The organism is Flavobacterium sp. ACN2 (assembly GCF_002303885.1).
GTDB lineage: Bacteria > Bacteroidota > Bacteroidia > Flavobacteriales > Flavobacteriaceae > Flavobacterium.
The window spans coordinates 1-57,671 of record NZ_MRCM01000013.1 but is presented as its reverse complement, the minus strand read 5'-3'; the positions used below and the strand labels follow the sequence as shown (position 1 = coordinate 57,671).

Annotated in this window: 46 protein-coding genes (1 of these 46 running past the window's edge); 25 read left to right on the top strand and 21 right to left on the bottom strand. The window is 35.0% G+C overall.

Features of this window, described 5'->3' with window-relative positions; all coding sequences use genetic code 11:
• Positions 1-725, top strand: partial view of a LysR family transcriptional regulator gene (locus tag BSF41_RS15800; protein WP_095930474.1) — the 3' portion only. Its footprint begins 157 nt before the window's first position; the window shows 725 of its 882 coding nt (coding positions 158-882); its start codon lies off the left edge, out of view; its stop codon occupies positions 723-725.
• 47 nt (positions 726-772) lie between these two features.
• On the opposite strand, the gene BSF41_RS23775 is transcribed toward BSF41_RS15800, so the two are convergent.
• The gene (locus BSF41_RS23775; protein ID WP_172426920.1) at positions 773-943 is read right to left on the bottom strand and encodes a hypothetical protein; all 171 of its coding nucleotides are present in this window, start codon (positions 941-943) and stop codon (positions 773-775) included.
• 175 nt (positions 944-1,118) lie between these two features.
• Here BSF41_RS23775 and BSF41_RS15795 point away from each other — a divergent pair, with 175 nt between their 5' ends.
• Positions 1,119-2,408, top strand: coding sequence for a DUF2130 domain-containing protein (locus tag BSF41_RS15795; RefSeq protein ID WP_095930473.1), 1,290 nt, complete (start codon positions 1,119-1,121; stop codon positions 2,406-2,408).
• Between the two features lie 60 nt (positions 2,409-2,468).
• Here the strand turns inward: BSF41_RS15795 and BSF41_RS15790 are convergent, their stop codons facing one another.
• Together BSF41_RS15790 and BSF41_RS15785 are read right to left on the bottom strand one after the other, a co-directional pair.
• A complete protein-coding gene (locus BSF41_RS15790; protein WP_095930472.1) occupies positions 2,469-2,900 on the bottom strand; it encodes an META domain-containing protein in 432 nt (143 codons plus the stop codon).
• 104 nt (positions 2,901-3,004) lie between these two features.
• A complete protein-coding gene (locus BSF41_RS15785) occupies positions 3,005-3,778 on the bottom strand; it encodes an META domain-containing protein (RefSeq protein WP_095930471.1) in 774 nt (257 codons plus the stop codon).
• Between the two features lie 269 nt (positions 3,779-4,047).
• On the opposite strand from BSF41_RS15785, the gene nirB reads away from it, so the two are divergent.
• From nirB to BSF41_RS15725, 11 genes are all read left to right on the top strand, one after another.
• A complete protein-coding gene (gene nirB, locus BSF41_RS15780) occupies positions 4,048-6,561 on the top strand; it encodes a nitrite reductase large subunit NirB (protein WP_095930470.1) in 2,514 nt (837 codons plus the stop codon).
• A gap of 225 nt (positions 6,562-6,786) precedes the next feature.
• Positions 6,787-7,164 (top strand): nitrite reductase small subunit NirD, encoded by a 378-nt coding sequence (nirD, locus tag BSF41_RS15775; protein ID WP_095930469.1) that lies wholly within the window; start codon positions 6,787-6,789, stop codon positions 7,162-7,164.
• 147 nt (positions 7,165-7,311) lie between these two features.
• Positions 7,312-7,896, top strand: a complete 585-nt coding sequence (locus tag BSF41_RS15770; protein ID WP_095930468.1) for a DUF4202 domain-containing protein — start codon at positions 7,312-7,314, stop codon at positions 7,894-7,896.
• 74 nt (positions 7,897-7,970) lie between these two features.
• On the top strand, positions 7,971-9,782 hold the full coding sequence (locus BSF41_RS15765; protein ID WP_095930467.1) for an ATP-binding protein: 1,812 nt from the start codon (positions 7,971-7,973) through the stop codon (positions 9,780-9,782).
• Between the two features lie 640 nt (positions 9,783-10,422).
• Positions 10,423-11,082: a response regulator transcription factor gene (locus BSF41_RS15755; protein WP_095930465.1), complete on the top strand. Its 660-nt coding sequence runs from the start codon at positions 10,423-10,425 to the stop codon at positions 11,080-11,082.
• A 96-nt stretch (positions 11,083-11,178) separates the two neighbouring features.
• Complete coding sequence (locus BSF41_RS15750) at positions 11,179-12,663, top strand: nitrate/nitrite transporter (RefSeq protein ID WP_095930464.1); 1,485 nt, start codon at positions 11,179-11,181, stop codon at positions 12,661-12,663.
• Positions 12,664-12,758: 95 nt separating this feature from the next.
• Positions 12,759-14,033, top strand: a complete 1,275-nt coding sequence (locus BSF41_RS15745; protein ID WP_095930463.1) for an alginate export family protein — start codon at positions 12,759-12,761, stop codon at positions 14,031-14,033.
• A 137-nt stretch (positions 14,034-14,170) separates the two neighbouring features.
• Complete coding sequence (locus tag BSF41_RS15740; RefSeq protein WP_095930462.1) at positions 14,171-14,536, top strand: hypothetical protein; 366 nt, start codon at positions 14,171-14,173, stop codon at positions 14,534-14,536.
• Positions 14,537-14,663: 127 nt separating this feature from the next.
• Positions 14,664-15,119 (top strand): hypothetical protein, encoded by a 456-nt coding sequence (locus BSF41_RS15735; protein ID WP_095930461.1) that lies wholly within the window; start codon positions 14,664-14,666, stop codon positions 15,117-15,119.
• Between the two features lie 26 nt (positions 15,120-15,145).
• Complete coding sequence (locus tag BSF41_RS15730) at positions 15,146-15,859, top strand: endonuclease/exonuclease/phosphatase family protein (RefSeq protein WP_095930460.1); 714 nt, start codon at positions 15,146-15,148, stop codon at positions 15,857-15,859.
• A gap of 3 nt (positions 15,860-15,862) precedes the next feature.
• Positions 15,863-16,486, top strand: a complete 624-nt coding sequence (locus BSF41_RS15725) for a bifunctional 2-polyprenyl-6-hydroxyphenol methylase/3-demethylubiquinol 3-O-methyltransferase UbiG (RefSeq protein WP_095930459.1) — start codon at positions 15,863-15,865, stop codon at positions 16,484-16,486.
• A gap of 135 nt (positions 16,487-16,621) precedes the next feature.
• Here the strand turns inward: BSF41_RS15725 and BSF41_RS15720 are convergent, their stop codons facing one another.
• Positions 16,622-17,326, bottom strand: a complete 705-nt coding sequence (locus tag BSF41_RS15720) for a Crp/Fnr family transcriptional regulator (protein ID WP_095930458.1) — start codon at positions 17,324-17,326, stop codon at positions 16,622-16,624.
• A gap of 176 nt (positions 17,327-17,502) precedes the next feature.
• Between BSF41_RS15720 and BSF41_RS15715 the strand changes: the two genes are divergently transcribed.
• From BSF41_RS15715 to BSF41_RS23625, 3 genes are all read left to right on the top strand, one after another.
• Positions 17,503-21,021 carry a nitrate reductase gene (locus tag BSF41_RS15715; protein WP_095930457.1) on the top strand — a complete coding sequence of 1,173 codons (3,519 nt, stop codon included), beginning with the start codon at positions 17,503-17,505 and terminating at the stop codon, positions 21,019-21,021.
• Between the two features lie 298 nt (positions 21,022-21,319).
• Positions 21,320-22,750 (top strand): rubredoxin, encoded by a 1,431-nt coding sequence (locus tag BSF41_RS15710; RefSeq protein WP_095930456.1) that lies wholly within the window; start codon positions 21,320-21,322, stop codon positions 22,748-22,750.
• Positions 22,751-22,881: 131 nt separating this feature from the next.
• Positions 22,882-23,499, top strand: coding sequence for a hypothetical protein (locus BSF41_RS23625; RefSeq protein WP_141248155.1), 618 nt, complete (start codon positions 22,882-22,884; stop codon positions 23,497-23,499).
• 256 nt (positions 23,500-23,755) lie between these two features.
• On the opposite strand, the gene moaA is transcribed toward BSF41_RS23625, so the two are convergent.
• From moaA to BSF41_RS15620, 17 genes are all read right to left on the bottom strand, one after another.
• Entirely contained in the window at positions 23,756-24,763 is a 1,008-nt protein-coding gene (moaA, locus tag BSF41_RS15700; RefSeq protein ID WP_095930455.1) for a GTP 3',8-cyclase MoaA, read from the bottom strand.
• Positions 24,750-25,664: a bifunctional molybdenum cofactor biosynthesis protein MoaC/MoaB gene (moaCB, locus tag BSF41_RS15695; protein ID WP_095930454.1), complete on the bottom strand. Its 915-nt coding sequence runs from the start codon at positions 25,662-25,664 to the stop codon at positions 24,750-24,752. Before moaCB ends, moaA begins: the two co-directional genes overlap by 14 nt.
• Before the next feature lie 9 nt (positions 25,665-25,673).
• Complete coding sequence (locus BSF41_RS15690; RefSeq protein WP_035648088.1) at positions 25,674-26,105, bottom strand: molybdenum cofactor biosynthesis protein MoaE; 432 nt, start codon at positions 26,103-26,105, stop codon at positions 25,674-25,676.
• Positions 26,106-26,128: 23 nt separating this feature from the next.
• Positions 26,129-26,482, bottom strand: a complete 354-nt coding sequence (locus BSF41_RS15685; RefSeq protein ID WP_095930453.1) for a lysozyme inhibitor LprI family protein — start codon at positions 26,480-26,482, stop codon at positions 26,129-26,131.
• A 21-nt stretch (positions 26,483-26,503) separates the two neighbouring features.
• Complete coding sequence (gene moeB, locus BSF41_RS15680; RefSeq protein WP_095930452.1) at positions 26,504-27,577, bottom strand: HesA/MoeB/ThiF family protein; 1,074 nt, start codon at positions 27,575-27,577, stop codon at positions 26,504-26,506.
• An 11-nt stretch (positions 27,578-27,588) separates the two neighbouring features.
• On the bottom strand, positions 27,589-27,828 hold the full coding sequence (locus BSF41_RS15675) for a MoaD/ThiS family protein (protein WP_095930451.1): 240 nt from the start codon (positions 27,826-27,828) through the stop codon (positions 27,589-27,591).
• A gap of 2 nt (positions 27,829-27,830) precedes the next feature.
• On the bottom strand, positions 27,831-28,619 hold the full coding sequence (cobA, locus tag BSF41_RS15670; RefSeq protein WP_095930450.1) for a uroporphyrinogen-III C-methyltransferase: 789 nt from the start codon (positions 28,617-28,619) through the stop codon (positions 27,831-27,833).
• A gap of 5 nt (positions 28,620-28,624) precedes the next feature.
• Positions 28,625-29,197: a molybdenum cofactor guanylyltransferase gene (locus tag BSF41_RS15665; RefSeq protein WP_095930449.1), complete on the bottom strand. Its 573-nt coding sequence runs from the start codon at positions 29,195-29,197 to the stop codon at positions 28,625-28,627.
• 174 nt (positions 29,198-29,371) lie between these two features.
• Positions 29,372-30,118: a sulfite exporter TauE/SafE family protein gene (locus BSF41_RS15660; protein ID WP_095930448.1), complete on the bottom strand. Its 747-nt coding sequence runs from the start codon at positions 30,116-30,118 to the stop codon at positions 29,372-29,374.
• A gap of 204 nt (positions 30,119-30,322) precedes the next feature.
• Positions 30,323-31,495 (bottom strand): gephyrin-like molybdotransferase Glp, encoded by a 1,173-nt coding sequence (glp, locus tag BSF41_RS15655; RefSeq protein ID WP_095930555.1) that lies wholly within the window; start codon positions 31,493-31,495, stop codon positions 30,323-30,325.
• 131 nt (positions 31,496-31,626) lie between these two features.
• The gene (locus BSF41_RS15650; RefSeq protein WP_095930447.1) at positions 31,627-31,875 is read right to left on the bottom strand and encodes a DUF6755 family protein; all 249 of its coding nucleotides are present in this window, start codon (positions 31,873-31,875) and stop codon (positions 31,627-31,629) included.
• Positions 31,876-31,889: 14 nt separating this feature from the next.
• Complete coding sequence (locus BSF41_RS15645) at positions 31,890-32,402, bottom strand: Rieske (2Fe-2S) protein (protein WP_095930446.1); 513 nt, start codon at positions 32,400-32,402, stop codon at positions 31,890-31,892.
• Between the two features lie 10 nt (positions 32,403-32,412).
• Complete coding sequence (locus BSF41_RS15640; RefSeq protein ID WP_095930445.1) at positions 32,413-32,982, bottom strand: 4Fe-4S dicluster domain-containing protein; 570 nt, start codon at positions 32,980-32,982, stop codon at positions 32,413-32,415.
• Positions 32,983-32,999: 17 nt separating this feature from the next.
• Positions 33,000-35,216: a molybdopterin oxidoreductase family protein gene (locus BSF41_RS15635; protein WP_095930444.1), complete on the bottom strand. Its 2,217-nt coding sequence runs from the start codon at positions 35,214-35,216 to the stop codon at positions 33,000-33,002.
• A gap of 146 nt (positions 35,217-35,362) precedes the next feature.
• Positions 35,363-36,412 carry an MFS transporter gene (locus BSF41_RS15630; protein ID WP_095930554.1) on the bottom strand — a complete coding sequence of 350 codons (1,050 nt, stop codon included), beginning with the start codon at positions 36,410-36,412 and terminating at the stop codon, positions 35,363-35,365.
• Between the two features lie 29 nt (positions 36,413-36,441).
• The gene (locus tag BSF41_RS15625; RefSeq protein ID WP_095930443.1) at positions 36,442-38,034 is read right to left on the bottom strand and encodes a magnesium transporter MgtE N-terminal domain-containing protein; all 1,593 of its coding nucleotides are present in this window, start codon (positions 38,032-38,034) and stop codon (positions 36,442-36,444) included.
• A gap of 16 nt (positions 38,035-38,050) precedes the next feature.
• A complete protein-coding gene (locus tag BSF41_RS15620; protein WP_095930442.1) occupies positions 38,051-39,529 on the bottom strand; it encodes a nitrate/nitrite transporter in 1,479 nt (492 codons plus the stop codon).
• Positions 39,530-40,509: 980 nt separating this feature from the next.
• Between BSF41_RS15620 and BSF41_RS15615 the strand changes: the two genes are divergently transcribed.
• The 9 genes from BSF41_RS15615 to BSF41_RS15575 all read left to right on the top strand — a co-directional run bounded on the left by BSF41_RS15615 (position 40,510) and on the right by BSF41_RS15575 (position 57,486).
• Complete coding sequence (locus BSF41_RS15615; RefSeq protein WP_095930441.1) at positions 40,510-43,641, top strand: TonB-dependent receptor; 3,132 nt, start codon at positions 40,510-40,512, stop codon at positions 43,639-43,641.
• Positions 43,642-43,656: 15 nt separating this feature from the next.
• On the top strand, positions 43,657-45,129 hold the full coding sequence (locus tag BSF41_RS15610; RefSeq protein WP_095930440.1) for a RagB/SusD family nutrient uptake outer membrane protein: 1,473 nt from the start codon (positions 43,657-43,659) through the stop codon (positions 45,127-45,129).
• A gap of 31 nt (positions 45,130-45,160) precedes the next feature.
• Positions 45,161-47,077: an arylsulfatase gene (locus BSF41_RS15605; protein WP_095930439.1), complete on the top strand. Its 1,917-nt coding sequence runs from the start codon at positions 45,161-45,163 to the stop codon at positions 47,075-47,077.
• 233 nt (positions 47,078-47,310) lie between these two features.
• Complete coding sequence (locus tag BSF41_RS15600; protein ID WP_095930438.1) at positions 47,311-48,366, top strand: sterol desaturase family protein; 1,056 nt, start codon at positions 47,311-47,313, stop codon at positions 48,364-48,366.
• 11 nt (positions 48,367-48,377) lie between these two features.
• Entirely contained in the window at positions 48,378-49,094 is a 717-nt protein-coding gene (locus tag BSF41_RS15595) for a thioredoxin domain-containing protein (RefSeq protein WP_095930437.1), read from the top strand.
• A gap of 175 nt (positions 49,095-49,269) precedes the next feature.
• Complete coding sequence (locus BSF41_RS15590) at positions 49,270-50,889, top strand: sulfatase-like hydrolase/transferase (RefSeq protein WP_095930436.1); 1,620 nt, start codon at positions 49,270-49,272, stop codon at positions 50,887-50,889.
• 123 nt (positions 50,890-51,012) lie between these two features.
• The gene (locus BSF41_RS15585; protein ID WP_095930553.1) at positions 51,013-52,272 is read left to right on the top strand and encodes a YeiH family protein; all 1,260 of its coding nucleotides are present in this window, start codon (positions 51,013-51,015) and stop codon (positions 52,270-52,272) included.
• A 707-nt stretch (positions 52,273-52,979) separates the two neighbouring features.
• On the top strand, positions 52,980-56,027 hold the full coding sequence (locus BSF41_RS15580; protein ID WP_095930435.1) for a TonB-dependent receptor: 3,048 nt from the start codon (positions 52,980-52,982) through the stop codon (positions 56,025-56,027).
• A 10-nt stretch (positions 56,028-56,037) separates the two neighbouring features.
• Positions 56,038-57,486 (top strand): RagB/SusD family nutrient uptake outer membrane protein, encoded by a 1,449-nt coding sequence (locus tag BSF41_RS15575; RefSeq protein WP_095930434.1) that lies wholly within the window; start codon positions 56,038-56,040, stop codon positions 57,484-57,486.
• Positions 57,487-57,671: the final 185 nt, after the last annotated feature.

Sequence of the window (57,671 nt, the reverse complement as noted above, 5' to 3'; positions counted from 1 at the left end):
AAAAAGTAGAACTCACCGAAGCTGGAAAATATTTTAAAGAAGAAGTAACGGCGCTTTTTCAGAATCTGGAACGCATTTCTGCGAAAACAAAAAAGATTGCAGAGAATGTTTCGGGCGAATTTAGAATTGCTTATATCAGTTCGATTTATTCTTCTGTCATTTCAGATTTAATAAAACATCTGAAAGCGCGATTTCCTTATGTAAATTTCAAACTTTTCGAAATTTCAACCACCAAACAGATCGATGCTTTAGAGCAAGGAAAAATTGAAATGGGAATTATTCGATCACCAATTCAGTCTCCAAAAATAAAATCACATTTATGGTTTAAAGATGGATTTTCATTGGTTTATAATAAAAGTTCTTTTCAGATAAAATCAGAAAATGAAATTGCAAACCTAAAAGACGAAACATTTGTTTTCTTCAATAAAGATTATGCACCGCATTACCACGAAGTCTTATTGGAACTTTGTGCTTTTTATGGCTTTACGCCAAAGATTATTCATGAAGCCAATAACATCAACTCCATTGTACAATTGGTCAAAAACGGATTAGGAATTTCAATTGTTCCATCAAACATTGCCAAAAACAATCGAGATCCTGAAATTGGTTTTATCGAATTGAAAAAAGTGAATTTATATACGAATGTTTCAATTATCACTGCAAAGGAAGATGAATCTGAGATTACTCGATCTGCTGTTGATTTTTTATTGCCACAAAGGCGCTAAGACGCAATTTTTTTTTAATCTCGCAAAGCCGCGAAGTCGCAAAGCTTTTATTTATAAGTTGCCTCCAGCTTTAGCTGGATGGAAAAATAATTAAGTTCAAAAGACTTTAGCCAAACAACTACTGATTTGGCTAAAGCCTTTTCTAATTCAACTTTTATACCTCCAGCTAAAGCTGGAGGCAATTCAATAAATCCTTTTAATCCTTTAATCTGTGGCAAAAAACTTTGCGCCTCTGCGACTTTGCGAGATTAAATCATAAGAAACTTTGTGTCTTAGCGTCCTTGTAGCTATAACAAAAAATCGTTACAATTTAGTACAGAAATCCACACCACAAAAAGAGAACTTTTAAATATCTTAGCAAATTCAAATTCTACAATAAAATTTCAATATATAATGGCCGAGCAATCTTCAATTCAGTGTCCAAACTGCGGAACTCCTATCGATGTCAATGATGTTTTAAAACATCAGTTGGAAGACAGCATCCGTAAAGAATTCCAGCAAAAAGCAAATGTTCAAAACCGTGAATTAGAGCTTAAAAACGAACAATTGGAAAAAGCGAAGTCCGAATTTGAAGCGAAGAAAAAACAGGAAAACGAACTTTTTGCTGAACGTTTGGAACGCGAGAAAAAAACGGCTGAAAAAGAAATTTCAGAAAAACTAAAAGCGAAACTTGAGGAAGAAAACAAAGATCGTTTGTTACTGATGGAAAAAGAACTCTCTGAAAAATCAGAAAAAATCAGGGAATTAAATAAAATGGAAGGTGAAATCGCCAAATTACAGCGCGAAAAACTGGAAATGAAAGATGCTATTCAGGCCGAAGCCGAAAAACAATTGAATGTTCAATTGACTCTGGAACGCGAAAAAATCAGAAAACAAGAAGACGATAAAAACGAATTAAAATTCAAAGAACTTCAGAAACAGCTTGAAGAACAAAAAAAGCTGACTGAAGAAATGAAACGTAAGCAAGAACAAGGTTCTATGCAATTGCAGGGCGAAGTAATGGAATTAGCGATTGAAGAATGGCTTGCCAACAACTTCCCTCTTGATAGCATTGATGAAATTAAGAAAGGTGCAAACGGTGCCGATTGTCTTCAAGTTGTAAACACAAGAGAACATCAAAATTGCGGTTCTATTTATTACGAAAGTAAAAGAACAAAAGCGTTTCAAACTTCTTGGATCGAGAAATTTAAAAACGATATTAGAACTAAAAGAGCCAATATTGGTGTTTTGGTTACTGAAGTTATGCCCTCGGGAATGGACCGAATGGGAATGCGCGACGGAATCTGGATTTGTACTTATGAAGAATTCAAAGGTTTAAGTGCTGTGTTGCGCCAATCTTTAATTCAGATCAATCAAGCGGTTCAGGCACAGGAAAATAAAGGCGATAAAATGTCTATGTTATATGATTTCCTTACAAGCAACGAATTTCGCTTGCAGATTGAAGGAATTGTAGAAGGTTTTACTCAAATGCAAAGCGATCTGGATTCTGAAAAAAGAGCCATGCAGAGAATCTGGAAACAGCGCGAAAAACAAATCGAAAAAGTAGTTCATAATACTTTAGGAATGTACGGTTCAATTCGTGGTATTGCTGGAAATGCGGTTCAAAGCGTAAGAGCTTTGGAATTGGATTTTATTGAAGAAGAATCAGAAAATGAAGAAGATCCTAAGGAATTGTTTGAGTAACAATATTTTTATCAAAATAAAAAAGGCTTTGATAGTAACATCAAAGCCTTTCTTTTTTAATTAACCCTTTTTGAAAGACATTGTTAGTCCAAATTGATTTGAAAGGAAAAGTTTATTATCCTTAATAGAATAACCTGATGTTGTTTTTAACAACTGCGCGAACTCACCTTCTTTTTTTGCATCACACTTCTTAGTTTCTGTTGTGTAATTTAAAAATTGAATTTTCCCATCACCTTTTGAAACTAAATTACCCTTTACAGCATTACATCCTGTCGATCCAAAAAATGCAGATGGCGTAATTATAATTTTCGGAGAACTTGAAAAATCTTTATCAGTAACAACTTTCCCGTTTAAGTTTTCCAAAATCCAAGTTTGCTGTAATTTCTTTTCAACTAAGCCTTCACTACTAGAATTGATTGTTTTCGTTTCTTTAGTCGATTTACAACTGCAAACTAACACCATTGCAATTAATAACATTAAAATCCTTTTCATGTAAAATAAATATTGTAAGTTTTATTCTACAAAAATATTTTACTGCTAATATAAACAAGAGCCGAATAGGTTTTTTTTTAGATACAATACGACATTTTAAAACTCTAATCTACCTTCTTAAAAACAGCCAATTTCGCAGAAGGATTCGACAAAGTCAATTGATTATTTCCAATAGAATATGTTGTTGTGCTTTGCAATGCTTTTAAAAACTCACCTTCTTTATTTCCTTGCGGACAAGCCATTAAAGTTGAAATCACTTTAGTGAAACGCAAAACATCTTTTTCAAAAAAGATTTGTCCCGTTATCGAATTACAACCTCCAAAGCCAGAGAATCTATTTTCTGCAGAATTAATTTCAAGTCTTGGAAATTCCTTTTGAAAGTCGGTTGCAAAAACTTTATATCCATTCAATTCTTCCAAAACCCAAATATCATGAAGTCTATAATCGGTAAGATATTTTCCGCAACCGCTGAGCTTCTTTATTTCTAATTCCGAATTATTTTTGATTTCAACCTTTACACTATAAGGTGAAATTGCTCCAGACATAGAATCCTGACAATCCAATTGCTGAATCGTAATTGTTGCCGAAGTATTTTCATTACTCACCTTATACATTTTCACATTGGCATCCATAGCCCTAATTGCATCAACTGCGGGAAAAGTGATTTTTTCCTTGCCAGGAATTAATGATGTAAAAACGATTTCTTCATTCCCCATTTTGATTCCCCAAAATGGCTCATTTCCAGTTCCTTTAAAATAATATTTTAAATCTTCTTCTGTAGAACTTACAGAAGATGTTGTGCCAGATTCTTTGTTTGCAGTCGTTTTACAGCCGATTATTAAAGCTGCTAATAACAATATTGAAAGTATTTTTTTCATAAGATCTTAGTTTAAAAAATATTCTTTTTATAAAACACCTGTAAAATTCTTATGAATTTACGACATTTTTCTGAAACGCTTATTTAGAATCTTTTCAAATTTAAAAAAACTAAGTAAGGAACAAATCATTCAAAACCCACAGTACGTAAAAGATTAAGATAAAATACGTAGCAAACAAAACTTACTTATGACTTAAAAAATATTTTATTTACGTATTTTTATAAGTACAAATACTTATATTTGCGTAGTAATACTTAATTAAAGAAATCATGATTAGAGTAATAGTAGTTGGAAACGGCATGGTTGGTTATAAATTTTGCGAAAAGTTTGTTGCAAAATCAGGACAAGAAAAGTATCAAATCACAGTATTTGGAGAAGAACCAAGACGCGCCTACGATCGCGTTCACTTAAGTGAATACTTTGGAGGAAAAACGGCAGACGATCTCTCCCTTTCAACAAGCCAATGGTACGCTGAAAACAATATTATTCTAAACACATCTGAATTAATTACAGATATTAATCGCGATGTAAAAACAATCCATACGCATTTAGGCAAAACACATACGTACGATTACTTAGTTTTGGCTACTGGTTCTTCGGCTTTTGTACCGCCAATCGAAGGGGTAGAAAAAGAAGGTGTTTTTGTTTACAGAACCATCGAAGATTTGGATGCTATTATGATCTACGCCAAAAAAATAAAACAAAAAGGTGCAACTGAAGCAGCCGTTTTAGGTGGCGGTTTATTAGGATTAGAGGCAGCAAAAGCCGTTCGAGATTTAGGATTGAATCCGCATGTGGTGGAATTTGCGCCGCGTTTGATGCCGAGACAATTGGATCAAGGCGCAAGTGATATGCTTCAATCAAAAATAGAAGAATTAAACATCGGAATTCATCTCAACAAAGCAACGCAATATATTGACGGAAAGGAAAGTATAACAGGAATGATGTTTGCAAACGACGAATTGTTAAAAGTAGACATGTTGGTTATATCGGCCGGAATTAAACCTCGCGACGAACTGGCCAGAGTTTCAGGACTTGAAGTTGGCGTGAGAGGCGGAATTGTGGTAAACAATCAAATGCGAACATCAGATCCTTCTATTTTTGCAATTGGCGAAGCGGCTTTGTACAATCAAAACATTTACGGGCTTGTTGCTCCAGGCTACGAAATGGCAGATGTAGCTGCAGAGCAAATCTTAAATGGTGATAAAACCATGAGAGAAACCATCGATATGTCAACACAATTGAAATTAATTGGTGTTGAAGTTGCGAGTTTTGGTGATCCTTTTGTTGAAAATAATGACGTTACAGCTATTATTTATGAAAATAAATTAAGCGGCGTTTATAAAAGAATCAACGTTACAAAGGATTCTAAAAAGCTTTTAGGTGGAATTTTAGTTGGAGATTCTAGCGATTACAATTCACTTTTTCAGATTTATATTAACGAAATGGCATTACCTAAAAATCCAGAAGATTTGATTTTAGGTTCTCGCGATGGCTCTGAAGGTTCTTCTTTGGGAAGTGTAATGGATTTGCCAGATACAGCTGTAATCTGTTCTTGCGAAAACGTAACAAAAGGTGCTATTTGCTGTAAAATTCTAGACGAATCTTGTGCTACACTTTCCGATGTAGTGAAGGCAACAAAAGCAACTTCTGGTTGTGGAGGCTGTAAACCAATGGTTTCAGATTTGGTAAAAGCCACTCAAAAGTCTTTAGGAAAAGAAGTAAAAGAAGTTATCTGCGAGCATTTCAGTTATACACGTCAGGAATTATTCGATTTGGTAAAAATCAATAAATATGAGAATTTTTATGATGTTCTGGATCATCATGGAAAAGGTGATGGTTGTGAAATTTGCAAACCTGTTGTCGCTTCTATCTTTTCTAGTATTTATAATGATACGGCAAATAAACACGTTACTACTCAAGATACAAACGATAGATTTTTAGCCAATATTCAAAGAAACGGAACGTATTCTGTTGTTCCAAGAGTTGCGGGAGGTGAAATTACAGCCGAAAAATTAATCGTAATTGGAGAAGTGGCAAAACAATTCGATTTGTACACTAAAATTACGGGAGCGCAAAGAGTCGACTTATTTGGCGCACATTTAAGTGATTTGCCAAAAATTTGGAAAATCTTAATTGAAAATGGTTTTGAAAGCGGTCACGCTTACGGAAAATCGCTTCGTGCTGTAAAAAGCTGTGTTGGAAATGCTTGGTGCCGTTACGGAATGGACGACAGCGCTGGATTTGCCATCGAGCTAGAAAACAGATATAAAGGAATTCGTTCTCCGCATAAATTAAAAGGTGGTGTTTCTGCCTGCATTCGCGAATGCGCCGAAGCCCGCGGAAAAGATTTCGGATTAATCGCTGTTGAAGGCGGATGGAATTTATACATCGCAGGAAATGGTGGCGCGAATCCAAAACATGCCGTTTTATTGGCTGAAAAAATCGACAAAGAAACCGTAATCAAATACATGGATCGTTTCTTAATGTATTACATACGCACTGCTGGTCCGCTTATTAGAACTTCAACTTGGTTAGAAAAACTGGACGGAGGTTTAGACTATCTAAAACAAGTAATCATCGAAGACAGTTTAGGAATTTGTGAAACGCTTGAAGCCGAAATGCAGACTTTAGTAAACACTTTCGAATGCGAATGGAAACAAGTGCTGGAAAAACCAAGATTATTAAAACGCTTCAATCATTTTGTGAACTCAGACGAGAAAGACGATAACATCGCTTTTGTTCCGTTAAGAGATCAAAAAATGCCAAAAGCTTGGTCGTAAAAATTTTTTTAATCTCGCAAAGACGCAAAGACGCAAAGTCAAATTACAAAAGCTTAAAGAAAAAACTTAGCGTCTTTGTGGCAAAACACAATAAAGCTCCAAAAAAAAAGAAAAAAAAATCATTTAACGTTTGCTGTCCTTCTTACCCTCTTTTTTACTGCGCCATCAAATCTCTCTTGATTGTAAAAAGAGGGCTAAGAAACAGGAACACAAAACTCAATCAAAATGGAAGAAATCTTAAATCAATACGAAACAGTTCACGCAAACGATGCAACAATTTGGTTCAAAGCTGGTAAAGTAGAAGATTTTCCAAGTAACCGAGGAGGCTGTATCAAATACAAAAACAAACAAATTGCTATTTTTAATTTTACGCGTCGCAACGAATGGTACGCTTGTCAAAATGCTTGTCCGCACAAAATGGAAATGGTGCTTTCAAGAGGAATGACAGGATCTGCAGATGATATTCCTAAAATCGCTTGTCCAATGCATAAAAAGACTTTTTCTCTTGTTGACGGTTCAAATTTAAACGGCGAAGAATACAGGATTGCCACTTATCCGATTAAGATTGTTGAAGATGAAGTTTTTGTTGGATTTGTAGATTAGAAAAATTGTGATATGTTAAAAGTAAGATGTTAAATGAATTTTAGTACTGAAAGGTCTATTCTCATTTTTCACTTTTTACTAATCACATTTCACATTTCACGTATTTACTAATTCCGTATCTTTGAAATTCTATTATCAAACCAAAAAATGACTACACCTTTTCAAAAAGCAAGCCAATGGATTGACGCTGAAAACGCTCAAGATCCAAACATCGAATTAGACCAAAACACCGAATATCCAAAAGAATTATTGTATTCAAACAGGATGTACGAAAAACTGATGCAATTTGAACCGAATGCGTCAGAAGAAATTCAGATCGCTTCAAAGGCACAACACATCTGCCGATGGAAAGTAGCCCGAGAATCCTACCCAATGGATCGTGTTGGTTATTTGAAATGGAGAGAAGAATTGAAAAAATTCCACGCAAAAACTACTGCTGAAATTCTTCAAAAAGCAGGTTACGATCAGACTTTCATCGATCGTGTTTCTTTCTTAATTGAAAAAAAACTACTTAAAAAAGATGCAGAAACCCAATTGTTAGAAGATATAATTTGTTTGGTATTTTTAGAATATTATTTAGAACCTTTCGTCCACAAACATGATGAAGAAAAGCTAAAAAATATCATCAAAAAAACCTGGGATAAAATGTCGGACAAAGGACATCAGGAAGCTTTAAAAATAAATTATTCTGAAGAAAATTTAAACCTAATCAAAGCTTCTTTAGGATTATAAAAAAGATATGAAATGAAATGAAATGAGCTAAAGCGAATTCCATTTTCCTACAGAAAGACAAATATTTTCTTCGAATGAAAAAAAGCAATCAGGAAGCTGCAGAAAAAATCACTTTCAAAAATTTACGCCGTCTGTATTTTTTTGCGCTTCTTACTATTGCCTTAACTATAATTATAAGTCAATTTCTGGTTCAATACAATCTGAATCAGCAGTTAAGCGATTCTAAGATTATCAATTTTTCTGGTAAACAAAGAATGCTAAGCCAGAAAATTGTAAAAGAAGTCCTCATTTTACATTACGTTTCTGATTCGGCTACAGCCAAAAAAACTTTGCATTTAAAAGAAGTTCTAGAGCTTTGGAAGAAAAATCAAACTGCACTTGAGAACGGAAATGATAGTTTAGGTTTTCCAAAAGAAAAAAGCGAAACGCTAAACAAATTATATCTTGAAATCAATCCGATTTTCAATAAAATTGCACAAACTACAGATTCTTTTCTATTGCATTTACAACAGAAAAAATCGGCTTCTGAAAATCAAAAATTGGTTCAGATTATTTTGGAAAACGAAGACATTTTCCTTTCAAAAATGAATCAGATTGTAACGCAATACGATCTTGAAGCACATGAAAAAGTAACCGAGCAACGCCGAATCGAATATTGGATTTTTGGTTTTACATTACTTGTTCTGCTTCTGGAATTCTTCTTCATTTTCAAACCAACAAATAAGAAAATCGAAAGGTTAATTGCCCAACTTTTATCTTCTGAAAAGAAAGCTTTAAAACTCGCATACGACACCGAAATCATTAGTGAAATCAAAGAAAATTCGGTAAAAGAATTAAAATCGCTCAATTATGCGATGGAAAATACTTTATTGTATTGCCGAATTTCACCTGATGGTTCGATCATTCATATTGGAGAAAAATTCGCAAAACTTTTAAATTATACCAAATTTTCATCTAACAAAAAATTCTCCGAAGTACTGACTGAAGACGAAAAAGAACAGGTTAATTTTGACCGTTTAATTTTCGAAAAACAGCGTAGCGGCTGGCAAGGCGAAATCAAAATTATAAATAAAGACGAAAAAGAAATCTGGCTCGATTTGTCGATGGTTCCCGTAATGATCAAAAAAGACGAACTGGAACTTTTGATTGTTTGTTTCAACATCACCGAACGCAAAAAAGCACAGCGCGAAGTAGAACGCTTAAACCTTGAAAATACAACCGAAAAAATCAATCAGCAAAAGATCATTTCGAGCAAAATCGTTGAAAATCAGGAAAACGAACAAAACCGAATCGCCAAAGAAATTCACGACGGAATCGGGCAAATGCTTACGGGTTTAAAATTCAGCTTAGAAAGCATCAATCTTGATGACAGGGAAAAATCAGAGCAAAAAATTGAATATTTAAAGAAACTTTCACTAGACATTATAAAAGGTGTCCGCACGGCAACTTTCAACTTAATGCCACCAGAATTAAGCGATCACGGAATCGTTTCTTCTTTAGCAAAACTCACTCAAGAACTTTCAAAACTAACCGGAAAAGAAATCCTGTTTTACAACAAAACCGATTTTGACCAGCGTTTAGATTCCTTAATCGAAATCAACATTTACCGTCTCACACAGGAAGCGATCAACAACGCCATTAAATATGCTGAATCGTCACATATTATTGTGCAGCTTTCGCACAGCGAAACACTTTTAAGCATCATCGTTGACGATAACGGAAAAGGTTTCGACGTGAATTCAGTTGACAAAAAACGCAACAGCGAATCTGGAATGGGACTTTTATTCATGAAAGAAAGAATCCAATACATTAACGGACGTGTTTTCATGAACTCTATTCTAGGCGAAGGAACGAGAATTACGTTCAATATTCCTATTCTTAAATAATTTGGTAATGTGTCAATTCGAAAATTTGATAATTAGATAATTCCACAATATATAAAGTATTTCAAAACATTATCTAATTATCAAATTACCACATTATCTAATTATTATGGGCGAGCCACCATCCCGACAAGAGGGCCAAAATTACTTTGTGTTTATTCGCCCTCTTATCGGGATGCTGTCGGGCTATCCGCGCTACTTCGGTAGCTTGCTTCTATCCCTATCGCGGGCAGTTGTTTTTCAAAAGATGATCTAAGTTTAACACAAGATCTTTCCAGCATTTTTTGTTCTCCTGAGGAACGAAGGATCACACTAGAAACTCCGCAATCTAAATCCACAATATTTGAAAATCATTTAACCGTTTTAGAACAAAAAAATTTGCTTAAATCTGCGGAATCTGCGTGCAAAAAAATAACAATCTGAATCGTCAAACTTTGTAGAATCCCGCGTGTGATTCTTCGTTCCTCAGAATGACAAACTTTATGTTTAGAAAACTTTGAGAAAGTTGACCATCCAATCAAATTTAGAATTTCCAACATTAGAAATTTTAATATTGGAATTTACTTTTAAAAAAAGTACGTATATTAGCATCTTCTTTTTAGATGAATATACGTAAAAATCGAGAATCAAAATTAAGTAAACTATGAGCAATATCATTCGAGTAGTACTGGCAGATGACCATGTTTTTGTTAGAGACGGAATCAAATCCTTACTGGAAAATGAAGCAAACATTGAGGTTGTAGGCGAAGCAATCGATGGTGCAGATGCTCTGGAAGTAGTTGCCGTAACGCAACCAGATTTACTTATAGTAGATATTCGCATGCCTAACTTAACTGGTATCGAGGTAGTAGAAAAACTTAGAAGTGAGAATAACAACGTAAAAATCATCATGCTTTCTATGCATGAATCAGAAGAATATGTGTTGAAATCGATAAAAGCTGGTGCCGATGGTTATCTATTGAAAGGTTCTAGTAAAGAAGAATTCCTAAAAGCTTTGCACAGTGTTGCTGTTGGAGGCAAATATTTCAGCGGTGATATTTCTTCCATTTTAATCAGTCAACTCACTAATTCATCACCATCTTTAGAACCTAAGCAAAGCTTGGGTGAAGAAATGATGATTACAAAAAGAGAAAAAGAAATCTTGACGCTTCTTTTATCGGGAAAAGGAAATAAAGAAATCGCTGAAGCGCTTGACATCAGTAAAAGAACTGCCGAAGTGCACCGTTTCAACTTAATGAAAAAACTGAAAGTAAAAAACCTAATGGAGCTTTCAAACAAAGCGGCTGAGTATTCCTTAATTTAAAAATACGTATAAATACGTAATTATTTTTCAAAAACTGCGTTTTAGCAGGTTTTAACTAAGTTATAGTACTTATTTTTACATAAAAATATAAGTGCTATGAAAAATACAAACTCACTATCGCAATCACACAAAATTTTATTTTTGAACACACTGGCATTTACAGTGTGTTTTGCCTGCTGGACATTAAACGGGGTTCTGGTAACCTTCTTAGTCGATAACGGAATTTTCCATTGGGATGTTATACAAGTTGGATGGCTTTTGGGCATTCCAATTTTAACAGGTTCAATCATGCGTCTTCCAATTGGAATTTTAACCGATAAATTTGGCGGAAAGTATGTTTTTTCGCTTTTACTCCTTCTAAGCTCAATTCCGTTATTCCTCCTTCCCTACGCCGACAGTTTTTTCATGTTTGCCGTACTTAGTTTCTTCTTCGGAATGGTCGGAACCAGTTTTGCAGTCGGAATTGGCTACACGTCTATCTGGTATCCAAAAGAATGGCAAGGACGCGCTTTGGGAATATTCGGAATGGGAAATGCAGGCGCAGCAATTACCACTTTTTTAGCTCCCTCTCTATTAAACCATTTCTCTATTGATGATCCGCAAAATGGCTGGAAAGTTCTTCCTATTATTTACGCTATTTCATTGGTCGTAATTGGTGTTGCTTTTTTAATTTTTGCTCAAAACAAAAAAATAGAAAGCAACAATAAAACTATTTCACAAATGCTTACCCCCCTAAAATCACAAAGAGTTTGGCGTTTTGGAGCCTACTACTTCTTAGTTTTCGGTTGTTTTGTAGCTTATTCTCAATGGTTATTGCCAAATTTCATGAATGTTTACCAAACGAGTTTGGTTATGGGAGGAATGTTTGCAACAATGTTTAGTTTACCATCTGGAGTAATCAGAGCTTTGGGAGGCTATTTATCTGATAAATTCGGAGCTAGAAAAGTAATGTATTGGGTTTTGGGCTCTTCGGTAATTTTGAGTGCTTTATTGTCGATTCCTAAAATGGAAATTACAACTTCTGGCCCTGGAATCTTAGCGGCAAAAAAAGGCGTTGTAAACGTAATCAGCGACAAAACCGTAAAAATTGGAGATAAAGAATATCCAATTGCGCAAAAAACAGCCAATGGTAATGAAAATGCTATTTTTCCAACTTCTACAAGCTGGCAAGATGTTGTAGTCACAAATAATCAAAGTGTAGCTAAAAAAGAACTGATAGCTAAAGGAGTAACCGTTATTAAATTTGACGCCAATATGTGGGTGTTTTTAATTTTAGTAATTCTAATTGGAATTTCTTGGGGAATTGGAAAAGCGGCGGTTTACAAACATATTCCAGAATACTTCCCAAATGAAGTTGGAGTTGTAGGCGGAATGGTTGGAATGATTGGCGGTTTAGGCGGATTCTTTGGACCAATTATCTTTGGATATTTATTAACTGCAACCGGAATCTGGTCAAGTTCATGGATTTTTATTTTAATCTTTTCAACGGTCTGCTTAGTGTGGATGCATTACACTATTACACAACTATCTAAGAAAAAAGAAGTTAAAGTAAGTAACGCAAAATTAGAGCCTGCATATTAGACTTAGATTAAAAAAAAATTAGAAATATGATCTTAATCATAGTTTATGACGGCATTTTCTTATAAATTTACCTCCGATATAAATACAAGAATTTTATGAAAAAACTTAAACTAATTTTAATACTTATCGTAGGATTAAGTTTTGAAATACAAGCCCAAGAATTAGATGTAAATCTTCAAATTAGACCGCGTTTTGAATATCGTAACGGTTACAAGCAACTTTTACAAGAAGGACAAAAAGGAACTTCTCAAATTTCACAGCGTTCTCGTCTAAACATTAATTTCAAACAAGACGATTTAATTTTAAAATTAACTTTCCAAAACACAAGAACATGGGGAGATGTTGCTCCTGCTACAGTTGCTGATAAAAATGGAGTCGCTGTTTTTGAAGCTTGGGCGCAATATAATTTCACTGAAAAATGGAGTGCCAGAATGGGACGTCAGGTTCTTTCTTATGATAATCAGCGTATTCTTGGTGAAATGGATTGGGCACAGCAAGGCCAAAGCCACGATGCGTTAACGGTTTCTTTTCATGACGAAACTCAAAAATTAGATTTTGGAGGTGCTTACAATTCAACAGCAGAGAATGTTGTACAAACTCCTTATACTGTGGCCAATTATAAAGCAATGCAATATGCTTGGTATCATAACCAATTTAGCGAAAAATTAGGCGCAAGCTTTTTAGTACTCAATACAGGTTACGAATTTACTCGTAATCCAAATACTCCAGAGAGCAAAATTCTGGTAGATTACATGCAAACTTTTGGTCCTTACTTAACTTATAAAAAAGATAAAATTGATACCAGTTTTTGGTTGTATGGTCAAACTGGAAAAAGCACCGATCAGCAAGTTAGTGCCTGGAATGCTGCCGCAAACATTAATTACAGTATAACTGATTCGTTTAAAGCTGGTTTAGGATATGAATTTTTATCTGGTAAAGATTCAAATGATGGAAGCACAGTAATTAAGTCTTTTAACCCAATTTTTGGAACCAACCACGGATTTAATGGTTACATGGATTACTTTTATGTTGGAAATCATTTGAAAAATGTTGGTTTACAAGATATTTTTATCAAATTGAATTACAATGTAAACAAGTGGCAATTTGCTTTGATTCCGCACGTGTTTTTATCTGCAGCGGATGTAGTGAATGTTCCTCTTAACGAAAAAATGGATTCTTATTTAGGAACTGAGATTGATGCAACTTTTGGGTATAATTTCAAAAAAGATATTACAGTTACAGGAGGTTATTCTCAAATGTTCGGATCTAAAACGATGGAATTTATTAAAACGGGAGATGCTGGCCATACCAACAATTGGGCATGGTTAATGGTTTCTGTGAATCCAAGAATTTTTAGCTGGAAAAAATAATTTTTCTTTAAAATTAACTCATAAAAAATCCCTTTTTCCCATTTCGGAAAAAGGGATTTTTTTTCCTCCTCAAAAACTTCATTATTTGTTTTAATTATTTATATTTGAAGCGATTATGAACCCCCAATTCTATCCTAATGAAACCATTTCTAAAATTGTCACTGGTGACTTTTATTGTCACGCAAACAGGCATTGCTCAAAAGTACAATGATGCCTTAATTTCTAAAAACTCTGAAATAAATTTTGCCAAAACGCAAAAAAGAGGAATCAAAAAAAACAACATTGTTTATTATGTTGAGAATGATTTACAAACCATTTCTGCTTACAAAAGAAGCAAATTGAAATGGCAAACCAATGTAATTTCTGTTTGCGGAAAACCAAAAAAAGGAGAACCTGAAATTAGATATGTTGGTTATAATTCAGACAAACTGCTTATCGTGATCGGAAAACATAATTTTGCTGAAATTGATGTAAATAGTGGCGAAACTAAATTTGTTGGTTAGTTTCATAAAAGCATTACTTAAAGTATAGTATATCTTACCCTTTTTCAGTTTTCGGAAAAGGGTATTTTTTTGAGTTTTATTTGGGTATATTTGGATTAAATTTTAAATCTAATTATATTTAAAATAAATGAAAAACATCTCAATTTTATTACTTCTCTTTTTAATTGGATGCTCAGATAAAATTCAAAAAACAGATAATCCAATTGAAAAATCGATAATTATTCTTGAGGCGATTTCCAAACAAAAATATAAACTTGTTCGTGAGGAATATGTTGGAAGAAAAGAAACAAGAGAAAAATATAAAAATGAATTAGACACCTTATCCATACAAATTTTCAATGCTTTAAAAAAACATGGTTTTCCAAATAAGGAAAAGGTAATAATATCAGTGAAAGAAAAACTTCAAATACCCAAAGATTATGGTGATGAATTTAATGGAAAAGATTCAATTGAAATTGTATCTACAAAAATTGAATTAGGTTCAAAAAAAGATTGTGAAATTGAAATGGGATTTGTGTTAAAAAATAATGAAGCGAGATTGCTTAGAGTAGGTTTTCGCGATTTTTCAGTTCATTCCCATTAAACAAGCTTACTAATACTCATTTAAAAATGAAACTCATCGCTTGGAATTGCAACATGGCATTCAGAAAAAAAGCTCAATATATTCAAGCTTTGAATCCTGATATTGCTGTAATTTCTGAGTGTGAAAGTCCTGAAAAACTCAAATTTCCAGATGGCATAAAATTACCTTCGGATATTCTTTGGTATGGCGCAAATCCTAATAAAGGAATTGGCATTTTTTCGTTTGGAGATTATAGATTTCAATTGTTAGAATGCCATAATCCAACTTTCAAAAACATTCTTCCAATTGCCGTAACAGGCGGAAAAATTGACTTTACTCTATTTGCTATTTGGGCCAATAATCCAACAGATAAAGAGGGTGCTTATGTAACTCAGATCTGGAAAGCAATTAATTACTACGAAGATTTAATCAAAGAAACTAAAACCATACTAATTGGCGATTTCAACAGCAATTCTATTTGGGACAAGCCGCGTCGAGAAGGAAATCATACAACAGTTGTAAATAAATTGGCCGAAAAGAATATTTTCAGCACCTATCATAAATACTTCAATCAGATTCAAGGCAAAGAAGAGCATCCGACTTGGTATTTGTATCGTCATGAAAACAAACCCTATCATCTTGATTATTGCTTTGCTTCAAATGATTTTATGGAAGTTTTAGAAAGTGTCGAAGTTGGTTCTTATAAAGACTGGACTTTGTACAGCGACCACAAACCTTTAATCGTTAAATTCAATATATAAACTATGAACAACACTTGGACTCAGCGTTGGGACGACCGTTATAAAACCGAAGAATTCGCATACGGCGAAGAACCCAACAATTACCTTAAAGAACAAATTGAAAAACTAAAAACCGGGACGATTCTTTTTCCTGCTGAAGGCGAAGGAAGAAATGCCATTTTTGCAGCGAAATTAGGCTGGGAAGTTTCTGCTTTTGATATTAGCGAAGAAGGCAGAAACAAAGCGCTTCGTTTAGGAGGAAATAATAATGTTTCGCTTGATTATCAAGTTGGCGAATTGGAAACTTTAGATTTTCAAGAGGGACAATTTGATGCGATTGCTTTAATCTATGCACATTTTCCAGCTGCGATAAAATCTGAAATTCATAAACAACTTGACAAACTTTTACGAAAAGATGGTTTTATCATTTTTGAAGCTTTCAGTAAAAAGCATTTAGAATACGTTACCAAAAACGAAAAAGTTGGCGGACCAAAAGACATTGAATCTCTCTTTTCAATCGAAGAAATCAAAGCTGATTTCCCTAATTATGAAATCATTGAATTAGAAGAAAAAGAAATTGAACTAAACGAAGGCTTATTCCATAACGGAACTGGTTCTGTAATTCGATTTGTGGGAAGAAAAAAATAAATTACACTCGACGTAGAGACGCATGCGCTAAAGACGCACAGCAGTGCGTCTCTACAAAAAAAATCAAAATTTTTACAGCAACAAACCTTAGCATCTTAGAATCTTAGCATCTTAGAATCTTAGCAACTTAGAACCTTAAAAATACTTATGCTCCATAATTTCAGATCTTAACTCTGAAACTTCTAAAATCCCAACACGCTTTCCTTCCGTTTTAATCAATGATTCTTTTTTAAGGCTTGATAAAATACGTATTGCTTGTTCTTCTGTAGTTCCTGCAAAATCGGCAATTTCTTTTCGCGAAAGCTCAATATCAATCAAACCATTCGTTTGTCCGAATTTGCGATGAATATAAAGCAACAAATCAATTACACGTTCGCGAACATTCATGTGTGCAATCTTGCGGATATTGTTTTCACTTTTGTTCAATTCTTCGGCATAAAACAACATTAAAGCATAGGTAAATTCAGGAACTTGCTGTAAAATTTCCTGCATAGTTTCGTTGCTGAAGTTACACAGAACCGTATCTTCCAGCGCATAAGCACCAATTAAATAACGTTTACTCGTTCCAAATCCACGGAAACCAATAATATCACCATTTGCGGTTAAACGAACAATTTGTTCACGACCGTTAATTCCAGTTTTTACTGTTTTAGCTTTTCCTTTACAAATAAAATAAAGACCTTGCAACGGTGCACCTTCTGTAATAAACTGATCTGTTTTTTTACAGGTAATACTTTGCTTTTTAGAAACATAACCTGCCATCTGTTCTAAATGCAGATGTTTCTTGATAAAACAATTTTCATTGACGCAGGAATAACAATCGGTTTGCTCTTCTTTCATGAGTCCTAAATTTTAGCACATTAAAAACTAATTTGTTGTTCCTCATTTATTTTTACCAAAATTAAAAAAATAAATCTAAAAAATACGTATTAATACGTAAAAATACTTATTTTTGCGTAAGTACTTTTCTAAAGTCAGATCAATCAATAAAAATAGTATATCTAAATAGAACTCTAATGCAAACTACGAAGATCAAAACTACCTGTTCCTACTGTGGCGTTGGCTGTGGTATAATTGTGACCAACGATGCAAAAAATGGAGTAATGGTAGAAGGCGACAAAGATCATCCTGTAAACAAAGGAATGCTGTGTTCTAAAGGGATGAACTTGCATTACGTAGTTAATGATACCTCTGACAGAATTTTGTATCCAGAAATGCGAGGAAGTAAATCCTATCCGCTGGAACGCGTAAGTTGGGATACGGCTCTTGACCGAGCTGCTGCAGTTTTTTCTTCTATCATAAAAAAACATGGACCAGATAGTGTTGGATTTTATATTTCTGGACAATGTCTAACTGAGGAATATTATTTAGTCAATAAACTTGTAAAAGGGTTTCTAAAAACCAACAATATAGACACCAACTCCAGACTTTGTATGAGCTCTGCGGTTGTGGGTTATAAAAAAACTTTTGGAGAAGACTCTGTTCCAATTGCTTATGATGATATTGAGTTAGCGGACACTTTTTTAATTACAGGAGCAAATCCTGCTTGGTGCCACCCTATTCTTTTTAGAAGATTAGAAAAACACAAAGAGAAAAATCCGAAAACCAAAATAATTTGTATCGATCCTAGAAGAACCGATACAGCTGCTTTTGCCAATTTACATTTGCAGATTATTCCAGGTTCAGATATTATTTTATATCATGCCATTGCCAAACGCATTATCGAAAAAGGTCACGTCGATCATGATTTCGTAAAAAATCACGCCGAAAATTTTAAACAATATAAAGACCTTGTTTTAGGAACTTCTCTTGAAAAAGCATCTAAACTTTGCGGAATTTCTGTAAACGACATTAAACTTGCCGCCGATATTATAGGAAAAGCAAAAGGTTTTATTTCGCTTTGGGCAATGGGATTAAACCAAAGTGCTGTTGGCGTTGATAAAAATACGGCATTGCTGAATTTATCTTTGTTAACTGGACAAGTTGGGAAACCAGGTTCTGGGCCATTTTCATTAACAGGTCAGCCCAACGCAATGGGCGGAAGAGAGGTTGGCGGAATGGCAACACTTTTGGCTGCACACAAAGACATTGCAAACCCAACGCATCGTAAAGAAGTAGCTGATTTTTGGGGCGTTGACGAGATTTCGGACAAACCGGGTTTAACGGCAACAGAAATGTTTGAAGCCTTAGAATCTGGAAAAATGAAAGCCGTTTGGATTATCTGCACCAATCCATTAGTGAGTTTACCTGATTCTAGAAGAGCCGAAAAAGCGCTGCAAAACGCAAAATTCGTAGTTGTTCAAGATATTTCGCATAATGCTGATACAGCCAAATTTGCCGATTTACTATTGCCTGCTGCTGGTTGGTTAGAAAAAGAAGGAACGATGACCAATTCGGAACGTCGTATTTCATATCTGCCAAAAGGAATCAATGCGCCTGGAGAGGCACTTCCAGACATTGAAATCTTAATTCGCTTTGCTAAAAAAATGAATTTCAACGGATTCAATTTCAACAGCGCCGAAGAAGTTTACAAAGAACATTGTGCACTTACCAAAAACACGAATATTGATATTTCATTTTTAAATTATAATCGTTTAAAAACCGAAGGAACTTTTCAGTGGCCCGTTCCAGATTATAATCATCCGGGAACTCCACGATTGTTTACCGATAAAAAATTCTATACGCCTTCTGGAAAAGCGATTTTTAATCTTCCCGTTTCAATCGAAAATACTTCGGTACAGCCTAACGACGAATTCCCCTTTATTTTAACCACAGGAAGAATTCGCGACCAATGGCATACGATGACAAAGACGGGAAAAGTCTCTCGTTTGTTAACGCATATTCCAAGTCCTGTTTTAGAAATAAATCCGATTGATGCTTTTAAAAACGATATTAAAAATGGAGATATTGTGGTGGTTTCAAGCAAAAACGGAGAAGTTCGCGTAAAAGCAAAAGTAACCGATTCGATCAAAGAAAAGGTCGTTTTTCTGCCGATGCATTGGGGAAAACAGCTTGAAAATGATTTGAATAGAACGAATAATTTAACGAACAACGTTGTCGATCCAATTTCAAAAGAACCTGATTTTAAGTTCACAACCGTTTCGATTAAAAAATACGTAAAACCATTTCAGAAAATTGCCATTGTTGGTGCTGGAGCGGCTTCTTTCCGATTCATTCAAAACTATCGCGAATTCAATTCAACTGATGAAATTATTGTTTTTTCCAATGAAGTAAATCCGTTTTACAATCGTGTTTTGCTTCCCGAATATATGACTGGGGAATTCAGTTGGGATCAGCTTTTAAAAGTTAAAGATGGCGAAGCTTTCAATAAACTGAAAATTACCATGAAAGCCGGCGTTGCAATTGAAAAATTAGATTCAAAACAAAAAACAATTGTTGACAGTCAGGGCGAAATTCACACTTTCGATTCTTTGATTTTAGCAACAGGAAGCCGCCCGTTTATTCCAGAAAATGCACAGCTTCATCTTGCTGGACGTTTTACCGTTAGAAGAAAAGAAGATGCCGACCGTTTGAAAAAACACTTAGACAATACCAATCTTCCGCCAGAAGAACAGCATGTTGTCATTATTGGCGGTGGGTTGCTAGGTTTAGAATTGGCTGCGGCTTTAAAGCATAAAAAAGTAAAAACTACAATTGTTCAGCGTGCTTCACGTTTAATGGAGCGTCAATTGGATCTAATTTCAAGCAAATTATTGGCAGAAGAAGTACAATTGCGTGACATTCAGATTTATTTTGATAATGAAGTCAGTACTGTTTTTGAAACCGATAATCCGAATGAAATTGAAATTGCTTTAAAGAGCGGAAAAATCATTACGGCAAATGCAATTGTGTACACGATTGGAACTATTCCGAATATCGAAATTGCTCGCGAAAGCGGTTTAGCCTGCGGACGCGGTGTAAAGGTAAATCAGTATTTACAAACTTCAAATCCTGATATTTTTGCGATTGGAGAAATAGCAGAATTTGATAATAAGTTATTCGGAATCACTTCTGCCGCCGAAGAACAAGCTGATATTCTGGCTAACTTCCTTGCGGGCGATATTAGCAGTTATTACAAAGGCTCGATTTTAATGAATATTTTAAAATTAGAAGACATTAATCTTTGCAGTATTGGTGATCTTAACATTCCAGAAAATGATGATTCCTACGAAGAAATTGTTTTTGCCGATTTGAAAAAACGCTATTACAAAAAATGCATTGTAAAAGATGATCTTTTAGTTGGAGCGATTTTAATGGGCGATAAAAACGAGTTTGCTGAATTTAAAACCATGATAGAAAGCAAAATCGAATTATCAGACAAACGAAATACGCTTTTGAGAGGAAGTTCAAACGCAAAACCAGTTTTAGGAAAACTAGTCTGTTCGTGCAGTCAAGTTGGAGCTGGAAACATCGAAGAAACGATTAAAAGCGGTGTAAGTGATTTTACGGATTTATGCAAAAATACAGGAGCAGGTTTAGGATGCGGAAGCTGCAAAACGGAAGTAAAGGAGATATTGGCGAAGTGCAAGGTTTAGTTGCTTTTGTTATGTTATGTTATGTTATGTTATGTTATGTTGTGTTGATCTAAACGCAAAGTTCGCAAAGGTTTTTCGCAAAGTTTCGCAAAGAATAATATTCTCTGCTTAATTGTTTTCTATCGAAAAAAGTTCGCAAAGCTATGCGCTAAAATCTTTACCCAAAGCTTTGTGAACTTTGGCAACTTATTATAAAATAAAAAAACTTTGCGAAACTTTGCGAAAAACCTTTGCGAACTTTGCGGTAAAATTTATGTTCAAAGTAAAGCAACTTGAAACCTGAAACAAAGAAACAAAAATGGAACTAACAAGATTAATAGTAAAAGGAGGCGTTATTTCGCCAGGAGAACTTAGGGAAGTTGTGAATATCGCTTTGGAAGAAGGTCTAGATTCGATTTCGTTTGGTTCTAGACAAGATATTATTTTTCCTAAAGGATTTAAATCTTTGGATAAAACCACTTTAGGAAAACATCATTTTGTTTATCCCGATCAAAAAAGCGGCAACAATATTGTTTCTTCTTATGTTTCGACTGATATTTTTAGAAATACAAATTGGCTTACAGGAAACCGTTTTTTATATGTTTTAGAAGAATTTAAAGAACAGCCAAAACTAAAAGTTAATATAACCGATCCGAAGCAGCAATTGGTTCCTTTGTTTACAGGACATTTGAATTTCATTGCTTCAGAACACGAAGATTATTGGTATTTATACATTCGTCTTCCAAAATGGGAAAAAATAGAAGTTTATCCTGTTTTAATTTACAGTTGGGATTTAGCTAAGATTTATTACGAAATCGAAAAAATTTCCGAAGAAGATGCAATTGATATCGAACTGCTTTTCACTTTGGTTAGTGAAGCTTTAGACACCAACAACAGAACAATTGACAAACCGTTGAATATTCCCTTTTACCCATTTCCGTATTACGAAGGAATGAACAGAATGGGAATTGATCAATATTGGCTGGGATTGTACTGGAGAAACAATTTATACGATTTGGATTTCCTGAAAGAAATGTGTGATTTGTGTTTTGAATGCAAAATCGGGAAAATCTGTATTACGCCTTGGAAATCTTTCATTATAAAAGGAATCCCGAAAGACCGAAAACTAGAATGGGAAAAATTCCTAGGAAAACGCGGCATCAATGTCCGCCATTCACTATTAGAATTAAATTGGCATTTACCCGTTGCCATGGAATGGGCTTTAAATCTAAAAACTTTTCTAGTTAGAACATTAGATCAATTTGATATTAGTACGTACGGATTGAATTTCGGAATTTCAGAATACAATCGCGACGGGCATTATTTTACTTCCATTATCATCGAAAAAAATGAACTCCCAACAGCTTTAGAATCCATAAAAATCAGAGATACTTATAATGTATTGTTCGCAAAGAATTTCGATCCAAATACTCGCGAATATATCGTGCATTCACAAGATATAGATAAGCTCGAACTACCAACTATTTTAATTGAGTTAAGCCGAAAATATTTTGAAGAACTAGGAAATACAACATCTGAAACCACCAAAAAACAACAGAAAAAAGAAAAACCACAACAGGATATTTACCAATGTCAGGAATGCTTAACGCTTTATAATTCAGAATACGGAGACGAAACTCAGGGAATTCCAAAAGGTCTTTTGTTTGAAAATCTTCCTGAAACGTATTGCTGTTCTCTTTGTGAAGCGCCAAAAAGCAATTTTAGAATTTTGGAAACAGTTGAAAATTAATAAGTTCTATTATTTCTGTATTCAAAAATTGCGTATATTTAGCTTAACTAAGAATTTACACTAAAGCGTCACACTTCAGAAGCTTTAAAACCACTTGGTTACAATCTATTTACTCAATAAAAAATACAGTTATGATAAAAAGAACAACACAATCTTCTGCTGATAAAGCTACCGATGTTCCAGCAGAAACAGCTGTAGAAAGCACTACAGAAATACAGCCAGAAACTAAAACAACAATTAAAAGGACTACTAGAACTGCAGTAAAACCGACAACTGCCAAAACAGCTACAACAAGAACAGCTGCTGCCAAAGCACCTGCTGCAACTGTCAAAACTGCAGCAAAAACTCCTGTAAGAGCAGCTTCTAAAACAGCACCGAAAGCTACTGCGAAAAAACCTGCAACAACATCTGCAAAAACAGAACCTATCGTTTCTGAAATTGTAGAAATTAAAACCAATGACGTTGCCGAAAACAAACCTATTGTCACTGTTGAAAAAATTGGTAAGGAGAAAAACGACATAAAATCTAAGCTAAAAGCTAAACTTAAAGCAAAAAAAGAGAAAGAAAAGAAAAGAGAAAAAGCGATTAAAGCTGTTATCAAAAAATTAGAAAAAGCGAAAAAAGCAAAACTAAAAGCAGCCGAAAAGAAAAAAGAAAAGGCTAAAAAAGCAAAAGAAAAAGCGAAAACTAAGAAACTCGAAAAGAAAACGAAAGCTCAGAAAAAGACAAAAGCTAAAAAGAAAAAATAGTATTTAGAAAGGTTTAACTTAAAAAAAGTTAAACCTTTTTTTTATTTTCATTAGCAATGTAAATACAGTTTGTCATTCTGAGGAACGAAGACACGAGCGATAGCGAACTGACGAAGCAATCATACTAAAAACTTCTCACAGTAATTTGTCAATCTTTGTGGATTTACGAGTGTGATTCTTCGTTCCTCAGAATGACAAAACTATGCGGTCAAAACTTCTACTTCGCTCAGCGAGACAATTCACAATTCACAATTAATTACCCCCCAATCGCAATCATACTGCGATTGTCAAAATGTTTTGCAGGATCGTCCATTTCATCCATCGTAGCCATTCCCGCGCGGACTTTCTTTTTATTCTGAATCGATTCTGAAATCAAATTTTCGATAGATTCTCCATTTCTAAAAGCCGTTAACAAATCGGTTTCTGAATTAGAGAAAAGGCAGTTTTTTATTTTTCCGTCTGCCGTCAAGCGGATGCGGTTGCAGCTGTCACAAAACGGATTTGTTATGGAACTAATAATTCCGAAATCGCCTTGGAAACCTTTAATTTTATAATTTCTTGAAGTAAAGTTTTTTTCGTCTTCTAATTTCAGAATTTCTCCTGAAGAAAATTGAGTTTCAACTAAAGATAAAATTTCTTGTTGCGAAACCATTTTGCTTCTGTCCCATTCGTTTCCGGCAAAAGGCATAAATTCAATAAACCGAACCGAAATAGGAAGAAACTGAGTCAGTTTTACAAAATCTACAATTTCGTTATCATTAAAACCTTTCATCAAAACGACATTTACTTTTACCTGAAAATCATGATTTAAAAGCAAATGCAGATTATCTATTACTTTCTCAAACTGATTTCTAAGCGTTATAGAAGCAAATTTAGAAGCAACCAAAGTATCTAAACTCAAATTGATTTTTTTGACTTTAAACTGTCTTAAAACTTCAATATGGCGATCAACTAAGATTCCGTTTGTCGTCATAGAAAGTGAAATGCCAAGTTCTGATAACTTAGAAACAATTTCAGGAAAATCCTTTCTCAGCAAAGGTTCACCGCCTGTTAATCTTATTTTATCGACACCATTTTTTACGAAAGTTTCAGCAATTGCAAAAATCTCATCGGCCGTCATTAAACTGGCTTTTGGAGATAATGCGATTCCATCCGCTGGCATGCAATACGTACAACGCAGGTTGCATTTTTCCAGCAGCGAAATGCGCAGATAATTATGCTTGCGCCCAAAACCATCCGTCAAAATAGTGTTAGAGGCTGTCATGATTTTTTCCTTTTAAAATATGAAAAACGTGCATTACGTGCGGAAAAACGGCATCCATAGATTCTCTCACTCCGTTTGTTGAACCTGGCAAAGCCAAAACTAGACTTTTACCTAAAGTTCCCGCAACACTTCTAGAAAGCATTGCATACGGCATTCTCTGCTGACCGTAACTGCGAATGGCTTCTTCTATTCCTGGAATTCTACTTTCTAATAATGGTTCTAAAGCTTCTGGCGTAACATCTCTCGGAGATAATCCAGTTCCGCCTGTAAAAATGACCAGCTGATTATCTTTAGCGAAAGCTTTTGTTTTTTCCTGAATAATATCCAATTCATCTGGAATAATTTCGTAATGAGAAGTTTCAACTCCGTAAGAATCCAGTTTCTCTACAATTGTTTTTCCTGAACGATCTTCTTTATCGCCTGCAAAAATCGAATCGGAACAAACGAAAACTGCCGCTTTAATTACATTCGGAAATTTATTTTTGAAAGACGATTTTCCGCCTTCTTTATTAATTAATTTGATAGTCGAAATTTCGATTTCTTTGTCAATTGGTTTTAGCATATCATACATTGTAAGCGCTACAATTGATGCGCCGTGCATGGCTTCAACCTCAACTCCCGTTTTATAAACGGTTTTTACTTTGAAAATAATATGAATGTCTAGATCTTCGATATTGTATTCTACAGAAGTAAATTCAATTGGAAGCGGATGACAATCTGGAATGGATAAATGTGTATTTTTTACCGCAAACAGTCCAGCCGTTTTTGCCATTTCAAACACGTTCCCTTTTGGCACTAAATTGTTGACAACAGCATCAATTGTTTCTTGCTTGCTGACTTTTACAATTGCGGTTGCTGTTGCGACTCTTAAAGTGCTTATTTTATGCGTAATATCTACCATTATAATTTCTTAGGTATTTTGTTTCCAAGTGAATGTATCGTTTTCAAACATTTCTTTACCAAAAATCGGAACATCGGTTTTAATCCAATTTACAATGGCTTCTGTGGCTTCATAAACTTGTTTGCGACGTGTTGCCGAAACAAAAACAAATAGACAGATTTCGCCCGCTTTTACAACGCCTAAACTGTGGTAAATGTGCATGCAGGTTAAATCGAATTTAGCAAAAGCTTTTTCTCGAATTGCATACAAAGCTTCATTCGCCATGTCTGTATACGCCGAATAATCGATTGCTACGACGGTATTGTCGTGAATAACATCGGCACGGACTTGCCCTAGAAAAATATTATGCGCTCCAATCGTATGTTTCGATTGGTGTTTAGCAATAGATTCCGCTATAAATTCAGGAGCAATTGGCCCTTCTACAAATACATTTTTACTCATTTTTATGTTTTTTAATAAGGACTTTAAAATCCATTCATCAAACTTTTCAATTCCTTTGTTCTGCTAATAGTGAGCTGCATTCTACAATCTGCATACATTTTATTTGCAATAACACCACCGTAACCTTCTGAATAGCTTTTAAATTTACAATTTGAATCTCTAAACTTTATCCAGTCTTTTTGAGAAACGACTAAAGCTGTCTGATCTTTTGTTCCTAATTTCTTTTTCAGCTGATTATAAACTTCATTCAATTCTTTATCAGCTTTATCATAAGCATCATAGAGTTCTGTTTCGCCAGTAGCATCAACATGAGTTTGTGAAAACCCAAATTGAGAAAAACAAAAGAACAAAAACAATCCGAAAATGACTTTATTCATAGTAGCCGTTATTAATTAGTTTTACTGGATTTTTTCATGCAATGATTGTTTCATCGCTAAAGCACCACCAGAAATACTTTTTATATTTTTAAATTGATGTTTTTGAAGCAATTCAGTTGCAATTTTACTTCTGATTCCAGATTGGCAAAAAACGTAAATAGTTTGATTTAAATTCAGTTTTTTAATTTCATTTTCTAGATTTACCAACGGAATCTGAAGGGTATTTTTCAAATTTATTTTTGGTAGTTCGTCTTCATTTCGAACATCTAAAAAAAGAACCTCATCGTTTTCTATTTCATCAAAAATAAGCTCAAATTTTATTTCTTCAAACTGATTTTCAGATGAATTATATTTCTGTTCAAAATCTTCTTTGGTCATTTCTACTTCAGAACTTTTTTCAAAATCATATTTCTGCTGCTCATTATTCAAAATATTATAAACCAGAATCTTTCCGCTTAAAACTTCTCCAACTCCTAGAATCATTTTTAGGACTTCATTGGCCTGAAACATTCCGATGATTCCAACTGAAACTCCTATTACACCAGCATCTTCACAATTTAATGCACTATTATTTTCATCTGGATATAAGCAGCGATAGGTTGGTCCGTTTTGATAATTGAAAACCGAAACTTGCCCTTGAAATCTAAAAATAGATCCGTAAACCATTGGTTTATGGGTTGCGAGACAAGCATCATTAATCAAATATTTAATTGCAATATTATCTGTTGCATCAACAATAATATCATAATTTTCAAACAACGAAATAGCATTTTTACTTGATAATTTCTCTGCAAAAACATTCACTTTAATAAGCGGATTCAGTTCTAAAATCATCGCTTTCGCTTCAGCCGCTTTTCTTTTTCCAACCGCTGAACTTTTATAAATTACCTGTCTATGAAGGTTCGAAATCTCGATAACGTCATCATCTACAATTCCGATTTCACCAACTCCCGCACCTGCTAGATAAGGCAGAATCACAGCGCCCAAACCTCCTGCACCAATAACCAAAACTTTAGATTTCAGCAATTTGTACTGGCCATCCTCTCCTATCTCAGGAAGAATAATTTGTCTGTTATATCGTGAAGTTTCGCTCATTAGGTTTGGTTTTATCCTCCGGCAAATGGTGGCAATAATGCTACAATATCACTAGTCTGTAAAGTATAATCTGAAGTTTTAGAAACTATTTTCTGATTTACAGCAACGCTGAAAGTCAGCGAATCAAACTCGTATTTTTCGTTTAAATCCTGTAATAATTGCTGCAATGATAATTCTTCCGAAAAAGATAATTTTTCGAATTCACATTTTGTTTTTTCAGCAACAGCTCCAAAATATTTAACCTCGATCATTTTTATAAATTTAAATTCTGAAAAATAAATTCGTCTTCAAAGTGTTCTTGAAAATACGAAATCCAACTTGATGTATTTCTCACTACTTCGCCAATCACAATAATAGCAGGCGATGATATATTTTTTTCAGCTACCAATTTAGTAATTGTATTGATAGTTCCAATTACTTTTTGCTCTGAGTTTTTTGTTCCATTCTGGATAATCGCAATGGGCAAATCGTCATTTCTGTTTTCTTGATAGATCGAAATGATTTCGTCTAATTTATGCATTCCCATTAAAATAACCACCGTTGCTGCCGATTTTGATGCTAACAAAATATCTTTTGATAATTTATGATCTGAAGTCGTTCCTGTAATAACCCAAAAACTTTCGGCAACTTTACGCTGTGTCAAACTGATTCCGACAGAAGCTGGAACTCCTAAAGCAGATGAAATTCCAGGAACAATAGCCGTTTCGATTCCAAAATCTTCTGCAAATTCGATTTCTTCACTTCCTCTTCCAAAAACAAACGGATCACCGCCTTTTAAACGTACAACATGTCCATAACGCTTTGCCATAGAAACAATCAATTCGTTAATCTGATCTTGTGTGTAAGCGTGACAGCCTAAACGTTTTCCAACAAAAACAATTTCTGCATTTGATGCATATTCGAGTAATTCTTCGTTTACCAAAGCATCGTACAAAACCACATCGGCACTTTTTAAAGCTTTGATTGCTTTTATAGTAATCAATTCAACATCGCCTGGACCTGCACCTACAATCGTCAATTTTGGTGTTTTAAAATTTCGCATAGTCTTTAAGTTAAATTGATATTCAGATCGTTTAATTCGTCGGCCGAATTGATATTGGTCAAATGATAATTTTCACTTTCTTCTATATTGATAATCTGATGCGGTAGTTTAGCTAGCAGATCCATCATTTTTAATTCATTAGAATCAATTGCTTCTTTTATAACCGGAACAATATTTTTTGAATAAATTCCGATTAACGGATGGGTTTTACTTTCGGAAGCAAAAACTGTAATTCCTGCTTCTTGCGTATGTTTTGAAATTAATTCCTGCAATAATTCGGTTGAAATTAACGGAATATCACAGCTTAAAATCAAATTGAATTCGGTTTCAGAATGTGATAATGCGGTGTAAATTCCTCCCAGCGGACCTTTGTCTACTACTAAATCCTGTATTTTTTGATACGGTAAATAATCGTATTCTTTTGATCCTGTAATGAGCTTAATTTGATCTGTTATAGGTAAAATCGCCTGAATGATATGCTCTATAAATGGCTTATCCTGAAACAAAACCAATCCTTTTTCTGACTGCATTCTGGTGCTTTTTCCTCCGCAAAGAATAAATACTGTTAGTGTTTCCATGGTCTTTTTTGTTTCAGGTTTTTAAGTTGCAATGAGTTTTTTTACCGCAAAGTGCGCTAAGTTTTTTATTCATTTAACTTTTAAATTAAGTTCGCAAAGCTTTGCGAACTTTGCTATTTTAAAAACCGCTTTTACAAAACCTTGCATGCTTTGCGGTTAAATTCAATTTTATTTTCAAGGAAAAATCAATTTAACACTTGCCATTAAAATCACTGTTCCTAATACCATTTTTAATGTTCTGTTGGAGAAAGATCCACTTCCGTAAAAACCTCCTAACACTCCTCCTACTACAGCAATTGGAACGAGATAGAAACTTTCCATCGGAATTGTTTTTCCTCCTAAAAAGAATCCTAACATTCCAGCAAATGAATTCACAAAAATGAATAAACTCGAGATTGCCGCCGATTCTTTTACTGATGCCCATCCTAAAAATAATAGAATCGGACTTAAAATAATTCCACCGCCAATTCCGAGCATTCCAGATAATAACCCGATGGCAAAACCGATGGCTAAAGCGAACGGAAGATTTATTTTTACTTCTTCTTTTTCTTTAAAACTAAAAACTCCAAACAATCTCAAAGCAGCAAAAACCAATACAATTCCTAAAACAATTTTATAAATCGCATTATCTAAGGTTATAAAACCGCCAATAAACGCCGCTGGAATCGATGCTATCGCAAACGGGTAAAAGAGCTTTGGTTTGAAATAATTGTTTTTATAATAAAACAAAAACGAAATACTCGAAACAAACAAATTCAACAGCAAAGCCGATGGTTTCATTACAGAAACCGGAAAAGCAAAAATGCTCATCAATGCCAAATATCCCGATGCTCCGCCGTGCCCTACGCTTGAATATAAAAATGCTATTATAATTAAGGCAAAACTGAATAATAGTATATTTTCGGAAGTTAGGAGATTCATGTATTTTGTTTTATTTGTTTCAAGTTTAAAGTTTCAAGTTTATTGCTATGTGTTTTTATTTATATAGCGCTTTTCGTTTATTATCCAAAAATCTTTATTCTTTATTCTTTATTCTTTATTCTTTATTCTTTATTCTTTATTCTTTATTCTTTATTCTTTATTCTTTATTCTTTATTCTTTATTCTTTATTCTATCTAAAAAACTCTAATCAATTGGTAGAATCGTTACCGACTCGCCTTTTTTGATATTTTCAACATCTTCTGGTACTATTACTAATCCGTTCGCTACAGCAAAAGAATTTAGCATTGCAGAACTTTGTCCATCTAAAATTTCAACACTTGTTTCATTATATAATGCTTTTAAAAAAAGTGTTTTACCTGTGTTATTTACGATGTCGTTGTCTAATTTTCGAACAATCTTTGACAAATGTGCATTAGAAAATCCCATTCGGTTTTTGACTGCTGGATATACATAAATATAAAAATTTGTCAAAGATGAGGCTGGGTTTCCAGGCAATGCAAAAACCAAAGTATCATTTTTAGAGCCAAAAAACATTGGTTTTCCAGGTTTTTGATTGATTTTGTAAAAAAGCTCTTCTACTTCATTTTGCAGTAATGCTTCTTTCACAAAATCATAATCTCCAACAGAAATTCCACCCGAAATAAGAACGATATCGTATTTTTCTAAAATATCTTTTAAAGCCTTTTTTGTTGCTTTTAGATTATCTTTTACTCGATAAACTTTTGCTTTTTCAATCCCAATTGTTTGAAGCGCAGCTTTAAGCATAACCGAATTACTTTCAAATATTTTGCCTTTTTTTAATTTCTTCCCCGGTTCTGTTAATTCATTTCCGGTAACCAAAATGGCAACTTTGGGCTTTTTATAAACTTCAATTTCTGTAATTCCTAAACAGGCTAAAAATCCAATTGCAGCCGGAGTAATTAAAGTATTAGCTTCAAAAACTATATCATCTTTAGCAATTTGTTCTCCTTTTAACCGAACATTTGCTGATTTTTCTGGCATTGTGGCAATCAAAATTGAATCTTTAGTTGCCATTACATGCTCTTGCATTACTACCGTATCTGCATTATCAGGAATAAAAGCTCCAGTAAATATTCTAATGGCTTCGGTTGCTTTTAGCTTTACATTGGAATGATCTCCTGCTTGAGAAATCCCAACTACATCGTATTGATGCCTGATACTGTGTGTAAACGCGTATCCATCCATAGCCGATTGGCGAAATGGAGGCATGTTTATTGGCGAAATCACTTTTTCTGCTAAAACATATCCTAAAGCTTTGCTGGCTTGAATATATTTTGTTGGCATTTTAGTACTGTTCGCTTCAATAGTCGCTAAGGCTTCTTCAACTTTAATCATTACTGGCATTTTATTATAAAGCAAAAAATACTTATTACAAATATAAGTATTTTTACTTAGTTATAATCCTAAATAATTTATTTTTTTCAGAATATAAATTTAGCGTAATTCTTTCAAAAAATCGTTATTATCTATTTCTTTCTGAAATTTCCTTTCGGAAGATAATAAAGCCATGCAAAACCAATTGAAAAAAGTATTACTGAAGCTATAAATGCAGGAATTAAAATTTCTTTATTATTATCTAGCGCATTATTTAGAGAGGCATACAAAAGCCATATTTGAATGCTGACATTTAAAATCAAAATAAATATAAGTGTTGAAAGTATGTTATTCAATTTATTTGGGTTCGAATTGTTCTGCCCTGTTCTAAAAGTACTCATGTCTTTAAGTTTTATTAGCTATCCTTTTTTTCTATTAATGCTTTTACAAAAACAGCATTTTCTTTAAAAACCACTTCCAATTGCGGTAAAGCTCTTGGCGGCGGTCCGGCTATTACGTCTCCTGTCATGGCATCAAATGAACCTTCGTGGCAAGGACAATGTATGATTCCGGTTCCGGGTTTGTAGAATACAGAACAAGAAAGATGGGTACACTTTTGTTCGTATGCCTTAAATTCACCATTTTCTAAGTGAATCAAAATATACGGAATTGTACTTCCTTCCAAAACAAAACCTCTTGTACCGCCTACAGGAACATCTTCTTTATTACAAATAAAATGCTCTCCCTGAACTTCTTCTTTTGGCAATAAAAATGCTTTTGCAGTTACAAAACCGCTTCCAACCATTAATCCGCCAGAAACAAACGTTAAGAATTTAGCAAAATCGCGTCGGCTGACCTGAGTGGATTCTTGTTTTTTTATCGGAAAATCTTTTTTCCAGTTTTGATTTAAATTATCTTCTTTAGACATAGCTCGGTATTTAATAAATTCTTAATTCTTTACTTCCTTTTGGCATCATAATATTGACTTTAGTCTTAACTTTCTCTTTGCCAAAAATGAAATTATTAATTGGTGTGCTATTGGGTCTCATTTCTTCTATTTCATTTCTTGTTCCGTAAAACAAAGCCCCACTTGGACATACGGTTGCACACATTGGTTTTTTGCCAACACTTGTTCTGTCGTAACACATTGTACATTTCATCATCAAATCGTATTCTTCGACTTTTTTTGGAACACCAAAAGGACAGGCCATTACACAATTTGAGCAGCCAATACATCTTTCTGTATTGGCAGTGTGCACAACTCCAAATTCGTCCTGAGAAATGGCATCTGCAGGACAAACATTGGCACAAACCGGATCTTCGCAATGCATACAAACCTGCACTGTGGTTTGAATTGTGGCAGCACGATCAACATAATTTACACTGATCAAAGTTTGCTGACCATTTGTTTCACATTCAGCACAGGCCATTTCGCAGGCTTTACAGCCAATGCAACGTTGCATATCTACAAAAAATTCCTCGCTGGTATTAAAATTGGTTAAATTCATAAGTTCTTTTTTACAGATTAAACGCTTGCATACGCATCAGATTCGTTAGAAGGCGGGGCCATTGTTCCCAGCGGTTCTAATTGGCACGCACAAACTTTAAATTCGGGCATTTTAGAAACAGGATCTAGCGTAGCAATAGTTAATTGATTTGCTGATTTTAATCCTGGCCAGTGATAGGGTACAAAAACAGTATCCTGTCTAATTGTTTCTACAATATTTGCTGGAAAAATTCCTTCTCCTCTTCTTGTTGATACCTTCACTAATTCTCTTTGTTTTATTCCGTATTTTGTTGCCAGTTCTGGATGAATTTCTACGAATGGTTCAGGAAATTGATCTACTAATTTTCCAATTCTACGGGTTTGCGTTCCGCTCAAATATTGAGAAACCACTCGCCCAGTAGTCAAAGTAATCGGATATGCATTATCTGTCACTTCACTTGGCAATCTATAGGGCGCTGGGTTAAAATGCGCTTTTCCATCTGGAGTTTTAAACTTTTTATCTTCCCATAATCTTGGAGTTCCTGGATGCTCTTCTGTCGGGCAAGGCCAAAAAACTCCCATATTATCTTCGACTTTTTTATAAGAAATTCCGAAATAATCTGCTGTACCTCCTTTCGAGGCCAATCGAAGTTCATTAAAAATGGCTTCGCTATTGTCATAGGTAAATTTATCTTCTTCTCCCAATCTTTTAGCAATTTCTAATAGTATCGAAGTATCTGTTCGTGCTTCTCCTGGAGGCGTTACAGCTTGTCTAACTCTTATAACACGTCCTTCTGCAGAAGTTGTGGTTCCTTCTTCTTCTTCCTGTAAAGAGCCTGCCAAAACAATATCGGCGTGGCGGGCAGTCTCATTTAAAAAGAAATCGATGCAAACATAAAACTCTAACTTTTCCAGCGCTTCTCGCACATAACTATTATTTGGAAGAGAAACTAATGGATTAAAACAAATCGAAAGTAAACCTTTGATTTCTCCTCTATGAATAGCATCAATTATTTCATAAGCCGAAAGTCCTTTTCCGGGCATATCTTTTTCATCAATACCCCAAACTTCAGATATGTATTTACGATGTTCTGGATTTTCTATATCTCTATTTCCTGGCAACTGGTCGCATTTATGACCGTGTTCCCTTCCACCCTGTCCATTTCCTTGTCCGGTTATTGTTCCATATCCACAATATGGTCTTCCAATTCTTCCTGTAGCCAAAACTAAATTGATACACCCCACCACATTATCTACTCCTTTAGAATGCTGTTCGATGCCTCGCGCATGAAGTAAAAAACTTGTCTTAGCTTTACCCCATAATTCTGCTGCTTCCCTAATTTTATTTTTATCAATTCCTGTTATTTCCTCTGCCCATTCTAATGTATAATCTTTCACAGCGTCTATCGTTTCCTGAAAACCTGATGTGTAATTATCTATAAAATCATGATCTAACATGTCGTGGTCTACCAAATATTTCAACATGGCACCGTACAAAGCAGAATCTGTTCCAGGTCTTATATCCAAATGAATGTCTGCTGTTCTGGCCAACGGAATCATCCTTGGATCGATTACAATTAGTTTGGCACCACGGTCTCTTGCTTTCCAAATCCAGTGTGTTAATGTTGGAAAAGTTTCGCTAATATTTGCTCCTGTAACAATAATTACTTCGGCATATTCGAGATCTGAATAATTATTTGAAGCACGATCTAAACCAAAAGCTTTTTTATTGCCCGCACCAGCGCTCACCATACAAAGTCTTCCGTTATAATCTAGATTCTTTGTTTTAAGGGCTACGCGCGCAAATTTTCCGACCAAATAACTTTTTTCGTTACTCAGTGATACTCCTGAAAGCATTGAAAAAGCATCTTTTCCATATTTTTCCTGAATTCGTTTTATTTCCGCAACAGTTTTATCCATTGCATCATCCCATGATATTTTTTCAAAACCTTTTCCTTCAACTCTTTGTATAGGATGTAAAAGTCGGTCAGGGTGATTGTTCTGAAGATAACGTTGTACACCTTTTGGACACAAACGACCTTCGTTAAAAGGAAATTCCATCCAAGGTTCAAAACCAACCACCTTATTTTCTTTAACTAATAATTGAATACCACACTGCATTCCGCAAAAACAACAATGTGTTTTTACAACCTCATCTGGTTCATCTCTTCCTTCATAACCGTCAAGAGGCGCGTAATTTTTATGCGGTCCGAAAACTTCTATGATTTTTTCTGCTGATACTGGTAATTTTGCCATGCTTATTTTGTTTTTTTGTTTAAAGTTTCAGGTTTCAAGCTATCCACAGATTGTGCAACTTGGAAACCTAAAACAGGAAACTATATTTTTATTTGAAGTTTGAAGTTTCGCACAAACTTGAAGCGTTAAACCTGAAACTTTTAAAATTACCCAAATAACTTACCGCCCTGCGATCTGGCTTTTAAATGTGCCTGAGCCAATCGTGATCTTTTACCTTCTGGACTTAAATCGAGATGAGAAGTTCCGTCTTCATGTGTAAAATCAAATCCCAACTGATTAGTCACGATTTTTAAATCATCAATATGAAGTTTTGTTGCGAACTCTTCTCCTGTATGCGGACAAACGGCCATTCCTTTTTTAATGCCTTCCTGTTTGTAAATGTGTGCACCAATTTGTGCCGGACGCTGAATAATGTGGAAGAATTTTCCAAAGGGAATCCAAATCAAAAACATGATAACTGTTACGGCATGAATTACAGCTAAGAAGTCATAAGCAAAACCTTTCATAAACTGATAGGAATACGTCAGACATAAACCCGTTACTGAAATTGCAATCAATAAAATTAGAGGCAGCAAATCGCCTTCAAAAGTTTGTGTTGCAATTAATCCCGGATTGGTTAATCTTCTTCTTAAGTAATAAACCGAGCCAATAATTACAAGCCATGAAGACCAGTTTAAGGCATGAAATATTAAGAATGCAAGAAACGATCCTATTTCAAAATCCATCATATTAAATCCAAAAAAATGTGCTTCGTAAATCGAAATAGAATTAGGAGCCAATGTAAAATGGATCCATCCAAATGTAAGCGGTATTGTAATGGCAAAAGCTGACAGACAACCTAATGCAATACAAAAATGCGCAAACCAGCGATATTTACTTCTCGGATAAATAAATTTCTGAACGACAATATTCTGCACCGATTCTTTTCCTAAAAACCATAAATGAGAAAATACTTTTCCAGTAAATAGAAATTTTATACTTCGTTTAAAGTACATCCATGTTGGAGGACGCTGCAGCCAAACGGTATATCTATAAACGATTCCGAAGAAGGCGAATATCGTTCCAAAAAGGTATGTTACAAGTGCTGCATCAAAATTTTGTAATTCTCTCGAACCATAAAATACAAACACAACTGTAAGTATAGAAACAGCCGAAGCAACCAGTAAAGCTTTGGTATTATATGTTTTGTTATTCATCATTAACTAAAAATTTATTGATTACTTATTTAACTTGGTTTTTCGCAATTTTTACGATTGTAGAACCACCAGTTGATACCTGTAGCTAAAAGGGTAAAAAGACAGACACCTATAAAAAACTGATTTACAGTGCCATTTGCTGAAATATTATTCCCTATTAACTTAGAGAATATAAAAGGTCCAAAAGCAGCAATGGCAGCAGTCCAACCAATAACTCCCGCTGCCTGACGCGGATTTTCTTTAAAAATAATTGGATATTGTCTAAATGTTCCTGCATTTCCAATACCTGTAAAAAAGAACATTCCTAAAATTACAGTTACAAAAAGCGGAAACTGATCCATACTTGTCGGCGCTACCAGACCTTGTGTTACTAAAAGTATTGATCCTGCTAAAATTCCTAAGCCTGTTATAGTCGTTAATATAGCACCTCCAACTTTATCGGCCACAAATCCGAAAGCTATTCTGCTGGCAGAACCAATTAGTGGACCATAAAATGCATATACCAAAGGATCTGGTGCATTGGGAAAATCGCCATATAAAAATTTAATCATAAGAGGAAATGCTGCAGACAAACCGGCAAATGTCCCAAAAGTCATTACATAAGTAATTGTACAGTACCAAGTATGTTTATTCGAAAAAATATCTAATTGCTCTTTTACAGAAGCTTTCATCGGAATACTTTTCAAATAAAACCAGCTTACAAATGCCATAAGTATTAAAAATGGCGCAAACCAAAATGCAGCAGACTGTAGATAAATTGGTTTGTTTTTAACAGCCGAATTTTCGGGGCTCAAATTGTTCAGTACTTTTTCGGCTAATTTAGGGTTAGCGTTTGCAATTGCTTTTGCCTTAGCCTTAAGCGGAAGTGACGAAAAAATAACTGCATTATCTTGAGAATTAACTGCCGTGCTAACAGAATCTACAATATTCTTTTTCACATTAGATAAGATTCGAGCCTGAACTTCTGTGTCTAAAGAAGCAAAAACTTCTTTTTGTTTCTGCCCTGATGAATTTTCAAATACCGTTATGGTTTCTTTTGGGTCAATACTCGTAAATACTGTCGAAGCTCCAAAAATTCCGACACTAATTACTAAAGGCGTAACAAATTGTGCGAGAGAAACTCCAAAGTTTCCAATTCCTGCCTGAATCCCAAGAGCAGTTCCTTTTAATCTTTGCGGAAAAAACAAACTTGTACTTGGCATATAAGAAGAAAAATCTCCTCCACCAAAACCTGTAGTAAATGCTAAAACTGCAAAAACCCAAAATGGCGTATTTACATCCATAATTGCAAAACCAATTCCGATTACGGGAATTAATTTAATTGCTGTCGCAAAAGATACAATATGACGAGTTCCAAATATTGGAAGCAGAAAGGTGTGAATAATTCTTAATAACCCTGCCGCCAACCCTGGAATTGCAGTTAACCAAAAAAGCTGATCTTTAGAAAAACTAAATCCTAAACCAGGCAATTTTACTGCAATAACACTCATCATAAACCAGGAAGCAAATGATAATGTTAAAGTAATTGTTGTTATAATTAAAGTTCTCCATGCTATTTTACTTCCGTCAGAATTCCAATATGCTTCATCTTCTGGGTTCCATTTTTCTAACCAAGTTTTCATCTTTATTTTATTTAAATTATTGATTATCTTCTATTTGTCTTACAAAATTTGGTGATTTTGTTCTCATAGCTTTTATGATTGTGCGGTGCATCCATACCAGACAAAGCACAGAAACTAGAAATATAAAAATCCATGAACTGGTCCAGAGTCCAGTATAGGTAAGGAGATATCCAAAGATTATGGGACCTAAAAACCCTCCTAAACCGCCTATTAAACCAACCATTCCGCCTACTACACCAACTTCATTTGGAAAATACTCTGGAATGTGTTTGTAGACTGCTGCTTTACCAATTCCCCAAGAAATGCCTATCAGGATTACCAGAACGAGATAAACCCAAAGATTGGCACTGAAATTAATTTGCGTAATGCCATGAGCTAATAATTCTTTCTTTTTAACCTCCTGATTTTGCTCTACAACAATTTCTTGCCATGATTTCTTTACAGGAAAAACAGAAGATTCGCTGTTAGTTTCTAAATCTTTTTTACTGTTGATTTGATGTTTTTTCCCGTTTACAATTATTTCATTTGCAGTAATTTCTGTAACTGTTCCGTTGGTAAGAGACATAACGCCAGGACCAGCGGTAATGATTTCCATCTTTGGAAACATCAACAAAAAGCTAATTATAATTGAAGATCCTAAAACCCAATACATCACTTTTCGGGCTCCGAATTTATCTGACAGATAGCCTCCTAGAGCTCTAATTACGCCAGACGGCAAACTGAACATTGTGGCAAACATTCCTCCCAAGACTAAACTTGTACCGTACACATTCACAAAGTTTGGAAGAAGCCATTGCGAATAGGCAACAAAAAACCCGAAAACTAAGAAGTAATAGGCACCGAATCTCCAGACTCTGGCTTTTTTAAGGGGCGACATTAGTTCGCCAATAGTTTTTGATACTACCTGATTGGTTTTGTTTTTAGCAAAAACAATAAACAGGATTCCTATAAGTACTAATGTTACTCCATAAATAACAGGAAGCATTTTCCAGCCGTTAGTAGGATCATCCTCTGATAAAATATTTAATAAAGTGGGCGCTATAAAAGTAGTCACTGCTGCACCTGCATTTCCCATTCCGAAAATCCCTAAAGCCCTGCCTTGCCATTCTTTAGGATACCAAATTGAGGTATAACCTATTCCGACAGCAAAGCTGGTACCTACTAAGCCAAAGAAAAAACTAAGGATGGCAAAAGTCCAGAAAGAATCTGCAAATGGCATTAAAAAAAGCGGAATTGAACAAAGTAATAATAAAGCAGAAAAAATAACTTTCCCTCCATATTTATCCGTTAAAATCCCGATTGGAAGTCTGAATATAGAGCCTGAAAGAATTGGAATTCCTAAAAGCCAACCAATTTCTACAACAGTGAAATTAAATATTCCCTTATCAGCCAAAAAAGTAATCAAAACGCCGTTTAAAGTCCAACAAGCAAAACAAATTGTAAAAGCAAGTGTGTTAAGGAATAAAATTCTGTGAGACTGAGATAGATTACCCATAAATAGAAAATTACTTTGATTTAGATTGAGAATACTATTCCTCAATTACAAAGCAAAACTACAGGGTTAAATTCTTACTAAAAATGACAAATATCATATTAAGGATAAAAAGGTATTTTACTAAAATAAAACGTTAATTATTGAAAAATAAATATTTATAAAACAACCAATTGCAACACAAAGAAAGAATATGTGCTCTATTATTTTTTTATAAATTAATATTATAAAGATGGTTTTCAGACGTTTTAAGAGCTCCATTTTACGTCTTAGGTACTCTTATATTTATAAAAAAAGGGTATAAATACTACATTTTTTACTTTATTTCTAATTTTAAATTTAACATTTCTGTGAATCAATAATTTAGCACGAAATCAATTGAAATAAGGCATTTCAAGAGAATCAATTCTTTAGATTATAAACTAAACAAATATTTTTTTGAAAAAAACTTTACAAACTTTTGGTTTTTATTATATAAAATTTAACTTTGTCTATAGGATTAGTAGAGTTTAAGATAATATTTCAAACTATAAAAATTATTATTGTGAAAACAACAGAAAGCATATCGCGTTACATTCTTCCTAAAAAATACACTTATAGCACTATTTGTTATATGTGTTTCTGTTGTTAATAATCTACTTTTATTTTGTTTGCCTTTAGAATACATATCAAAGCAAATCAAAAAAAACACCACCAAAAATATTTACTGAATTTTAACCAAAAATCTCTCCGATGCATTCAATTGTGTTGGATTAGATTCTTGAAATCATACCTATTATTCAACAAATTAAATAACCAACAACTAAAAGAAACTAAAATGAAAACATTGCAAACCTGTTGCTGTAAATAAAAAAAGCCATTTCTGCGGCAACAGAAATGGCAAGGCTTAAAGAACATTTATCACTAAATCAAGAACACTTTTAGAGTGCTGTATAAACAGTGCTCAGGGCGTCTTGTTAATTACTTAAAACCAACACAAAGAAATGAAAAAAAAGTTAAACATACACATACTGCTGTTTCTACTCTTCCTAACGGCAGGAATACAAGCCCAGAATACCACCCCGCTTATACAATCAAAATTAGACGGAACTGTTGTAGATGACATTACAAATCAGCCCATTATCGGCGCTTCTGTAACCATTAAAGGAACAACTCACGGCGTTGTTACAGATGCAGAAGGAAAATTTTATTTTCAGACGGGACAGAAATTTCCTTACACTTTGATTGTAACTTACATCGGATATAAAAAAATAGAAGTAATTGTTGAGAAAAATCCAGTAATCATTAACCTTAAAGAAGAACGCCAAGAGCTAGACGAATTGGTTGTTGTGGGTTACGGAACTCAAAAAAGAAAAGACATTACAGGTTCTGTATCATCGGTTCCAAAAGCCAATTTATCTCAGGTCACTTCTTCGGCAGATAATCTTTTAAGAGGCGCTGTAGCTGGAGTTGTAGTTACACAAAGTTCTGGTCGTCCAGGCGCTTCTTCAAGTGTCCGCATTCGCGGAGGAAACTCTATTACTGCTGGTAACGAACCGCTACATGTTGTTGATGGAATTTTAATTTATAATGATAACAGCAATAGTGGCGCTGGAGTAACTTATGCCGGAGCAAGTGTAAATGTTCTGTCAACTATTAACCCTGCTGATATTGAATCGATAGAAGTTCTTAAAGATGCATCGGCAACAGCAATTTATGGTTCGCGTGGTGCAAATGGAGTTGTAATTATTACTACTAAAAAAGGAACAAAAGGACAAGATAATATTTCGTACCAAGGCTATTTCGGATTCCAGAATATTTCAAAAAAACTAAAACTAATGAATGCCAGCGAATGGGCAAGTTTAAGAAACGACGTTCAGGCAAGTATTGGTCAGGCGCCTTCTTTCTCTGCTGCCCAAATTGAGGCTTTAAAAACTTCTGGAAATTACGATTGGCAGTCTGCAGCATTTATCACTGCGGCACCCGTTCAAAGTCATAATCTATCTTTTTCAGGCGGTGACGAAAAATCGAGATATGCAGTTTCTGCTGGCTATTTTGATCAAGATGGTATCGTTTTAGGTTCTGATTTTAAACGTATTTCACTTCGAGTTAACTACGAAAGAAATTATTCTCAGAAATTCAAATTTGGCGTAAATGCCAACTATACCAATTCAATTGCAAATGGAGTTGGTACAAATGGCGGTGCGGCAGCAGGACGAAATCCGAACCCGCTTGTTAGTGTGGTTTTGAATGCTCCCGTAGTTCCAATTAAAAATGCAGATGGAAGTTATAATGTCACCAACAATCCTTATGCAACTTCTGTAAATGGTTATTTCCCGAATCCAATTAACGACTTAGATAATACAACCAACGAAACTAAATTAAACAGAATCCTAACTAGCTTATTTGGCGAATATAAATTCAATAAAGAATTAACTGCAAAAGTTGCGGTTAGCGGTGATGTTTTAAATACAAAACAAAACTATTACGCGCCATCAAATACTACTACAGGAGCAGGAACAAAAGGTTTGGCTTCTATTGGTGAAAGGTCAGTTGGTTCTGTTTTAAATGAAAACACACTAAATTACAACACTCATTTCGGCGAAAATCATAAGTTTTCTGCTTTAGGAGGTTACACGCTTCAATATACAAAAGGCGAAGTTGTAAATGCAGGAGCTCAAACTTTTGTAAACGATGCCAATACTTACAATGCTATTCAAGACGGCGTACCCGTAAAACCATATAGTGATGCTTATGAAAGCGTACTAAAATCATGGCTTGCAAGAGTGAATTATTCTTATAAAGGAAAATACAACTTTACGCTTTCTGGGCGTGCAGATGGTTCTTCTAGATTTGGTTCAGAATCACTTTGGGGTTATTTTCCTTCTGCTGGATTTTCATGGAATATTACCGATGAAGAATTTGCTAATAACATTAAAGGCGTAACAGAAGCTAAACTGAGAATTACAGCGGGAACAACAGGAAACCAAGAAATTGGAAATTATCTACCGTTGGCTTCTATGGGATCTGTAAATTACTCTTTTGGCGGAACTTTATACACCGGTTTAGCTCCTACTCGATTGGCCAATCCAGATTTGAAATGGGAAAAAACAAATCAGTATAACGTTGGATTGGATTTATCCTTATTAGACCGAAAAATCAATTTTGTTTTTGATGTATATTACAAAAAGACAAAAGACCTGTTAATCAACGTTCCAGTGCCGTTGAGTTCTGGCTACGCGACAGTGCTTCAGAACATTGGAGGAGTTGAAAATAAAGGTTTTGAGGTTGGTTTAACAACAGAAAATATAAAAACAGAAAACTTCGCTTGGAACTCCAATATCGTATTTTCTTTAAACCGAAACAAAGTTACTGAGATCGGAAATGGTGTAAACGAATTTTTCCCAGTAGTTCCAAATGGTTCTTTGCTACAGCAACAGCCTGTTATTGTAAAAGTAGGTTTGCCTTTGGGAAGTTTCTGGGGATATAAAACCAACGGAATTTTTCAGACTCAGGAAGAAGTTAATACACAACCAAAAATCAACAGTTTAGCGAACACAAAAGTGGGTGACAGAAAATATGTGGATACCAACGGAGATGGTGTTATTACAGCTCTTGACAAAGGAAATCTAGGCACTTCTCAGCCAAAATTTGTTGGAAGTTTCAGTAACACCATTTCATACAATGATTTTGATTTGAATTTCTCTTTTCAAGGAGCGTACGGCGGAAAAATCTTCAATGCTTTAAATCAGCAGTTAGAAATTTCGACTCTTGGAACCAATGCCGCGTCTACATTGAATGACCGTTGGACACCAACCAATCCGAGCAACGAAATCCCGAGAGCCTCTAGTTCTCCTCTTGGAATTGTTTCTGAGCGCTACGTAGAAGATGCTTCTTTCTTACGATTAAAACTAATAACATTAGGATACACGTTGCCAAAAAGCGTTTCTAAAAAACTGGGAACCAAGAGTGTAAAAATCTACATCTCAGCAGAAAACCTCATCACGTGGACGAAATATACTGGCTATGATCCAGAGGTAAGTTCATACGAACAAAACAACTTATATCCAGGAATTGATTTTGGTTCTTATCCAAACTCCAAAACATTCATTTCGGGCTTGAACGTAACTTTCTAAGTAAAAAAATATATAATGAAAAAGATAATTATAACATTCCTTTTAAGTGCCGGTCTATTAGTATCGTGCGCTGATCTTGAGGTAACACCAACCTCTTTTGTAACCGAAGACAATTATTTTGTCACGCAAGATGATGCTACTGCAAGTGTAACTGCAGTTTACGCTTCTTTAAGCCTTGATCCAGGCGAGCAGAGTTTGTTTGGTAGAAACCTTTATTTCTTAACAGATATGGGTTCTGATTATGCTGCTGCAGGAGTTTCGGCAACCAATCCGCAAGTTAGAGCTTTGAGCAGTTTAACGCATGATGCTACTTCAGATCGTGTTCAAGTGGCTTGGAGACAAATTTATAACGGAATCAACAGAGCCAATGTTTCTATTGATAATATTCCGAAAGTATCAGGTTCAGACATTATCAAAACCAGATTGATCAATGAAGCCAAATTTATTAGAGCCCTTTTGTACTTTCAAGCAGTTCGTCTTTGGGGCGGTGTTCCAATTGTTTTGCACGAAGCGACTTCTATCAATTTGGGAGATCTAAAAACCAATCGCTCTACGGTTGACGAAGTGTACAATCAAATTATTAAAGACTTGACAGATGCTGAAGCTCTTCCAAAAACGTATACTACAGCAGATGCTGGGCGCGCTACATCGGGAGCTGCAAAAGCGATTTTAGCAAAAGTATATCTGACTAGAAAAGACTGGCCAAATGCCATTGCAAAATCTAGAGAAGTAATTGATGGAGGTTATGGATACGCGTTGTTTGAAGATTTCCAAGATATTTTCACTAAAACAAAAAAGAACGGAAAAGAGCATATTTTCTCGGTTCAATTTGAGCCAAATCAAGCAGGAAATGGTTCTAGCGGAAGTACTTTTCAGGCAACTTCTTTTACTGGATTTACCGCAACAGAACCAGCAGATATTATCTCAGATGTTGCTTTATTTTATGATATTTATGCGCCTGGTGACAAAAGAAGAGATGTGAGTTATGCCAAACAATTGCTTAATCCGTCAACGGGAACACTTTATACTTTTCCGAAACCAATCTTCAAAAAATACTTGGATTTGTCTAATCTGGCGACACCTTCAAACGTAGCAATCAACTTTCCTGTTATTCGCTATGCCGACATCCTTTTGTCTTTAGCGGAAGCGATAAATGAACAAGGCGGACCAACTGCAGAAGCTTACGAATTAATCAATCAAGTTCGCAGAAGAGCTTTTGGAAAACCAATTACAACTCCAGATGCTTCTGTCGATTTAGTTGGATTAAATCAGACCTCTTTTAGAGCAGCAATTCAAGAAGAGCGTAAAAAAGAATTTGTTCAAGAAGGACAACGCTGGTACGATTTGGTAAGATGGGGAACATTGGTTACTGAAGTGAAAAAAGTTACAGCCAAAAACTCAGTTTCAGAACGAAATAATCTGTATCCAATTCCGCAAAGCGAAAGAAATATCAACCCTGACGGATTACCTCAGAATCCTGGATATTAATTAAAACCATATAACTAAAAAACTATAAAAAATGAAAAATTTAAAAAATAGCATTTCAATCAAAGGCTCTAAGAAAGGGCTTTTGATTACTGCTGTCCTAATTGCACAATTAGGATTTGCACAGGACAAACAAGAATTTAAGGGTACAATTGGTAAAACTTTAGCTGATTCTAAAGAATATTGGCCAGATCCTGTAACGGCTCCAAAAGGCGCTCCGAATATTGTTTGGATTCTTTTAGACGATGTTGGATTTGGAGCTTCAAGCACTTTTGGAGGTTTAATCAACACTCCTACTTTTGATAATCTGGCAAATAATGGTTTGCGTTATACCAACTTCCATACAACAGCAATTTGCGCCCCTACCCGTGCGGCTTTATTGACTGGTAGAAACTCAGGAAGAGTTCACGTTAGTGGATTTTCTCATACTATTTTATCCGCAGGTTTCCCAGGCTGGGACGGAAGAATTCCTTCTGATAAAGGAACAATTGCAGAGATTCTTCGCGATAATGGATACAACACTTTTGCTGTTGGAAAATATGGCGTTACGCCAGACGAGGAAGCCTCAGATGCTGGTCCGTTTGACCGTTGGCCAACTGGAAAAGGTTTCGATCATTTCTACGGATTCTTAGGTTCTCAAACCGATCAATACAATCCTGATTTGGTAGAAGATCAAGTTCATATTAAACCTGACGGACGTCATTTGAATGAATTGATTACAGACAAAGCCATCAGTTACATCCAAAAACAACAAAAAGCAGCACCAGGAAAACCGTTCTTCTTGTACTATGCGCCAGGAGCTGTTCACGCACCTCATCAGGTTGCTGAAAAATGGGTTGAACCATATAAAGGAAAATTTGACGAAGGATGGGATGTTTACCGCGAAAAGGTATTGGCAAACCAAAAGAAATTGGGAATCTTTCCTCAAAATGCTGGACTGCCAGATCGTAACGCTTTAATTACGGAATGGAAAAAATTAACTCCAGACCAAAAGAAAGTATACGCAAGATTCATGGAAGTTTACGCAGGATTCTTAACCTATACCGATTATGAAATTGGACGAGTTGTAAATTATCTAAAAGAAAGCGGACAGCTGGATAATACCTTGATTTTTGTAGCAATTGGTGATAATGGAGCAAGTAAAGAAGGAACTTTACAAGGAACAATCAATCAGAGTTTGTTTGCTCAAGGAAAAACAGATGAAGAGAATTTCCAAAGCAATTTAAATAATATTGGAGAAATCGGAACAGCAAAAGGTCTAAATACCAATTATCCTTTAGGATGGGCGCTAGCAACCAATGCTCCTTTCAAAAACTGGAAACAAGATGCGCATTCAGAAGGTGGAACACGTAACCCATTGATCGTTTTTTATCCAAACGGAATTAAAGATAAAGGCGGCATTAGAAACCAATACAGCCATGTGACTGATTTACTTCCGACAACTTTGGCTATCACTGGAATTAAAGCGCCAGAATATATCAAAGGAATCAAACAAGATATTATTCAAGGATCTTCTTTCCAAGCTTCTTTAGATAATCCGAAAGCCGAATCATTGCACAAAGTACAGTATTACTACATTTTTGGAAACAGAGCAATCTACAAAGATGGATGGAAAGCTTCTGCAGCACATTTACCAGATTCTTTTGCTGTGAAAAAATCTTTAGGAAGCAACGAAAAACCTGCTCCGAGCAACTTCGATACCGATGTTTGGGAACTGTATAACCTAAACGAAGATTTCAACGAACGTAATAATCTGGCAAAAAAATATCCTGAAAAACTAGCTGAACTTAAAAAATTATTTGACGAACAGGCAAAAGAAAACAATGTGTATCCGTTGATTGACTGGCAGGATGTTTACAACAGAAGAATTCACAATACTGGTGCCGACAAAGGAAAAACAGTTTCTGACTTAATCAAACAAGCAACTAAACCTGGAGGAACCAATAACTAATTATCGAACCTGCAAGGTTTCAAAAACCTTGTAGGTTTAAATTAAAAGCTTAAAAAAAACATCCTTACAAGGTTTGAAAAACCTCGCAGGATATAAAACGAAGAATTATGAAACGAGTAGATTATGAAATTATAGGAAAAAAGATTGTCGTTGGGATAATCTTGTTTTTAGTTCCACTGGCGATTCTGGCTGGCGGATTAGCAGTAGTAAATCAATTTTTAAAATAAGAAATCATGGCTATAGTTCAAAAAGAAAAATTAACGAGAGACTTAACGATAAGTTTCTTCATTTATTCATTGCCTGTAGTGGCAATTTACCTTTATTTTAAATTAACGGGTGGCGCTGTAAGTGAATCGCATATTACACTGCCTTCGTTTTTAGAATTTGCACAACCCGTTTTTGCCAATATCAGAACTTGGGGATTAACAGTATTTATGCTTGTTTTGGGAGTTATCGAATTTGCAGCAGGTTTATACGATGATGAATGGACTGGCGAAGAACGCAAAATAGATATCGTTTGTTTCTTAGCGCCAAAACTTCTTTTGCCTCCTGTAATTGCTTTTTTTAGTTTAACTGCTTTACCTTATTTACTGCCAAACTTAGCAAACTCATTATCATGGGTTCCGTTTTGGGGAGGCTTTTTCTTAATTGCCATTGCAGACGATTTAACGCAATATTGGTATCATAGATTGCATCATCAAGTTCCGTTTTTATGGCGTTTTCATAGAACACACCATTCAGCTCCGTATATGGGAATGGCGATGGCTTCTAGACAAAACTTTATTTATACACTTTTCTTTTCTCAAATTTATTTGACAGCAACTTTAACCTATTTAGGTTTAGGTCTTCCTGCTTTATTTGTTTTAGTAATCAAAAGTTTCATCACTTTGGGAGCGCATTCAAGCATTCCATGGGACAAACCTTTTTACAAATACAAAGTATTACACCCGATTGCATGGGTTTTAGAAAGACTGATTTCTACTCCTGCAACGCATCACGCGCACCATGCTGATACAAGCGGAGATGGCGTTGGTCATTTTAAAGGAAACTTCGGGAACATGTTTTTTATCTGGGATGTTATTTTCGGAACAGGGTTAATTACACGTCAATACCCTAAATCATTCGGAACAAAATCATACAAACAAGAAGAATGGTACGCACAGTTTCTTTGGCCAATTTTTAAATCTAAAAAAGAAGGCAGTTCTCTTGCCGAGGGAGTATTATCGCTTCCGCTAAAACCAAAAACGGTTACCGAAGAAACTCCATCACCTGTATTAGAACAAGTTTAATACTTCTAGATATGAAAAATCAAATCTTAAAAAACAGTATAACAGCAATTGCCTTTTTATGGGCAGTTGCTGCTTTTTCGCAAAATGAAAGTCACAGCTCATTGTCGTTAGATTCATTTTATTCGAAAATAAAAAGTCAAAAAAATCCGCAGATTGTTGATGCCAGAACTTCTGAAGAATTTGCCTTGAATCATATTGAAGGCGCTGTAAACTTTAATCTTCAATCAGAAAACTACGCGCAATCTGTTGCTAAATTAGATAAAACTAAACCCGTTTTTATTTATTCTATCGGAGCTGGTCGAAGTGTTGCTTTAGAAAAAGAATTATTAAAAAATGGCTTTTCTGAAGCCTATAGTTTAGAGGGCGGAATTGCCAACTGGATCGGAAACGGAAAACCTTTTTATTCCAATCTAAAAAGCAAATTGTCATTGGCAGAATTCAATAAAATCATTGCCGACAACAAAACGGTTTTGGTTGATATTGGTTCCAAATACTGCGCGCCTTGTAAAAAAGTAAAACCAGTTTTAGAAACCATCAGATCTGAATACGGAACCAATTTAAAAATCGTAGAAATTGAATTGGAAGACAGTCCGCAAGTTATTGCCGATTTAAAAACAGTAAAAGTTTTTCCGACTTTGATCTTGTATGAAAATGGAAAAATTGTTTTTAAGAAAGAAGGCATCAATGATTTGAAGAGTGAAGTTGATGTTGCATTGGCTTCTAAGTAGTCTCGAAACTTTTTACAATTACGTAACCATAATATTGTCATTTCGACGAAGGAGAAATCTTCGCAAGAAGCTCTACAAAGATTGGATATTCGTTGAGGAGTTACTCGTGAAGATTTCTCCTTCGTCGAAATGACAAAAAAAATCAATTCCACTCAAACCCAACCAAAAACCATACATGGCAACCTATAAAAAAATAACCAAAATTGTAATTCCCATTTTACTAGTGCTTCTCATTCTAGCAGCATTTTTATTCTGGCCTATTAACACTGACGGAACATTAGTCAAAGAAGATCAAAAACTTGCCGAAGGGAAAAAAGCTTTTTTAGCTTCAAAAGCTCCATCTGATTCAACAGTAAAAAAGACGAATATCATTATTCTCCTTGCCGATGATTTAGGCAAATATGATATTTCGCTCTACGGCGGAAAATCGACTCCTACTCCACAGATTGATTCTTTGGCTGCTTCGGGAGTAACTTTTACCGACGGATATGCATCGGCCGCAATTTGTTCGCCCTCTCGTGCGGGTTTGATTACAGGAAGATATCAGGAACGTTTTGGACATGAATATCAGCCAGGAGATCGCTATCCGAAGAACAATCTCGAATATTATGCCTTCAAATATTTGGTGAATACTAATAATTGGAGATTAAATGATAAAATCGAATATCCAAACGATGCTTCAATTGAAACACAAGGACTTCCGAAATCTGAAATCACTTTTGCCGACTTAGCCAAAAGACAAGGTTACGCTACAGGAATTATTGGAAAATGGCATTTGGGACATAATAAAGGATTTTTTCCTCTGGACCGTGGTTTCGATTATCATTACGGCTTTTATCAGGCGTTCTCCTTATTTGCTCCAGAAGATAATAATCCAGACATCATCAATCATCATCATAAAGATTTTACCGATAAAATGATTTGGGGCAAAGGTCGTGTCGGAATTGGACAGATTCGCCGAGATAGCACAATCATTGATGAAAAAGCCTATTTAACAGAAAAATTTGCAGAAGAAGCTGAAGCTTTTATTGATAAAAATAAATCTAAACCTTTCTTACTTTATATTCCGTTTAATGCGCCACATACACCATTTCAGGTTCGTAAAAAATATTACGATCGTTTTCCGAATGTAAAAGACGAAAACAAACGCGTTTATTTTGCCATGATCAGCGCTTTAGACGATGCAATTGGAAGAATCCGCGAAAAAGTCAAAAAGGAAGGTCTTGAAGAAAATACCTTAATTGTTTTTGCCAGCGATAACGGTGGTGCCGACTATACTTTTGCGACAACAAATGCACCTTTAAAAGGCGGTAAATTTTCTCATTTTGAAGGCGGAATCAATGTTCCTTTTGCACTTTCGTGGAAAGGAAAAGTCAAACCTCATACTGTTTACAAAAATCCTATAAGCACTCTAGATATTTTCACAACCATTGCATCAGCGATTGGTTCTGATTTACCAAAAGATCGAGTTTATGACGGAGTTGATTTAGTAAAAACGGTAAATGAAAATAAAGTAGCGCACAAAGATTTATATTGGCGTTCGGGCGATGCAAAAGCTATTAGAAGCGGCGACTGGAAATTAGTCATCAGCGGAAGAACCCATGAAAAATGGCTCTACAACCTTGCTTCTGACAAATTTGAAAAAACAGACCTCTCACAAAAAAATCCTGAAAAAGTAAAGGAATTACAAGCCGCTTTACAAAACTGGGAAAAAGGATTAATTAAGCCGCTTTGGCCTAATTTAACCTATTACGAATTTGACTTTGGCAAACAAAAATACTTTGTCGATTTGTAATATTTAAATACAAATACTCAACTCCTGCAAGGTTTCCAGAGCCTTGTAGGTTTGTTTGAACTACTCGAATAATTACTTAATACCTACAAGGCTTTGGAAACCTTGCAGGAAAGCAAACATACAATGTCAACCTCAACAAAATTAACTATCCACGAAGATTGGACCGTCGTTATTCTCGGTTTTCTAATTATCGGAATCTCTCTCTTTATTTTTCTGCCAGAAGTTCCTGTTTTTAAATGGACAAATGGAACAGACTTAATAAACAATGTTTTCGAAATTAAAAACATTCAAACAATTAGTCTTCAATTCCTTTATTTTATTTCTATCGGAACAATCGGCACTTTTTTAGTTGGAAAATCAATTAAAAATTTCATTTACGGATTTCCAATCATCTATATCCTGACCATAATCGCCATAATCATTGCAGGAAATTCTGAAGTAAAAGCGCTAAATCTAGAAGCAGTTATTTTCAGTTTAGTCATCGGATTGATTATTGGAAATTTCTTCCAACTTCCAGAATGGTTTCGTTCTACTTTATCAACCGAACTTTTTGTCAAAATCGGATTGGTTTTATTGGGAACGAGTGTTATTTTTTCTGATATTTTAAAAGCGGGATCATTAGGTTTAATTCAAGCTTTGATCGTAGTTTTATCCGTTTGGTATTTTGCCTTCTGGTTATGTAAAAAACTAAAAGTCGACGACGAATTGACCATGATGATCTCAAGCGCCGTTTCTATCTGCGGTGTTTCGGCTGCGATTGCAACTTCGGGCGCTATAAAAGGAGATTCTAAAAAACTGTCTTATGTCATTTCGATGGTTTTAGTAACTGCAATTCCCATGATGATTTTTATGCCCATCATTGCCCGTCATTTTAATTTTCCCGAAGAAGTTACGGGCGCTTGGCTTGGCGGAAGTATTGATACTTCTGGAGCTGTCGTTGCATCTGGGACTTTGGTTGGCGAAACAGCTTTAAAAATAAGTACAATTGTCAAATTCTCTCAAAATGTATTATTGGGTATAGCCGCATTTGCCATTTCTATTTATTGGACCTACACTCATAATCAGTCTTCTGAAATTCAAAAAACGAAACCAACTCTCGGCGTAATTTGGGAGCGTTTTCCAAAGTTTGTCATTGGTTTTATTGCAGCTTCTATTGTTTTTTCATTTTTTGTTGCACCAGAAACTCGCGATGAACTAAAAGAAAGTTTAAAAAATCTCCAAGGCCTTTGGTTTGCATTGGCTTTTACAAGTATTGGTTTAGAAACCAATTTTAAAGATTTGCTTCAAAATAATAGCCGAAAACCTTTAATTGCTTTTCTCGCTGCACAATTTTTTAATATCCTTATTACATTGATTATCGCTTTTTTGCTTTTCAAACCTTAAAAATAGCATTACTATTCTATATCAAACCCGACAGGTTTTAAAAACCTGTCGGGTTTAGTTTTATAATTCAAACATCAAGCTTAAAAAAGCAAGTAAAAACTGTATAAACAAAATAGTTTAAATCTATTTTTATTTTTTAAAACAAAAACATTAAACAACTAATTTACAATCACTTAAAAATATTTAAAATATATTTCACATTCTTTAAATATACTTTTCCTCAAAAAAATTAAATAATCTTTTGGTTTTCATTATAATAAAATTAACTTTGTCTATAGGATTAGTAGAGTTTAAACAATAAAGAACTACATTTTGAAAACAACAGCTTACACATCGCATTACATTCTTCCTGAAAAATTCACACATAACACTTTTTGTTATATGTGCATGTGCTGTTAAAAATCCAATCTCCGTTTTCGTTTCTTATCGAAAATAAAATCACAAACTAAATTACATCTTGGCAACAAACGATTAATACCTAAAGTATTGAACGATTAACTATGTCAAAACCATATTAACTAAAAAAAATAATAACTAAACAAGATTACAAAATGAAAATAATGCACTGCCCTATCCTTTCATAGTAAAAACCATTTCTGCGGCAACAGAAATGGCAAGACTCAAAGAACATTTATCACTAAAGAAAGCCTTCGGAAATTGGAAAACCAATTTTCCGTACTGCTTTATTATTTAAATCCAAAAAAGTAATGAACAAGCAATTACATGCCTTTTTGTGGCTTTTTGTATTCTTAATTTCGATCGGAATTAAAGCACAAAATACACAGCCCTTAATTAATTCAACCTTAAATGGTACCGTTGTAGATCAAGTTACCAATCAGCCCATTCCTGGCGTAACTATTCAGATCAAAGGAACAACTCATAGTTCTGTAACCGATTTAGACGGAAAATTCTATTTTCAGACAGGACAAAAATTTCCTTATACTTTAATCGTAAGCTATTTAGGCTACGTTACCGCAGAACATATCGCAACCAAAGATTTTATTCAGATTTCATTAAAAGAAGATGTGAAGGAATTGAATGAAATTGTAATTATTGGATACGGAAGCACTTCTAAAAAAGATTATACTGGAGCTGCCGAAACCGTAGCCCAAATGTCCTTAAAAGCAACTCAAAAAACGCTTGAAAGTTCACTTCAAGGTTCTGTTGCGGGTGTTAACGTAACACAAACTTCGGGTCAGCCGGGCGCTGGTATGAGCATTCGTATTCGTGGAGGAAGTTCGATTCAGGGCGGAAATGAGCCTTTATATGTAATCGACGGCTTTCCATTATACAATTCAGAAGTCACTTCTGGTGTTTTGAGCGGTACGCCAACCAATCCGCTTTCTACTATAAATCCGTCAGACATCGAATCGATTACGGTTTTAAAAGACGCTTCTTCAACAGCCATTTACGGTTCTAGAGGAGCAAACGGAGTTGTTATTATCACAACCAAAAAAGGTTCAAATACTGCTACCACTGTAAATTATGATTTTACAATTGGCCAACAGTCAGTTCGTAAAAAAGTTGATGTGTTAGACGCCCAAGGTTTTTCGAGATTAAGAAATGCCGCTTTATACGATTCTAATCCAGCGGGCGGAACAAACCAATATCTGAGTGATGCACAAATTGCGCAATTAGGAAAAGGAACCGACTGGCAAGATGCGGCTTTCCAAAAAGGACTGACACAAAATCATCAATTAAGTGTTTCTGGCGGAAACAATCAGACCAAATATGCGGTTTCTGGAAACTATTACAATCAGGAAGGAATTATAAAAAATACAGGTTTTGAACGTTTCAGCGGACGTGTTAATTTAAATTCAAAAATAAGCAGTAAAGCGAGATTTGGTTTGAACTTAACAATTGCCGAAACCAAATCTAAAGTGGCTCCGAGCGGTTTGGTTACAGCGTTATTGAGTATGCCTCCAACGGCAACGATTTACGAACCAGACGGAAGTTATACTTTAAGAAATCCGTTTGAAAATATTTTTGCCAATCCAATCGCAACGTTAAACGAACGTAAAAATCAATCTATTACCGATCGTATTTTAGGAACTATTTACGGCGAATATGATATTTTGAAAAATTTGGTTTTGAAAGTTTCTTTTGGAACCGATATGATTTTCAACAAAGAAAAAAGTTATCTCCCATCTAGCATTTATGAAGGTTCTATTACCAACGGAGAAGGAAAAATTGGAACTGCCGATTCTAGAAGCTGGTTAAACGAAAACACCTTAACGTATACAACAATAATTGGCGAAAAACACCATTTGAATGCTTTGGCGGGTTATACACAGCAAAGTTCATCCAGAGAATTTAATACTTCTGGATCGCAGCAATATGTAAATGATATTACTTCTTACTACAGTTTACAAAGCGGAAATGTGGCTTTAATGCCAACTTCTGGCGAAAGCACTTGGGCGCTGAATTCGTTTTTATCGAGGGTAAATTATAATTATGATTCCAAATATTTCTTAACAGGAAGTATTAGAGCCGATGGTTCTTCTCGTTTTGGAAAAGACAATAAATGGGGTTATTTCCCTTCTGTTGCCGCAGCTTGGCAGATTAGTAACGAATCGTTTTTTAATCCTGTAAAAGACGTTATCAATAGTTTAAAAATCAGAACAAGCTGGGGTGCTACAGGAAATCAGGAAATTGGAGAATACCAGTCTTTATCTACTTTGACAAGTGTAAAATATCTTTTTGGAGATCAGATTTATACCGGTTTTACGCCTACGCGAATTGCAAACGACAATTTAGGATGGGAATTAACCAATCAGTTTGATGCTGGAGTTGATGTTGGCTTCTTTAATGATAAATTGAATTTGACAATTGATGTCTATCGCAAAACCACTAAAGATTTATTGTTAGACGTTCAGCTTCCGTACACAACGGGATTTACTTCTTCGCTTCAGAATTTTGGATCTGTTCGTAATCAGGGAATTGAATTTGGCTTGAATGCTTCTCTTGGAAATACTGCTTTTTCATGGACATCGAACTTTAATATTGCCTTTAACCAAAACAAAATTATTGCTTTAGGAAATGGTGCTGAATTTTACACTTTTGGAAACTATATTTTAAAAGTGGGCCAGTCTTTAGGAACTTTCTATGGCGCGGTTACTGACGGAATTTTACAGACAGATGAAGTCGCGACAAAAGGAGTTTATACAGGAAATGCAACGCCAAAAGCGGGAGATCGCTTGTATAAAGACATTAACGGAGACGGAGCGTTTACAACCGCAGCAGATAGAACTAGTATTGGTGATGCACAGCCCGATTTTGTTTTCGGATTTTCTAATAATTTCACTTACCGAGGTTTTGAATTGGCCATTTTAGTGAATGGTTCTGTTGGAAATAAAATCCTGAACGGAAACCTACAAGCTCTGGAATTGTACAACGGGCAGCAAAATGCGTCAACCTCAGCTTTAGATGCTTGGACACCAACAAATCCGAGCAATACAACGCCGAGAGCAAAATTAGATCCTGCACCAGTTTTCTCTAATCGTTTTGTTGAAGATGGTTCTTTTGTGAGATTAAAAAACATTGCTTTAAGCTATAATCTTCCAAAAAAAATATCAGAGAAATTAAGTTTGACCTCAGTAAAATTCCGTGTTATCGGAGAGAACTTATTAACGTGGACAAAATACACAGGTTACGATCCTGAAGTAACAAACGGAACGACAATTTCTCCTGGAACAGATACTGGAATTTACCCAGCTTCTAAAACAATATCTGGAGGTTTAATCGTAACATTCTAAAAGACTTATCATGAAAAAAAATATAATATTCAGTTTAGCAGTACTCTTTTTAGTAAGTGCCTGCAATTCTTTAGACGAAGATCCAAAAGCTTTTATTTCGTCTACCAATTTTTATAAAACCACCGAAGATGCCGATGCAGCAGTCATTGCTATTCATAATGCTATAAACAGTTCGACACATACGCTATACAATCGTTTAATTCAGATTGCGACCGAAATGGCAACAGATGATTACGAAGCGGGACCAAGAGCAAGAAATGCGCATGTTAGAGCTTTGTCCAATTTAACGCACGATGCTTCAAACGACCGTATGATTGAGTTATGGCGACAAAGTTATGACGGAATCAATAGAGCAAATGTGGCAATTGACAATATCGTGAAAAATCCAAATCTTAATTCACAGAAAGACAAAGATTTAATTAACGAAGCAAAGTTCTTAAGAGCGCTTTTATATTTTAACTTAGTACGATGGTTTGGAGATGTTCCGCTGGTTTTACACGAAACAACAGTTTTAACGCCAGAAGCAATCAATGTTAGCAATACACCAGAAGCAGATGTTTATACTCAGATTGAAAATGATCTAATTGATGCAGAAGCACTTCCTGTAGTGCAACAAAATAAAGGCCGAGTAACGGCTGGCGCTGCAAAAAGTATTTTGGCAAAAGTATATTTAACTGAAAAGAAATGGCAGAAAGCAGCCGAAAAAAGTAAAGAAATCATTGACAGCAAAGTTTATGATTTGTTCGAAAATTATGCTGATGTATTTAATGTGGCAACCAAAAACGGAAAAGAACATATTTTCTCTGCTCAATTTAAAGGATTAACCAACTGGAACGGAAACATGCTGGCTTCTACAGCTGCTCCAACTTCTGTTCCTGGAATTGCAGGAGATCAAGCAGATGCATTGCACAAGGAAGGTAAACTTTTTGAAACTTTCGCTGAAACAGACAAAAGAAAGTACATCACTTTTGCAGTCGAATTTGTAAGTCCGACCGATGGAAAAACGTATAAAGTTACGCCACATTTCAACAAATATTTTGATCCCGCGACGCCGACTTCGCCAGGGCAATCTTCTAAAAATACGCCAATTATACGATTTGCAGAAGTATTGCTGATTTATGCAGAAGCTTTAAACGAACAAAACGGAGGTCCAACTCCAGAAGCGTATGCAGCAGTTGACCGAGTGAGAACAAGAGCAGGCGTTGAATTATTAGCGACAACTTCTCCAGCACTAAGTCAAGATGCGTTTAGAGAAGCGGTTTTTGAAGAAAGAAGAAAAGAATTGGTTTACGAATATCAGCGTTGGTTTGATTTGGCAAGAAGAGGCCCAGATTATTTTGTAGCAAAATTAAAAGCCGCAGGAAAAACCAACGCACAGCCAAAACACGTTCATTTTCCTATTCCACAGAGAGAATTGGATTTGAATCCGAATTTGAAACAAGTTCCGGCTTGGAGATAACTTTTTTTAAACACATAAATTAATTTAACACATAGAGACATAGTTTTTTTGCTTTCGAAAAGAAAATAAAAGAGAAATATATTTCTCGACACATAGCTATGATCTTTATTACAAGTAAAACGCCTTACTACATCTATAAAATCTATGCCTCTATGTGTTAGAAATAAAATTAAAAATACACTAAC

What these genes read in the sequence shown, in the direction of transcription:
- BSF41_RS15750 (WP_095930464.1), top strand. Translation starts at nt 11,179, where the DNA reads ATGAAAAATACAAACTCACTATCGCAATCACACAAAATTTTATTTTTG.
- glp (WP_095930555.1), bottom strand. Translation starts at nt 31,495, where the DNA reads ATGATTAAAGTTGAAGAAGCCTTAGCGACTATTGAAGCGAACAGTACT.
- BSF41_RS15790 (WP_095930472.1), bottom strand. Translation starts at nt 2,900, where the DNA reads ATGAAAAGGATTTTAATGTTATTAATTGCAATGGTGTTAGTTTGCAGT.
- BSF41_RS15765 (WP_095930467.1), top strand. Translation starts at nt 7,971, where the DNA reads ATGAAAAAAAGCAATCAGGAAGCTGCAGAAAAAATCACTTTCAAAAAT.
- BSF41_RS15600 (WP_095930438.1), top strand. Translation starts at nt 47,311, where the DNA reads ATGGCTATAGTTCAAAAAGAAAAATTAACGAGAGACTTAACGATAAGT.
- BSF41_RS15755 (WP_095930465.1), top strand. Translation starts at nt 10,423, where the DNA reads ATGAGCAATATCATTCGAGTAGTACTGGCAGATGACCATGTTTTTGTT.
- BSF41_RS15650 (WP_095930447.1), bottom strand. Translation starts at nt 31,875, where the DNA reads ATGAGTACTTTTAGAACAGGGCAGAACAATTCGAACCCAAATAAATTG.
- nirB (WP_095930470.1), top strand. Translation starts at nt 4,048, where the DNA reads ATGATTAGAGTAATAGTAGTTGGAAACGGCATGGTTGGTTATAAATTT.
- BSF41_RS15770 (WP_095930468.1), top strand. Translation starts at nt 7,312, where the DNA reads ATGACTACACCTTTTCAAAAAGCAAGCCAATGGATTGACGCTGAAAAC.
- BSF41_RS15620 (WP_095930442.1), bottom strand. Translation starts at nt 39,529, where the DNA reads ATGGGTAATCTATCTCAGTCTCACAGAATTTTATTCCTTAACACACTT.
- moeB (WP_095930452.1), bottom strand. Translation starts at nt 27,577, where the DNA reads ATGAGCGAAACTTCACGATATAACAGACAAATTATTCTTCCTGAGATA.
- BSF41_RS15575 (WP_095930434.1), top strand. Translation starts at nt 56,038, where the DNA reads ATGAAAAAAAATATAATATTCAGTTTAGCAGTACTCTTTTTAGTAAGT.
- BSF41_RS15675 (WP_095930451.1), bottom strand. Translation starts at nt 27,828, where the DNA reads ATGATCGAGGTTAAATATTTTGGAGCTGTTGCTGAAAAAACAAAATGT.
- BSF41_RS15735 (WP_095930461.1), top strand. Translation starts at nt 14,664, where the DNA reads ATGAAAAACATCTCAATTTTATTACTTCTCTTTTTAATTGGATGCTCA.
- cobA (WP_095930450.1), bottom strand. Translation starts at nt 28,619, where the DNA reads ATGCGAAATTTTAAAACACCAAAATTGACGATTGTAGGTGCAGGTCCA.
- BSF41_RS15585 (WP_095930553.1), top strand. Translation starts at nt 51,013, where the DNA reads ATGTCAACCTCAACAAAATTAACTATCCACGAAGATTGGACCGTCGTT.
- BSF41_RS15710 (WP_095930456.1), top strand. Translation starts at nt 21,320, where the DNA reads ATGGAACTAACAAGATTAATAGTAAAAGGAGGCGTTATTTCGCCAGGA.
- BSF41_RS15630 (WP_095930554.1), bottom strand. Translation starts at nt 36,412, where the DNA reads ATGAATAACAAAACATATAATACCAAAGCTTTACTGGTTGCTTCGGCT.
- BSF41_RS15660 (WP_095930448.1), bottom strand. Translation starts at nt 30,118, where the DNA reads ATGAATCTCCTAACTTCCGAAAATATACTATTATTCAGTTTTGCCTTA.
- BSF41_RS15665 (WP_095930449.1), bottom strand. Translation starts at nt 29,197, where the DNA reads ATGGAAACACTAACAGTATTTATTCTTTGCGGAGGAAAAAGCACCAGA.
- BSF41_RS15615 (WP_095930441.1), top strand. Translation starts at nt 40,510, where the DNA reads ATGAAAAAAAAGTTAAACATACACATACTGCTGTTTCTACTCTTCCTA.
- BSF41_RS15715 (WP_095930457.1), top strand. Translation starts at nt 17,503, where the DNA reads ATGCAAACTACGAAGATCAAAACTACCTGTTCCTACTGTGGCGTTGGC.
- nirD (WP_095930469.1), top strand. Translation starts at nt 6,787, where the DNA reads ATGGAAGAAATCTTAAATCAATACGAAACAGTTCACGCAAACGATGCA.
- moaA (WP_095930455.1), bottom strand. Translation starts at nt 24,763, where the DNA reads ATGACAGCCTCTAACACTATTTTGACGGATGGTTTTGGGCGCAAGCAT.
- BSF41_RS15590 (WP_095930436.1), top strand. Translation starts at nt 49,270, where the DNA reads ATGGCAACCTATAAAAAAATAACCAAAATTGTAATTCCCATTTTACTA.
- BSF41_RS15645 (WP_095930446.1), bottom strand. Translation starts at nt 32,402, where the DNA reads ATGTCTAAAGAAGATAATTTAAATCAAAACTGGAAAAAAGATTTTCCG.
- BSF41_RS15640 (WP_095930445.1), bottom strand. Translation starts at nt 32,982, where the DNA reads ATGAATTTAACCAATTTTAATACCAGCGAGGAATTTTTTGTAGATATG.
- moaCB (WP_095930454.1), bottom strand. Translation starts at nt 25,664, where the DNA reads ATGGTAGATATTACGCATAAAATAAGCACTTTAAGAGTCGCAACAGCA.
- BSF41_RS15685 (WP_095930453.1), bottom strand. Translation starts at nt 26,482, where the DNA reads ATGAATAAAGTCATTTTCGGATTGTTTTTGTTCTTTTGTTTTTCTCAA.
- BSF41_RS15610 (WP_095930440.1), top strand. Translation starts at nt 43,657, where the DNA reads ATGAAAAAGATAATTATAACATTCCTTTTAAGTGCCGGTCTATTAGTA.
- BSF41_RS15730 (WP_095930460.1), top strand. Translation starts at nt 15,146, where the DNA reads ATGAAACTCATCGCTTGGAATTGCAACATGGCATTCAGAAAAAAAGCT.
- BSF41_RS15605 (WP_095930439.1), top strand. Translation starts at nt 45,161, where the DNA reads ATGAAAAATTTAAAAAATAGCATTTCAATCAAAGGCTCTAAGAAAGGG.
- BSF41_RS15745 (WP_095930463.1), top strand. Translation starts at nt 12,759, where the DNA reads ATGAAAAAACTTAAACTAATTTTAATACTTATCGTAGGATTAAGTTTT.
- BSF41_RS15625 (WP_095930443.1), bottom strand. Translation starts at nt 38,034, where the DNA reads ATGAAAACTTGGTTAGAAAAATGGAACCCAGAAGATGAAGCATATTGG.
- BSF41_RS23625 (WP_141248155.1), top strand. Translation starts at nt 22,882, where the DNA reads ATGATAAAAAGAACAACACAATCTTCTGCTGATAAAGCTACCGATGTT.
- BSF41_RS15720 (WP_095930458.1), bottom strand. Translation starts at nt 17,326, where the DNA reads ATGAAAGAAGAGCAAACCGATTGTTATTCCTGCGTCAATGAAAATTGT.
- BSF41_RS15595 (WP_095930437.1), top strand. Translation starts at nt 48,378, where the DNA reads ATGAAAAATCAAATCTTAAAAAACAGTATAACAGCAATTGCCTTTTTA.
- BSF41_RS15635 (WP_095930444.1), bottom strand. Translation starts at nt 35,216, where the DNA reads ATGGCAAAATTACCAGTATCAGCAGAAAAAATCATAGAAGTTTTCGGA.
- BSF41_RS15690 (WP_035648088.1), bottom strand. Translation starts at nt 26,105, where the DNA reads ATGAGTAAAAATGTATTTGTAGAAGGGCCAATTGCTCCTGAATTTATA.
- BSF41_RS15795 (WP_095930473.1), top strand. Translation starts at nt 1,119, where the DNA reads ATGGCCGAGCAATCTTCAATTCAGTGTCCAAACTGCGGAACTCCTATC.
- BSF41_RS15740 (WP_095930462.1), top strand. Translation starts at nt 14,171, where the DNA reads ATGAAACCATTTCTAAAATTGTCACTGGTGACTTTTATTGTCACGCAA.
- BSF41_RS15725 (WP_095930459.1), top strand. Translation starts at nt 15,863, where the DNA reads ATGAACAACACTTGGACTCAGCGTTGGGACGACCGTTATAAAACCGAA.
- BSF41_RS15580 (WP_095930435.1), top strand. Translation starts at nt 52,980, where the DNA reads ATGAACAAGCAATTACATGCCTTTTTGTGGCTTTTTGTATTCTTAATT.
- BSF41_RS15785 (WP_095930471.1), bottom strand. Translation starts at nt 3,778, where the DNA reads ATGAAAAAAATACTTTCAATATTGTTATTAGCAGCTTTAATAATCGGC.